General features: G+C 59.4%; 46 protein-coding genes (2 of these 46 cut by a window edge). 35 read left to right on the forward strand and 11 right to left on the reverse strand.

Annotated features, from left to right (window positions below; all coding sequences use genetic code 11):
- The 20 genes from GGR28_RS06105 to aceK all read left to right on the forward strand — a co-directional run.
- Positions 1-784: the 3' portion of a DUF1553 domain-containing protein gene (locus GGR28_RS06105; protein ID WP_183494856.1), read on the forward strand. Its footprint begins 2417 nt before the window's first position; 784 of the gene's 3201 nt are visible here — the last part of the coding sequence; its start codon lies beyond the left edge, outside the window; its stop codon occupies positions 782-784.
- 4 nt (positions 785-788) lie between these two features.
- Positions 789-2240, forward strand: coding sequence for a DUF1501 domain-containing protein (locus GGR28_RS06110; RefSeq protein ID WP_183494857.1), 1452 nt, complete (start codon positions 789-791; stop codon positions 2238-2240).
- Between the two features lie 171 nt (positions 2241-2411).
- Positions 2412-5450, forward strand: a complete 3039-nt coding sequence (locus GGR28_RS06115; RefSeq protein WP_183494858.1) for a SusC/RagA family TonB-linked outer membrane protein — start codon at positions 2412-2414, stop codon at positions 5448-5450.
- 10 nt (positions 5451-5460) lie between these two features.
- Positions 5461-7026, forward strand: a complete 1566-nt coding sequence (locus GGR28_RS06120) for a RagB/SusD family nutrient uptake outer membrane protein (RefSeq protein ID WP_183494859.1) — start codon at positions 5461-5463, stop codon at positions 7024-7026.
- 34 nt (positions 7027-7060) lie between these two features.
- Positions 7061-10327 carry a VCBS repeat-containing protein gene (locus tag GGR28_RS06125; RefSeq protein ID WP_221233814.1) on the forward strand — a complete coding sequence of 1089 codons (3267 nt, stop codon included), beginning with the start codon at positions 7061-7063 and terminating at the stop codon, positions 10325-10327.
- Between the two features lie 33 nt (positions 10328-10360).
- Entirely contained in the window at positions 10361-12424 is a 2064-nt protein-coding gene (locus GGR28_RS06130) for a thioredoxin domain-containing protein (RefSeq protein ID WP_183494861.1), read from the forward strand.
- A 244-nt stretch (positions 12425-12668) separates the two neighbouring features.
- Positions 12669-15926 carry a SusC/RagA family TonB-linked outer membrane protein gene (locus tag GGR28_RS06135; RefSeq protein WP_183494862.1) on the forward strand — a complete coding sequence of 1086 codons (3258 nt, stop codon included), beginning with the start codon at positions 12669-12671 and terminating at the stop codon, positions 15924-15926.
- A 60-nt stretch (positions 15927-15986) separates the two neighbouring features.
- Positions 15987-17528 carry a RagB/SusD family nutrient uptake outer membrane protein gene (locus GGR28_RS06140; protein WP_183494863.1) on the forward strand — a complete coding sequence of 514 codons (1542 nt, stop codon included), beginning with the start codon at positions 15987-15989 and terminating at the stop codon, positions 17526-17528.
- Between the two features lie 102 nt (positions 17529-17630).
- Positions 17631-20978, forward strand: coding sequence for an FG-GAP-like repeat-containing protein (locus GGR28_RS06145; protein WP_183494864.1), 3348 nt, complete (start codon positions 17631-17633; stop codon positions 20976-20978).
- Positions 20979-21124: 146 nt separating this feature from the next.
- Positions 21125-22603 (forward strand): hypothetical protein, encoded by a 1479-nt coding sequence (locus GGR28_RS06150; RefSeq protein ID WP_183494865.1) that lies wholly within the window; start codon positions 21125-21127, stop codon positions 22601-22603.
- Positions 22604-22707: 104 nt separating this feature from the next.
- On the forward strand, positions 22708-24222 hold the full coding sequence (locus tag GGR28_RS06155) for a sulfatase-like hydrolase/transferase (RefSeq protein ID WP_183494866.1): 1515 nt from the start codon (positions 22708-22710) through the stop codon (positions 24220-24222).
- The gene (locus tag GGR28_RS06160; RefSeq protein ID WP_183494867.1) at positions 24219-26093 is read left to right on the forward strand and encodes an FG-GAP-like repeat-containing protein; all 1875 of its coding nucleotides are present in this window, start codon (positions 24219-24221) and stop codon (positions 26091-26093) included. The genes GGR28_RS06155 and GGR28_RS06160 overlap by 4 nt, the downstream gene beginning before the upstream one ends.
- The gene (locus GGR28_RS06165; protein ID WP_319936707.1) at positions 26090-27700 is read left to right on the forward strand and encodes a sulfatase family protein; all 1611 of its coding nucleotides are present in this window, start codon (positions 26090-26092) and stop codon (positions 27698-27700) included. Before GGR28_RS06160 ends, GGR28_RS06165 begins: the two co-directional genes overlap by 4 nt.
- A 37-nt stretch (positions 27701-27737) precedes the next feature.
- Positions 27738-29276 (forward strand): alpha-L-fucosidase, encoded by a 1539-nt coding sequence (locus GGR28_RS06170; RefSeq protein ID WP_183494868.1) that lies wholly within the window; start codon positions 27738-27740, stop codon positions 29274-29276.
- Between the two features lies 1 nt (position 29277).
- The gene (locus GGR28_RS06175; RefSeq protein ID WP_183494869.1) at positions 29278-30072 is read left to right on the forward strand and encodes an SDR family oxidoreductase; all 795 of its coding nucleotides are present in this window, start codon (positions 29278-29280) and stop codon (positions 30070-30072) included.
- Between the two features lie 10 nt (positions 30073-30082).
- Positions 30083-31429 carry an L-fucose:H+ symporter permease gene (gene fucP, locus GGR28_RS06180; protein WP_183494870.1) on the forward strand — a complete coding sequence of 449 codons (1347 nt, stop codon included), beginning with the start codon at positions 30083-30085 and terminating at the stop codon, positions 31427-31429.
- Between the two features lie 12 nt (positions 31430-31441).
- The gene (locus tag GGR28_RS06185) at positions 31442-31774 is read left to right on the forward strand and encodes an L-rhamnose mutarotase (RefSeq protein WP_183494871.1); all 333 of its coding nucleotides are present in this window, start codon (positions 31442-31444) and stop codon (positions 31772-31774) included.
- 4 nt (positions 31775-31778) lie between these two features.
- Complete coding sequence (locus GGR28_RS06190; protein WP_183494872.1) at positions 31779-32603, forward strand: amidohydrolase family protein; 825 nt, start codon at positions 31779-31781, stop codon at positions 32601-32603.
- 75 nt (positions 32604-32678) lie between these two features.
- Positions 32679-33494, forward strand: a complete 816-nt coding sequence (locus GGR28_RS06195) for an MBL fold metallo-hydrolase (RefSeq protein WP_183494873.1) — start codon at positions 32679-32681, stop codon at positions 33492-33494.
- Between the two features lie 15 nt (positions 33495-33509).
- Positions 33510-35258: a bifunctional isocitrate dehydrogenase kinase/phosphatase gene (gene aceK / locus GGR28_RS06200; protein WP_183494874.1), complete on the forward strand. Its 1749-nt coding sequence runs from the start codon at positions 33510-33512 to the stop codon at positions 35256-35258.
- 68 nt (positions 35259-35326) lie between these two features.
- Here aceK and GGR28_RS06205 read toward each other — a convergent pair whose 3' ends face one another.
- Positions 35327-36124: a DUF6338 family protein gene (locus tag GGR28_RS06205; RefSeq protein WP_183494875.1), complete on the reverse strand. Its 798-nt coding sequence runs from the start codon at positions 36122-36124 to the stop codon at positions 35327-35329.
- Positions 36125-36126: 2 nt separating this feature from the next.
- Positions 36127-36321: a hypothetical protein gene (locus GGR28_RS06210; protein ID WP_183494876.1), complete on the reverse strand. Its 195-nt coding sequence runs from the start codon at positions 36319-36321 to the stop codon at positions 36127-36129.
- 82 nt (positions 36322-36403) lie between these two features.
- Here GGR28_RS06210 and GGR28_RS06215 point away from each other — a divergent pair, with 82 nt between their 5' ends.
- Positions 36404-37675 carry a hypothetical protein gene (locus GGR28_RS06215; protein WP_183494877.1) on the forward strand — a complete coding sequence of 424 codons (1272 nt, stop codon included), beginning with the start codon at positions 36404-36406 and terminating at the stop codon, positions 37673-37675.
- A 21-nt stretch (positions 37676-37696) separates the two neighbouring features.
- On the opposite strand, the gene prmC is transcribed toward GGR28_RS06215, so the two are convergent.
- The 3 genes from prmC to GGR28_RS06230 all read right to left on the reverse strand — a co-directional run bounded on the left by prmC (position 37697) and on the right by GGR28_RS06230 (position 40000).
- Positions 37697-38554: a peptide chain release factor N(5)-glutamine methyltransferase gene (gene prmC / locus GGR28_RS06220; protein WP_183494878.1), complete on the reverse strand. Its 858-nt coding sequence runs from the start codon at positions 38552-38554 to the stop codon at positions 37697-37699.
- Positions 38555-38732: 178 nt separating this feature from the next.
- Entirely contained in the window at positions 38733-39269 is a 537-nt protein-coding gene (gene dcd, locus GGR28_RS06225) for a dCTP deaminase (protein ID WP_183494879.1), read from the reverse strand.
- Between the two features lie 56 nt (positions 39270-39325).
- Positions 39326-40000 carry a hypothetical protein gene (locus GGR28_RS06230; RefSeq protein ID WP_183494880.1) on the reverse strand — a complete coding sequence of 225 codons (675 nt, stop codon included), beginning with the start codon at positions 39998-40000 and terminating at the stop codon, positions 39326-39328.
- Between the two features lie 123 nt (positions 40001-40123).
- On the opposite strand from GGR28_RS06230, the gene GGR28_RS06235 reads away from it, so the two are divergent.
- Genes GGR28_RS06235 through GGR28_RS06245 form a run of 3 tightly spaced genes read left to right on the forward strand, consistent with a single transcriptional unit; the run spans position 40124 to position 42572 of the window.
- On the forward strand, positions 40124-41401 hold the full coding sequence (locus GGR28_RS06235; RefSeq protein WP_183494881.1) for an asparagine synthetase B: 1278 nt from the start codon (positions 40124-40126) through the stop codon (positions 41399-41401).
- A gap of 55 nt (positions 41402-41456) precedes the next feature.
- Positions 41457-41945 (forward strand): asparaginase domain-containing protein, encoded by a 489-nt coding sequence (locus tag GGR28_RS06240; RefSeq protein ID WP_183494882.1) that lies wholly within the window; start codon positions 41457-41459, stop codon positions 41943-41945.
- A gap of 12 nt (positions 41946-41957) precedes the next feature.
- A complete protein-coding gene (locus GGR28_RS06245) occupies positions 41958-42572 on the forward strand; it encodes a 1-acyl-sn-glycerol-3-phosphate acyltransferase (RefSeq protein WP_183494883.1) in 615 nt (204 codons plus the stop codon).
- A gap of 28 nt (positions 42573-42600) precedes the next feature.
- Here GGR28_RS06245 and GGR28_RS06250 read toward each other — a convergent pair whose 3' ends face one another.
- Both GGR28_RS06250 and GGR28_RS06255 read right to left on the reverse strand, forming a co-directional pair.
- Positions 42601-42975 carry a GxxExxY protein gene (locus GGR28_RS06250; protein ID WP_183494884.1) on the reverse strand — a complete coding sequence of 125 codons (375 nt, stop codon included), beginning with the start codon at positions 42973-42975 and terminating at the stop codon, positions 42601-42603.
- 86 nt (positions 42976-43061) lie between these two features.
- Positions 43062-44255 (reverse strand): acetyl-CoA C-acyltransferase, encoded by a 1194-nt coding sequence (locus GGR28_RS06255; RefSeq protein ID WP_183494885.1) that lies wholly within the window; start codon positions 44253-44255, stop codon positions 43062-43064.
- 120 nt (positions 44256-44375) lie between these two features.
- Between GGR28_RS06255 and tesB the strand changes: the two genes are divergently transcribed.
- The 6 genes from tesB to cmk all read left to right on the forward strand — a co-directional run bounded on the left by tesB (position 44376) and on the right by cmk (position 50585).
- On the forward strand, positions 44376-45236 hold the full coding sequence (gene tesB / locus GGR28_RS06260; protein WP_183494886.1) for an acyl-CoA thioesterase II: 861 nt from the start codon (positions 44376-44378) through the stop codon (positions 45234-45236).
- Positions 45237-45321: 85 nt separating this feature from the next.
- Positions 45322-45966, forward strand: a complete 645-nt coding sequence (locus GGR28_RS06265; RefSeq protein WP_183494887.1) for a hypothetical protein — start codon at positions 45322-45324, stop codon at positions 45964-45966.
- A 183-nt stretch (positions 45967-46149) separates the two neighbouring features.
- Positions 46150-48069: an ABC-F family ATP-binding cassette domain-containing protein gene (locus GGR28_RS06270; RefSeq protein WP_183494888.1), complete on the forward strand. Its 1920-nt coding sequence runs from the start codon at positions 46150-46152 to the stop codon at positions 48067-48069.
- 166 nt (positions 48070-48235) lie between these two features.
- Positions 48236-49432, forward strand: a complete 1197-nt coding sequence (locus tag GGR28_RS06275; RefSeq protein WP_183494889.1) for a hypothetical protein — start codon at positions 48236-48238, stop codon at positions 49430-49432.
- Between the two features lie 134 nt (positions 49433-49566).
- Entirely contained in the window at positions 49567-49788 is a 222-nt protein-coding gene (locus GGR28_RS06280) for a DUF2795 domain-containing protein (protein ID WP_183494890.1), read from the forward strand.
- Positions 49789-49904: 116 nt separating this feature from the next.
- Positions 49905-50585 (forward strand): (d)CMP kinase, encoded by a 681-nt coding sequence (gene cmk / locus GGR28_RS06285; protein WP_183494891.1) that lies wholly within the window; start codon positions 49905-49907, stop codon positions 50583-50585.
- Here the strand turns inward: cmk and GGR28_RS06290 are convergent.
- Positions 50566-51057: a DUF4112 domain-containing protein gene (locus tag GGR28_RS06290; RefSeq protein WP_183494892.1), complete on the reverse strand. Its 492-nt coding sequence runs from the start codon at positions 51055-51057 to the stop codon at positions 50566-50568. The genes cmk and GGR28_RS06290 overlap by 20 nt on opposite strands.
- 126 nt (positions 51058-51183) lie before the next feature.
- Positions 51184-51942, reverse strand: coding sequence for a hypothetical protein (locus GGR28_RS06295; protein ID WP_183494893.1), 759 nt, complete (start codon positions 51940-51942; stop codon positions 51184-51186).
- Between the two features lie 93 nt (positions 51943-52035).
- Here GGR28_RS06295 and GGR28_RS06300 point away from each other — a divergent pair, with 93 nt between their 5' ends.
- From GGR28_RS06300 to GGR28_RS06315, 4 genes are all read left to right on the forward strand, one after another.
- Positions 52036-52752 (forward strand): NUDIX hydrolase, encoded by a 717-nt coding sequence (locus GGR28_RS06300; RefSeq protein WP_183494894.1) that lies wholly within the window; start codon positions 52036-52038, stop codon positions 52750-52752.
- Between the two features lie 106 nt (positions 52753-52858).
- Positions 52859-53440 (forward strand): nucleotide exchange factor GrpE, encoded by a 582-nt coding sequence (locus tag GGR28_RS06305; protein ID WP_246416372.1) that lies wholly within the window; start codon positions 52859-52861, stop codon positions 53438-53440.
- Positions 53441-53476: 36 nt separating this feature from the next.
- Entirely contained in the window at positions 53477-54640 is a 1164-nt protein-coding gene (gene dnaJ / locus GGR28_RS06310; RefSeq protein WP_183494895.1) for a molecular chaperone DnaJ, read from the forward strand.
- Positions 54637-55101: a gliding motility lipoprotein GldH gene (locus GGR28_RS06315; RefSeq protein WP_183494896.1), complete on the forward strand. Its 465-nt coding sequence runs from the start codon at positions 54637-54639 to the stop codon at positions 55099-55101. Before dnaJ ends, GGR28_RS06315 begins: the two co-directional genes overlap by 4 nt.
- A gap of 1 nt (position 55102) precedes the next feature.
- Here GGR28_RS06315 and GGR28_RS06320 read toward each other — a convergent pair whose 3' ends face one another.
- On the reverse strand, positions 55103-55969 hold the full coding sequence (locus GGR28_RS06320; RefSeq protein WP_183494897.1) for a sigma-70 family RNA polymerase sigma factor: 867 nt from the start codon (positions 55967-55969) through the stop codon (positions 55103-55105).
- 309 nt (positions 55970-56278) lie between these two features.
- Here GGR28_RS06320 and GGR28_RS19020 point away from each other — a divergent pair, with 309 nt between their 5' ends.
- Entirely contained in the window at positions 56279-56668 is a 390-nt protein-coding gene (locus tag GGR28_RS19020; RefSeq protein ID WP_246416374.1) for a translation initiation factor, read from the forward strand.
- Here GGR28_RS19020 and GGR28_RS06330 read toward each other — a convergent pair.
- Positions 56665-57671, reverse strand: partial view of a glutamine--tRNA ligase/YqeY domain fusion protein gene (locus GGR28_RS06330; protein ID WP_183494898.1) — the 3' portion only. 658 nt of this gene lie beyond the right edge of the window; the window shows 1007 of its 1665 coding nt (coding positions 659-1665); its start codon lies beyond the right edge, outside the window; the stop codon is at positions 56665-56667. The two genes, GGR28_RS19020 and GGR28_RS06330, sit on opposite strands and share 4 nt — an antisense overlap.

The following is a 57671-nucleotide window of genomic DNA, read 5'->3' on the forward strand; positions in this document are numbered from 1 at the left end:
CACCCACCCCGAACTGCTCGACTGGCTGGCCGTGGAGTACGAAGAAAACGGCTGGGATACCAAGGCCCTGCTGAAGACCATCGTAATGTCGCGCACCTACCGCCAGTCTTCGGTGACGCCGGAGGAGCAGCGACTGGCCGACGTAGAAAACGTCTGGCTGGCCCGCGGTCCGGCCCTACGGCTGACCGCCGAAATGATTCGCGACAATGCACTCTTCGCCAGCGGACTGCTCAACACCAAGATCGGCGGACCCAGCGTAAAGCCCTACCAACCGGAAGGCCTCTGGAAAATGAACAACGCGGAGTACGTGCAGGACGTGGGCGACGACCTCTACCGCCGAAGCCTGTACGTATTCTGGAAGCGAACCGTGCCCCACCCCACCCTGGCCACCTTCGACGTGCCGAACCGCGACGAGTGCACCGTGCGGCGGCAAAAAACCAATACCCCGCTCCAGGCACTCGTGTTAATGAACGATCCGGCATTCGTGGAAGCGGCCCGCGCCCTCGGCGAACAGATCACCGTAGCGAACGAGCCTACCCAGGCCATCAGAACGGTATTCACCCGCCTGAGCGGCCGCCAACCGGTGGAGGAAGAACTCAACGTGCTCGAGCAAGTACGCGAAAACGAGCACCAAAAATTCCTCGATTTCCCCGCTAAGGCCACCGGTTGGCTTACTGCCGGAGACAGCAAGCCGAACGAGGCGCTCGACCGGCTGCAACTCGCCGCCGATGCGGTACTCGCCAGCGTCATCATCAATTCCGACGCCGCAATCACAAAACGATAATCTCATGGCCCTGCAAGACCTCTTCGGCGTAAAGCAAAAATTCGACCGCCGCGAATTTCTCACCCGTTCTTCCCTCGGTATCGGAGCGATGGCATTGGGCAATTTGCTGAAGGCCGAGACACCCTTCCAGGCCGATAACCCGCTCGGTGGACTGCCCGGACTTCCGCACTTTGCGCCCCGGGCCAAACGCATCGTATTCCTCTTTCAGAGCGGCGGGCCGTCGCAGTTCGAAACTTTCGACTACAAGCCGAAGCTGGAGTCCATGCGCGGACAGGACCTTCCCGACTCCGTGCGCAAGGGACAACGGCTGACCGGCATGAGCGCCGACCAGACGAGCCTGCCGATCGCGCCCTCCCTGTATAAGTTCAAGCAGTACGGCGAAAGCAGGGCCTGGGTTAGTGAGTTACTTCCGCATACGGCCGAGGTGGTCGACGAGTTGTGCTTCGTGAAGAGCCTATACACCGAACAGATCAACCACGACCCCGCCATCACCTTTTTTCATACCGGCAACCAGCTCCCCGGTCGGCCGAGCATGGGATCGTGGATGAGCTACGGCCTCGGCTCGCTCAACAACAACCTGCCCACCTTCGTGGTCCTGCAGTCTAAAAACTCCGGAGGGCAGCCCCTCTACGCCCGCCTCTGGGGCAACGGCTTTCTGCCCACCCAGCACCAGGGCGTGCAGTTCACCTCCGGCAAGGACCCGGTCCTCTACCTCAATGACCCCGAAGGCTACGATGGCGCCGATCGTCACCGCATGCTGGGGTACCTGAACGAGCTGAACGACGTACAAAAAAGCACCTACGGCGACCCCGAGATCGACGCCCGCCTGAGCCAGTACGAGATGGCCTACCGGATGCAGAGTTCCGTACCCGAGATCGCGGATATGAGCGACGAGCCGGACCACATTTTCGACATGTACGGCCCCGACAGCCGCAACCCCGGCACCTTTGCTGCAAACTGCCTCCTCGCCCGCAAGCTGCTGGAAAAAGACGTCCGCTACGTCCAACTTTACCACCGCGGCTGGGATCAGCATACCCACCTTCCCGGCGGCATCAAGAACCAGTGCAAGGCCACCGACCAAGGTTCGGCTGCGCTGATCAAGGACCTGAAGCAACGGGGCCTCCTCGAGGACACCCTCGTCATCTGGGGCGGCGAGTTCGGCCGCACGGTCTACAGCCAGGGCAAGCTCACGGCCACCAACTACGGTCGCGACCACCATCCTCGCTGCTTCACGATGTGGATGGCCGGCGGTGGCGTAAAGCCCGGCTTCACCTACGGCGAGACGGACGACCTGAGCTACAACATTGTGCGCGACCCGGTCCACGTCCACGACTTCCACGCCACCATCATGCACCTGTTCGGCGTAGACCACGAACGGCTGACCTTCAAACACCAGGGGCGCCGGTACCGACTGACGGACGTACACGGACACGTGGTGAAGGATTTGCTGGCCTAACGCGAACCATGTTCCTCCTTAAATAAGTTCGTTTAGTGTTCAGATAATGAGGGTTTGCTAGTTACTTTTCATAAAAACCATTTGTGATACACATTAACCGATGGATGTCCGGGGCGCTTTGCCGATCCCGATACCTTACGATCAATTGATTACACTCAAATCGGTTACAATATGAAACACCCTTATCTATCCGGGCTATTCCTGACCCTCTTTACGCTGCTGGGTGGCGCGGGTTTATCCGCCCAGTCCCAAACCATCACCGGCACCGTCGAGGATGCCGACGGCCCGCTCATCGGGGTCAGTATCCTTAAGAAAGGCTCATCCAGCGGTACCGTCACGGACCTGGACGGAACCTTCACGCTGCAGGCCGAGCCGGAGGACATTCTTGTGTTCAGCTACATCGGTTATGCGACCCAGGAGGTACCCGTTGGTGATCAACTCAACCTAAGCGTCACCATGGATATCGACGCCAACCAACTGGACGAAGTCGTGGTCGTGGGCTACGGCTCTCAGAAAAAAAGCGACCTGACGGGTGCGGTCAGTCAGGTGTCCGGTACCGAACTGGGCAAATTCCCCGTCGCTAACGCTACCGAATCGCTACAGGGACGAATGGCCGGCGTGCGGATCGAATCGGCCGGCGGCGCGCCGGGAGCTGGCGCTTTTGTAACTATCCGGGGCTCAGGAACGCTTTCCAACGCCCAGCCCCTTTACGTCATCGACGGGATCCTGACGGGCAGTATGGACAACCTAAACCCGGCCGACATCGAATCGGTCTCCGTACTGAAGGATGCATCGGCCAGTGCCATCTACGGTTCGCGGGCCGCCAATGGGGTGGTGATCGTGACGACCAAGAAGGGAAGTCCCAACGGAGGACTGACCATCGAAGCCGACCTGAGTGCCGGGGTGCAGTCGTCCATCAACCGGATCGACTGGGCTAACGCCAGCGAGTACGCCCTCATCCGCAACCGGGCCAACGACAACGACGGTACCAACCGGTCGCCGGCCAACGACATCGATTTCGACCCCAATACGGATACCGATATACAGGACCTGAGCCTGCGCACCGGTGCCATCTACAATACCGGACTGCGGCTCTCCGGCGGATCCGAAATGTTCACCTTCAGCGTCTCCGGCAACTACCTGGACGAAACCGGAGTGGTACGGGAATCGAGCTACAACAAGGCCAACGTGCGGGTCAACTCCACCTTCACCAAGGGTCGCTTCCGCCTGGAGGAATCCATCGGCCTCACCCGCACCGAGAACAATCCCAACAACTACTTCAACAGCGAGCGGGACATCCTGCCCACCGCCGCCTTCCGCAATCCCGACTTCGACGGCGGCTACGCGGCCACCTCCGACCCCACCGGCTCTACGGCCATCCACGGGGTGGGTAACATGCGCAATTCGCTCGCCCAGGCCATTCTGGAGGACCGGACCATCACCAGCAACGGCATCCTCGGCAACGTTGCCGCCTCCTTCGAGGTGATCGACGGGCTGACCTATAAATTGAGCGTGAGTCTCGACCAGGGGAACACCAACAATTACCGGTTCACGCCGACCTTCTTCTTCAACGCCACTTCCGTAGGTCGACAAAACTTCGCCGAGCTCAATGAGACCAACAGCAACTTCACCAGCACCATTATTGAGAACACCCTGAACTACGACCGCGAGCTGGCCGGCCGCCACCGCATTAACCTGTTGGCGGGCTACACCCGGCAGGTGTCGTCGGGACGGACGCTGGGCATCATCGCCCGTGACTTCCCCTCCAACAGCATTCGGGTAGCATCGACCGCTCAGAACCTGGCTTCCGCGCCGTCGTTCGAGTTTAAGTCGGCCCTCCTTTCCAGCTTCGGCCGCGTCAACTACAGCTACGCCGATCGCTACCTCCTGACCGCCACCCTGCGCCGCGATGCCTCCTCCCTCTTCCGCGAGGACCTGCGCGCAGGCGTTTTTCCTTCGGTGGCCATCGGCTGGAACGTGGGGAACGAATCCTTCTTTAACTCCGACGGATTGATCAACGACCTGAAGCTGCGCCTCAGCTACGGCGAGATCGGTTCCAACAATACCCAGGCCTACGAGATCGACCCCGTGCTCAACCTGTTTAGCGAGTACCCCCTAGGAAGCGGCCAGGTGCGACAGACGGGTTACTCCGTCACCCGGGGCGTGAACGACGCCATTAAGTGGGAAACCACTACCACAACCGACCTCGGCGTGGAAGCCTCCCTGCTGGACAGTCGCCTCTCGGTCACCATGGATTACTTCATTAAGAACACCAACGATATTCTCGTTCGGCTCAGCGTTCCCCGCTTCACCGGCTTCGATAACGATCCGACCTTCAACGCCGCCAGCATCCGCAACAAGGGATTCGAATTCGGTGCCAACTACGGCAAATTCACCGGCGAATTCAACTGGAGCCTGGGTGCCAACTTCACCATCCTGAACAACGAAGTGACCGACCTGCCCTCAGACCCCATCGTCGGCGGACAGTTCACCTCCAACGGACTACGGAGTACGCTGACGGACGTGGGTCAGCCCATCGGCTCCTTCTACGGATACGAGGTGGAGGGTATATACCAGTCGGACGCGGAAGCCGCCGAGGACGGGCGAACGGACGCACGGGCCGGTGACTTCAAGTTCCGGGACATCAACGGCGACGGGATGGTGACCGATGACGATCAGACCTACCTCGGCAGTCCGATCCCCACGTTCGAGTACGGACTGAACGCCAACTTCTTCTACCGCTCCTTCGACGCTACCCTCCTGTTCAACGGCGTAGCCGGGAACAAGATCCTGAACGCTAATATTTACCGGGGTTACTTCGATACGGAAGGAAACTACCTCGCCGATGCCGTGAATGCCTGGACTCCCGAAAATCCCAGCTCCAGCGTTCCCCGCAACACCCTGGTCGATCAGGCCTTTAACCGCCGCACCTCTGATTTCTACCTGGAAGACGGGGCGTACTTCCGCCTGCGTAACCTACAGATTGGCTACACCCTGCCGCAGAGCCTACTGGCGGGCACCGGTGCCCTTTCGAAGGTCCGGGCTTACGTGAACGTGCAGAACCTGTTCACCATCACGGACTACACCGGCTACTACCCCGAGGCGGGCCGTAACAGCCGGGGCGGCACCAATATTTTCAACGCGGGCGTCGACGAATCCGCCTATCCCATGCCGCGCACCTTCATGTTCGGTCTTCAACTGGGCTTCTAAAAAAATTAACATGCATACCACGATACAACGATTCTCCCAATTCGGTCTGGCGGCGGTTACGACGATCGGACTGGTCCTTCTTCCCTCCTGTAACGAGGACCTGCTCGATCAGACCAATCCGAGCGCGATCACGCCAAACTCTTTCTACCAGACCGCGGACGACGCCGTCAAAGCCATCATCGGAGCCTATAGCCCGTTCACCGACATTTGGTACTATACCCGCATGAACGTCTTCGCGACGGACTACCGGGACGACCTAGTCAACGGCTTTGCGACCTCCGAGCGGACCGACCCGGGACGCTTCGCCGCTGAATCCAATAAGAATATGGTTGCCTGGACGTGGGGTCCGGCCTGGAAAATTATTTCCCGCGCCAACGCCATCCTGGCCTACGTCCCGGACATCGAAATGAACGAACAGGACAAGGCGGCCATCCTGGCGGAAGCCCGCTTTCTGCGAGCCTACAACTACTTCCTGCTCGTACAGACCTACCTCAACCTGCCGCTTGTGACCGAGCCCATCGACCTGGAGGAGGCCCGCACCGTATCGCAGGTAGCGCCGGAGCAGATATACGACCTCATCATTTCCGACCTAAAGGCCGCCCAGACCGCCCTTCCCGTCCAGTGGCCGGCCGATCAACTGGGTCGCGCTACCTCCGGCGCCGCTACCGGCCTCCTCGCCCGGGTGTACATGTCGCAGCTCGACTACGCGAACGCCAAACCGGAACTGCTCAAGGTGATGAACTCCGGGCAGTACGAGCTCATGGCGGATTACGCCGACAATTTTGAGGAAGCGTCGGAGAACAATAAGGAGTCGCTGTTCGAGATCCAGCTCGTTTCCGACGGCAATTCCGGCTGGGGCGGTGATGCTCCGGGCGCGGGTAAGGGAGCCGGTTACATGCAGGACATCGCGCCGCCACCGGCCTTTACCGGGCAGGACGGCATGCGTATCAATCAGTGGGCCCTCGACCTCTTCCTTGACGAGCGGACCGTGGACGGCCACATCGATCCCCGGGCCTTCATTACGCTCTTTTTCGACACCGACGAAACCACGCCCTACCAGGGTCGGGAACTGGGGCCTACCATCTACGGCGGGCAGACGTATGATGAGGTATTTCCGGGTTCCGACTTCATATTCAACAAGAAGTACCTCGACCTGGAGGCCGGCTATACCACCGCTTCCCAGGGGTGGCACTTTTCGGGAAACAACTTCCGCGTATTGCGCTACGCCGATATTTTACTTCTCTTCGCTGAGGCGGAGTTCAATCTGAACGGATCCACCGCCGAAGCGCTGGCGGCCATCAATCAGGTGCGTGCCCGGGCGAATATGCCCGCCCTGACGTCCATCACCATGCAGGACATCATGGACGAGCGCGTCAAGGAGCTGTCCATCGAGCGCACCCGCTACCAGGATCTCCTGCGCTGGGGCCTGGTGAAGGAGTTGATCGTCGACCGCCCGGGCATCAAGTCGGAAAGCGGTGGTACGGGGGCTTACCGTCCCGGACGCGAGTACTTCGACATTCCCGACAGCGAACTGAACAACAATCCCAACTTCAAGCACAACCCCGGGTACGAATAACTCAGGCATGGCCTACCGCTGTATACTCCCCTTATTGCTTTGTCTTAGCGTGGTGGGCTGCCGGAACGACCGTTCCGCGCAGCCCGCGCGCATTTCCGGTTTTACCCACCTTTCCGCTGCCGACAGCGGCATCGACTTTGCGAATACGATCACGGAGAGCGATTCCCTGAACTACTTCACCTACCCCTACCTCTTTCTCGGCAACGGCGTGGCGGCGGCCGACTTCGACCGGGACGGGCTCACCGACCTGTTCTTCACGGGAGCACAGGTTGGCAACCGCATGTACCGTAACCTGGGCGACTTCGCGTTCGGGGACATCACCACGACGGCCGGATTGGAAGAATCGGACCTCTGGGCTACCGGGGTAACCACCCTCGACATCAACGCCGACGGGTGGATGGACCTGTACGTGTGCGCGGCCGGCCCGGGCGATAACCGACAAAATCGGCTTTACCTTAATCAAACCGACGGCACCTTTAGGGAGGCCGCCGCAGAGTACGGACTAGCCGATGAAAGCCATTCCATGCAAGCTACTGCTCTCGACTACGACGGCGACGGACTGGTGGATTTGCTGGTCGCCAACTACGCCAACGTGCCGGTCACCCAGGGCAACGAATTTTACGGCGACCGCATGCGGATCAACGCCCCGGAAGAATCGATTCACCTGTACCGCAACACCGGTCGCGACACCTTCGTCGACGTTACGGAAGCGGCCGGCCTGCAGCGCTTCAGTCTGGCGCTCGGGGTGGTGGCCCAGGATTTTAACGGCGACGGCCTGCCGGACCTGTACATTTCCAACGACTTCAACGTCCCCGACTACTTTTTCGTGAACCGGGGAGACGGCTCCTTCAGCGAGGAACTAGCCGAAAGCTTCCCCCACACCTCTATGTTCGGCATGGGCATCGACGCGGGCGACCTGAACAATGACGGCCGTGCCGATCTCGTGCAGCTCGACATGACGGCCGCCGATTACCGACGCGCGAAGACCAATATGGCCAGCATGCGGCCAGAAGCCTTTTACCGGGGGGTAGAGCTTGGTTTCCACTACCAGTACATGCAGAATACCCTGCAACTTAATCGGGGCAACGGTGTGGACGGCCGCGCCCGCTTCTCCGACGTGGCCCAACTGAGCGGTGTGGCTGCGACCGACTGGAGCTGGGGAACCCTACTGGCCGATCTGGACAACGACGGCTACCGCGATCTTTTTATCACCAACGGCATCAAACGCGACGTCAACAACAATGACGTGAACGCCAGTTTTCGCTCCGGCAACTTCTTCGGAGGCTCCGCGGACCGCGACTACCGCCTCCTGCCCAGCCGACCCATCGCCAACTTCTGTTTCCGCAACCCGGGCACCGTACCCGCCCCCTTCGAGCAGGTGCAAACGCAGTGGGGGCTCGACCAGCCGGGCTTCTCCCAGGGGGTTGTCGCCGCGGACCTCGACAACGACGGCGACCTCGACCTGGTGCTCAACAACATGGACGCTCCGGCCGGCATCTACCGCAACGAGGTGACGTCCAACTACCTGAAAGTTTCCCTTACCGGACCACCCTCCGACCCCCTGGCACTCAACGCCAGGGTACAGGTCTTTACCGGCGATACCGTGCAAACCGCCGAGCTTACCCTCACCCGTGGCTACTTCTCGGCCCAACCGCGAGAACTGCACTTCGGCCTGGGCGATCGACCGACCGTGGATAGTATCGTCGTGCGGTGGCGGGATGGTAGCAGCAGTCAAATTGGTCCACAATCCGCAAACCAAACCATCACAGTGTCCTACGCCGACGATCGGATCGTGGAGAATCAAGTAGCACCACCCCCGCCGCCCTTCGCCGACATTACCTCCCTGACCGGACTCGATTTTCGGCACCAGGAGGACGACTTCGATGAATTTCAGTACCAGCCCCTCCTCCCCCACCGGTACTCCCGCCTCGGGCCGGGCATGGCCGTGGGAGATGTGAATGGCGATGGCCTGGACGATCTTTTCTGCGGGGGAGCGCGCAGGCAAAACTCACAACTGTACCTCCAGACGATAGACGGAAAATTTGAGTCGGCGGGGCCGAGCTACCAATTCGCGGACGCCGAACTGGAGGTCACCGGTGCCCTGTTCTTTGACGCCGACGGAGATGGCGACGACGACCTCTACGTCGTCCATGGAGGCAACGACCGCCAGCAATCGGCCGCTACCCTGCAGGATCGGCTTTACGTCAACACCCCCGGTGGGCTGGTCGCGGCACCCGCTGCTCTACCCGATCTTGTGGTGAGCGGTCAGGCGGTCGCGGCGACTGATTTTGACGGGGACGGCGACCTCGATCTGTTCGTGGGCGGGCGCCTCGTTCCCGGCCGTTACCCCCACTCTCCTACAAGCCACCTGCTGCTCAATGAGGGAGGAACGGTGGATGCCCCCCGGTTTCGGGACGTCACTGCCCAACGGTGTCCGGCACTATCCGCCGCCGGAATGATCACCTCCGCTACCTGGGCCGATGTCGACGGGGACGGCCGCCCGGACCTCCTCACCGCCGGTGAATGGACAGCGGTAACCGTATACCTACAGCGAGCAGACGGCAGTTTCGAGGCCCGACCCGCCGCACCCGACCGGACGGGTTGGTACTACGCCCTGACCGCGGCCGACGTCGATCAGGACGGCGACATCGACTTGCTCGCCGGCAACCTCGGTCAGAACTACAAGTACCGGGCCGACGACACCCACTCCTTTGAAGTGTACGCCAACGACTTCGATGGCAACGGCCGGGAAGACATCGTGCTGAGCAAATCAGACGGATCCACCCAGCTGCCCCTGCGGGGCCGGGAGTGTTCGGCCCAACAGATACCGGCCATTTCCAAGCGGTTCACCACCTACTCCGCCTTTGCGGATGCGGACCTTCGGGACATCTACGGCGAAGCGCTAGAAACCTCCCTCCACTACGTGGCCAGTGACTTCAGCCACCAGTGGTTCGAAAACGATGGTTCGGGCCGGTTCCAAGTCCACCAATTGCCGGCCAGTACCCAGATCAGCAGCATCAACTCGATCGTTCCGCTCGATTACAACGGTGACGCCTATCCAGACTTCCTACTGGCCGGCAACCTCCTCCACGCCGAAGTAGAAACCACCCGCAACGACGCCGGCTACGGCAGCATCCTTCTCGGAGGCCCCGACGGGCCACAGGCAACCGTAGCACCCCACGAAAGCGGATTGTGGCTGTACGGAGAGGTACGCGGTGTGCCGAGCCTCAACATTCAGGGTCAACCGGCGCTGGTCATCGCCCGCAATGGGTTGATGCCGGTCATCTACGCACGACAGTAGGTGGAGTGGCGGTGGCACCATACCTTTCGCCCTATGTGCGCCCGTCTTTACTTTGCTATTTGCCTCCTTTCCCTCTGCGGCTGTCAGACCAATCCCGGCGGCAGCAAGCAGAACCACCTCGCCGACGAGCGGAGCCCCTATCTGCTGCAGCACGCCGGCAATCCCGTAGACTGGTACCCCTGGGGCGACGAGGCCCTCGATAAAGCAGCCACTGATGACAAGTTACTGGTCGTCAGCATCGGCTACGCGGCCTGCCACTGGTGCCACGTCATGGAGGAGGAGAGCTTCGAAGACACGACGGTAGCCCGGGTCATGAACGACAATTACGTGAGCATCAAGGTCGACCGGGAGGAGCGCCCCGACATCGACGACGTGTACATGACCGCCTGTCAGCTGTCGAGCCAGGGCGGCTGCGGCTGGCCCCTCAATGTGATCGCCCTACCCGACGGCAAGCCGATCTGGGCCGGCACCTACTTTCCCCGCGAACAGTGGCTCAAAATTCTGGATCACTTCACCCAGCTCAAACAAACCGATCCGGCACAACTCGATACCTACGCCCGCGAACTCACGGGCGAACTGGCACGCGTCAATGCTTTCGACCCCGCGCCGCCGACGGATCAGGAGCTCTCCACCGACCTGCTGGACTCGCTCACGGTTAACCTCATTGGTCAGATCGACTTACAGTGGGGCGGACTCCGGGAGGCACCTAAGTTTCCGATGCCCATCGTCCACGAATACCTGCTTACCCAGTTTTACCACAGTCAGGATTCTACCGTCCTCGCAGCCGTCACCACCACCCTCGACGCAATGGCCGCCGGGGGCATTTACGATCAGCTTGCGGGAGGGTTTTCCCGTTACTCGACCGATGTGGAGTGGCGGGTGCCCCACTTCGAAAAAATGCTGTACGACAACGCCCAGTTGCTGTCGCTCTACGCCCACACCTACCAGGTCACCGGCCGGCCGCGTTACGCCGAGGTAGTGCGCGAAACCGCCGACTTTCTCAACACCTCCCTTTCCGATCTCGACGGCGGCTTCTACTCCTCCCTCAATGCAGACACCGACGGCGAGGAGGGCAAAACCTACGTCTGGACGCGCCGGCAGATCGACTCCGTGCTTCAGGACAAAAGCGTGGCCAAGGCCTTTTCCCGCCACTATTCCGTGACCGAAGCCGGTAACTGGGAGGGGACCAACATTCTGTACGAGCAGGGGGGCGGGGCCGCGGGTGCCGTAAATTTCCGTGAAGCAAAGCAACAACTCCTCCGTGCCCGCAATGCCCGGACACAACCCGACGTGGACGACAAAGTGCTCACCGCCTGGAACGCCCTGGCCATCTCCGGCCTCTGCGCGGCCTATGCCGCCCTGGAGGAGCCGGCTTACCGCGACCGGGCCGTTCGCACCGCCGAATTCCTGACCGAAACGGCCCTGCAGGAGGACAACCGGCTCTACCGTAACTACAAGGACGGCAAGAGCGGCATCAACGGCTTTCTCGACGATTACGCCCTGCTCGCCGCGGCCTTCATCGACCTCTACCAAGTGACCTTCGATGAAAAATGGTTGGAACGGGCCGCCGGACTGGTGGACTACGCCGACGCCCATTTCTACGATACGGAGCGCGGATTTTATCGCTACACCTCTTCCCTGGATGCTGCCCTGGTAAGTGAGAACATCCCCATCTACGACCGCGTGATCCCCGCCGGCAATTCCGTAATGGCCCGCGTACTCTTCCAACTCGGTACCCTGACCGGCGACCCAGCCATGTCGGAACGGGGTAGCACGATGCTCCACGGCGTACTGCCTGACCTAAGCGAACGGGGGTTGACTGGCTTTGCCAACTGGGGCAGACTGTACCACGACCTCACCTACCCTACCCTGGAAGTGGCCATCGTGGGAGAGCGGGCGGCATCGATCCGGGAGGGGCTGGCGCGACGGTACCTGCCGCACGTGCTGTTTCTGGGTGGTGAAGCGGAGGGCACTTTATCGTTGCTGAAGGATAAGTTGGTTCCCGGCGACACCTACGTCTACGTCTGCCTCGATCGCCTGTGCCTGCGGCCGGTGCAGAGCGTGGGAGCCGCGCTTTCCCTCATTGAAGAATACTAGTACCGACTGCTGAATCCCTGATTTTTCGAGAATTAATTGGGGATTTTCCTCTGCTGAATGCCCGTATTTACTGGCCTTTCGGCAGATTAAACATATGTGTTAGCGATAGAATCATGCGTAGCCGTCATCCGCTACGGTGGGTTGCACTTTTGTTGTCACCCGGTTCATTCCCCGGCTCACTACTGCATATGGCAATCGGTTAGGTACCGCTGCGAACAGCCCGCTTGCCCTAAAACACTTGATCATGCATAGAACCTGTTTACACTTATTCTTGCTGCTGCTCGCCGCCGGGTTTAGCCTCACGGCAACTGCACAGGGCGGCCTTACCGTAAGCGGTACCGTGACTTCGGCCGACGAAGGACCGCTCATCGGCGTAACTGTACGCGTGGCCAATGACCTGAATACGGGAACGGTAACGGACCTGGACGGCAGCTACACCATTACGGTACCCGACGGCAGCGCTACCCTGCTGTTTACCTACACCGGCTACGAGAGTCAGAACGTTGGGGTCAACAACCGTACCGTGATCGACGTAGAGCTTGCCACCGATGCCGAAACCCTTGAGGAAGTCGTCGTCGTCGGCTACGGCTACGTGAACAAGAACGACCTGACGGGCTCGGTCACGACGGTCAAAAATGAAGACCTGACCCGCGTGCAATCCATCAACTTCGAAAAGGGACTCGCGGCCCAGGCGGCTGGCGTGCAGGTCGTTACCTCCCAGGGAGGACCGGGAGCTGCCGCAAAGATCCGCATCCGGGGCGGCACCTCCATCAACGCCACCAACGATCCGCTGTACGTAGTCGACGGTTTCCCGCTGATCGGTGACGCTCAGGGTACGGGAGCCGGTCCCGGAGCCCAGTTGGAAAGCCCCCTTTCCTCCATCAACCCGGAAGACATCGAATCCATCGAAATCCTCAAGGACGCCTCCTCTACGGCCATCTACGGTAGCCGCGGGGCAAACGGAGTGGTGCTCATCACGACCAAAAAAGGAAAGGAAGGGCGCGCCCAACTCACCTATTCCGGCTCCTACGGCATCGGCACCCTGGCCCGGAACATCGACCTGCTTACGCCCCAGGAATACGTCGACTTCTGGAACGAATATTTCCCCTACAACTACGGCAATACCTTCGAACGCCGCGACCTCGCCTACCGCGACGACTTCGGCAACGACCTCGACCTGGGCGACAGCGACCTGTTCGTGGTAAACTGGCAGGACCGGGTGATTCGCAAATCCTCCACCATGCGTCATAGCCTGAGCATTAACGGGGGCAGCGAGCGCACCCGCTACAGTGCTTCCTTCAGCTACGCCGACGACCAGGGCATCCTGGAGGGCTCCTACTTTAAGCGCTACACCGCAAACCTGAACGTCAGTCAGGAACTGGCCAACAACCTCTACGCGGGCATCAACCTCAACGCCGGCTTCATCGACCGGGGCGGCCCCATCACCGCCAGTGCCAGTGTCGGGAGCAGCGCGCGGGCCAGCGTACTGACCCAGATCAACCTCTTCCCGCAAGTGCAGGGCCGCATCCGCTACGCGGAAGCCGAGTACGACGAGGATGGACTGCTCATCAGCATCCGCGATGGAGACGCCAGCAACCCCGAGACCCGGATCGAGAAGACCCACAACTTCTCTACCCAGATCAACGGCTTCGCCAACACCTACCTGGAGTACCACTTCAGCGACCACCTGAGCGTCAAATCCACCTTCGGAGGGCGCTTCTACAATGTGAACAGCGAGGGTGTCTACCCCAGCGATTTCGGCTGGTCGCGCTCCCTTGGCGGCGTGGCGTTCACCAGCCTCAACCGCAGCGCCGGCTGGCTGAACGAGAACACGGTTTCCTACCGAAATAAATTCGGCATCCACGGCATCAACGCCGTGGCCGGATTCACCCAGCAGGGCGGCGAAGGACGCTCCCTGCGGACACAGTCTCAGGATTTCGCCCTGCCCGGCGTCGACATCGACAACCTGTCCTCGGCGGCCCTCACGCTGCCCACCCAGTCCGACCGCGGCGCGGACGGCCTGCGCTCGTGGCTCGGTCGGATCAACTACACCCTGGCCGACAAGTACCTCTTCACGGTCAGTGGTCGCGCCGATGGTTCCAGTAAGTTTGCCGAAGGTAAAAAATGGGGTTTCTTCCCCTCCGCCGCCGTAAGCTGGCGCGTGAGCCAGGAACCCTTCCTGGTGGACAATCCCGTGATCAGCAACCTGAAGCTCCGGGCCACCTACGGCGTTTCCGGCAACAACTCCATCGGCAACTACCAGTCGCTGGCCGCCTACGAAGCCTCCCGTGTCATTCTTGACGGCAGCCTGGTGTCCGGCGCGCGGGTCAATCGCCTGGGCAACAGCGACCTCACCTGGGAAACGACCGCCCAGACCGACATCGGCTTCGAGCTCGGCCTGCTGGACAACCGCATCACCTTCGACTTCGACTACTACGTCAAGACGACCAGCGACCTCCTACTGGCCCGGCCGCTCCCTCCCGAAACCGGCTTCACCTCCGCCCTGCAGAACTTCGGCGAGATCGAGAACAAGGGCATTGAGCTCTCCCTCAATACCACGCCGGTCGACCGCGGCGACTTCACCTGGAGCACCCGCTTCAACATCTCCCGCAACCGCAATGAGGTAAAGGACATCGGTGATGCCGCCTTCATTCTTGCCACCGGACCCGGCTCCAACCAGAACGACTTCATCGTCCGGGTGGGCGAACCCATCGGCAGCTTTTACGGCTTCGAGGTGGAGGGCGTGTACAACTACGCCGACTTTCCGATCTTCGACGGCCTCTCCCCTGCGGAAGCCGAAGCCCTGGTGCGCGGCGAAGGAGGCGACTACTGGGAAAACTTCTTTGAGCTGCGCGAAGGCGTACAGACCCGCGCCAGTGTGGGTCAGTACCGCCCCGGCATGATCAAGCTCCGTGACATCGCGGGAGTGGACGAAGACGGCAATCGGGTACTCATCCCCGATGGCGTGGTCGACGAGAACGACCGCACCATCCTCGGTACCTCCCAGCCCGACTGGTTCGGTGGACTGACCAATGATTTCCGCTACAAGAACTTCGACCTGAACTTCCTCTTCCAGTTCTCCGTCGGCAACGAGACTTACAACAACAACCTGGAAAAGGGCACCGCAACTGCCATTCCTACCCTGAACAAGTTCGGCATCGTCCGCGACCGCTGGCGCCCCGACGCGCCCGACACCGACTTCCCCGGCATCTGGGGCTTCGGCGACGGTGGCGTGAACCGGGAGAACCTGAGCATTTACATCGAGGATGGCTCCTTCATCCGCCTGTCCAATGTGACGTTGGGCTACCGCCTCCCCCGCGGCTTCCTGACGAGCACCGCCGCCCGGGTGTACCTGGCCATCGACAACGCTTTCCTCATCAGCAACTACTCCGGCTACGACCCCGAGGTCAGCGTAGGAAACAACCAACTGACCCCCGGCGTGGATGCCGACAGCTACCCGCGCGAACGCACCTTCCGCGGAGGCATATCGGTCACTTTCTAACCCACTTTGAACCACCGCTCCCCCCCGCCCCGGCGGGGGGAGCTCCCAATAAGAATAATCATGCGAAATACCATACGATTTTCGTGGTTGCTGTTGCTCCCCCTCCTGTTCACCCTGTCTTCGTGCAACGATGACCTGCTGACGGAACAACCAAGCAACTTCCTGGCGCCCACCAACTTTTACCGCAATGCCAACGACGCCCAGATCGCGCTGGCGGGCCTCTATGCCGGACAAATGCGCGTCCAGGGATACGTCGGAGGTGATGCGGGCGTAGCCCTGCTGTGGGGCCTCCACGGCACGGACGAAATCATCATCCCACCGTGGGCGCCGGCCGGACGCCTATCCCTCTTCCTGTGGAACTTCAATCCCACCCTTGACGTGATCGAGACGGTATACCAACGCCACTACGAAGAGATCAACCGCATCAATACGGTACTGAACCGGGTCGGCATGATGGGAGAAGATCAGATCAGCGATGAGGTGAGGGCCGATGTGCTGGCACAGGCCAAAGCACTCCGGGCCAGTTTCTACTTTAACCTCGTGCGCCTCTACAACCGCGTCCCCCTGGTCCTCGAGGAGCGGGAAAATCTGGAAAACCTGGAATTCACCCAGGCGGAACCCGGGGAGATTTACGCCCAGGTCGTGAAGGATCTGACCGAAGCCATCGCCGTACTGGAGCCGGCCAGTAACGTGAGCCGAATTTCCAAAGGTGCCGCCCAGGCTTTGCTCGGGAAGGTTTACCTGCAAATGGGCGGCTGGCCCCTGAAGCAAACCGAAAAATACGCGGATGCCGCCAGCCAATTCGGAGCGGTGATCGCCAGTAACCAGTACGCCCTGCTCGAAGACTTTCAGCAAGTGTTCGACTACGAAAACGAGCTCAACGACGAGATGGTCTGGGTGGTCCAGCACGACGGCCCCGGCGTAAACATCGACGGCACCCAGAACTCCAACCTCGGCACCTTTATGGGACCCGCGGGCAGGCTCGAAGAGGGAGCCGGCTGGGGTACCGCCTGGTTGGCGACCAAACTGGAAAATACCTTCGAACGCGAAGACCTGCGCCGTCGGGTAAGTGTCGCTTACGCTCCGGCCCCCCGGGTGATGGAGGGCGACAGCACCGAGGGACCCAACCAGTGGAAGCCCTGGAAGTGGCAGAAGCCCAACCCCAACAACTGGGGCAACGATACGCCCTTCGACTACCCCTACATTCGCTACGCCAACGTGCTGCTCGGATTCGCCGAGGCGGATGCCCGCGCCAACGGAACCGTGACCCAGGAAGCCGTAAACGCCATCAACCTGGTACGCGCTCGCGCCCGCGGCGATGCGGATCCCAACAAGGTATTGGTCCCCTACACCACGGCCATGCCGCTGGAAGAATTCATCGATGCCGTACTTGAAGAACGCTACCTCGAACTCGCCTTTGAGGGGCACCGCAAGGGCGACCTGATCCGTACCGAACGGGCGGTGGAAGTGATGTCGAGCCTGGAAAAGCAGACCGCCGTATGGCCCGGCGCTCCGGAGCCGGCGGAGTACAAACAGTTGTGGCCCATTCCGCAGTCGGTACTGGACCTGAACCCGGCCCTAAAGCAAAACCCGGGCTGGTAGTATTACCGTAGCTCCCGATCCGACTGACGTCCTGGCAAATTCTTCGTAATTCGCCGGGACGTTTTTGTGTTATATTTTGAAGCTGAAAGTCGATCCACATCCATGCTTACCCGCGCCACTTACCTGCTGCTGTTTCTGCTCACCGCCTGCCAGGCCGATCAGCCCGATCAGGCACCGGTACCGGACCGCGAGACGGCACCCGCCACTACCTTTTCCCGCCGCTCCCCCTCCGAAAGCGGTATTGATTTCGTCAATCACGTCGAGGAAAATTTCACTAACTTCTTCGCCCGCTTCCAGTACGTGTACAACGGCGGCGGTGTGGCCATCGGAGACATCGACGGCGACGGACTGAGCGACATCTACTTCACCGCCAACGAAACCGACAACCGCCTTTACAAAAACTTGGGTAACCTGCGGTTTGAGGACGTCACCCAACGGGGCGGGGTCGCAGGAGCCGGCGGATGGGACAACGGCACGGTCATGGCGGACGTGAACGGCGACGGCCACCTCGATATTTACGTATGCCGGGGAGGCTCGAAGGACAATAGCCCGGAGGCGGACCGCCGCAACCTCCTCTACCTCAACGACGGCAGCGGCCAATTCCGGGAAGCCGCCGCGGAACTCGGGCTGGACGACGCCGGCTACTCTCTGCAGGCCGTCTTCTTCGACTACGATAACGACAACGACCTGGACGCCTACATCACCAACCGCCCCGATACCTACTTTATCCCCTACACCGAGGTGCTGAAGGCAAAGCAAGCGCAGGACCCCGCCTACAGCGACCAACTCTACCGCAACGACGGCGGCCGGTTCGTTAACGTCACCGAACAGGCCGGCATCAGCGGCAACTTCGGCTATGGACTGGGACTGGTGACGGCCGACGTCAACCAGGACGGCTACCAGGACATCCTCGTCTCCAACGACTACCTCGAAAGCGACTACCTCTACGAGAATCAGGGCGACGGCACCTTCCGCGAGCGCATCGCGGAGTACACCAACCACACCAGTTTTTACGGGATGGGCATCGACGTCAGCGACCTCAACAACGACGGGCTGGAAGACATCATCCAGCTCGACATGTCGCCGGAAGACTACGTGCGCTCGAAGACCACCATGGCGAGCATGAACGTCGAGATGTACCGCACCATCATGGCCAGCGGCTTCCACGATCAGTATATGCACAATACCCTCCAGCTCAACCGGGGCAACGGCCGTTTCAGTGAGATCGGCCAGCTGGCGGGCATCGCTAAATCAGACTGGAGCTGGGCCTGCCTGGGTGCGGACTACGACAACGACGGCTGGAAGGAGATCTTCATCACCAACGGCTACCGCCGCGATGTTGCCGACAAGGACGGAAATGCGGAATTTCGGGCCTACCTGCAGAGCGAGGAACGAGCGAACCGGACGGACGAGGAAAATGCCGCCCACGTCATCAATCTTTTCCGGTCCGCCCCCCAGCAAAATTACCTGTTCGACAACAACGGCGACCTGACCTTCACCTCCGTCGCCGAGCAGTGGGGACTGAGCGAAGAGACCTTCTCCAACGGTGCCGCCTACGGAGACCTCGACAACGACGGGGACCTCGACCTGGTCGTGAATAACCTGGAAGCGGAGGCCTTCCTCTACGAAAACGAACGCACGGGGAGCAACTTTCTGCGGGTATCCCTGGCCGGCCCGGACGGCAACCGCTTCGGGATCGGAGCGACGGTTACCCTGCGCAGCGGCGAAAAGATCCAGTACCAGGAAATGCGGACCGTGCGGGGCTACCTCTCTTCGGTAGAGCCGATCCTGCACTTCGGCCTGGGTGAGGATAAGGAGATTGGTGAGCTATTGATCCGGTGGCCCGACGGAAAACAGCAAACCATCACTGCTCCCGCCCCCAATCAGACGCTGGAAATAGCTTACCGTTCTGCCGTCACTGAACCTGCGTCCCCGCCCAAAACAGAGCCGTTGCTGGTGGACGTTACGGCGGAACGGTTCGGCACGCCGATCGTGCACGAGGAGAATGAATTTGACGACTACCGGAGTCAGATCCTGCTGCCGCACGCGCTTTCGCAGCAGGGCCCGGCGCTGGCCGTAGCGGATGTGGACGGGGACGGGCTGGAAGACTTTTACGTGGGCGGCGCCAAGCGCTTTGCCGGGCGACTTTACCTGCAGCAAGCCGACGGCAGCTTCGAAGAAACGAGCTACCCCGGGGGACCGGACGCAAATTCGGAGGACGTAGGGGCAAGTTTTTTTGATGCGGACGGAGACGGGGATCAGGACCTCTACGTCGTCAGCGGCGGCAGTGAATTTCCGGAGGGGTCCCCGGATTTTCAGGACCGGCTGTACCTGAACGACGGCAGCGGAAAGTTCAGTAAGTCGGACGCGCTGCCCGAGATCAGCAGCAGCGGATCGTGCGCCGTCCCCTACGATATGGATGGCGACGGCGACCTCGACCTGTTTGTCGGCGGCCGCCTGGTACCGGCCCGCTACCCCGCCGCGCCGCGCAGCTACTTACTAGAGAACCGGAACGGAAAGTTTGTCGACGTCACCGCCGAACGGGCCCCCAAACTGGCCGACATCGGTATGGTGAGCTCGGCCGTCTGGAGCGATCTCGACGGAGACGGGCGTGCGGAATTGATCGTGGTGGGTGAATGGATGCCAATCACCGTGTTTTCGGACGGGGGTGGCGGCTACGTCAACGTCACCGAGCGGTACGGCCTGGAGGGCACGAGCGGTTGGTGGAACAAAATTGTCGCGGCGGATTACGATGGGGACGGCGACACCGACTACCTGGTCGGCAACCTGGGACTGAACTATAAATTTCACGCCAGTCCGGAGCACCCCTTTTTGGTCTTTGCCAGCGACTTTGACGAAAACGGCAGCAACGACATTTTTTTGGCCAAGGAGAACGACGAGACCCTGGTGCCCGTGCGCGGCCGGGAATGCTCCTCCCAGCAGATTCCCGCCATTGCGGAGCGGTTTCCGACCTACGAGGCCTTTGCCCACGCGGACCTTTCCGAAATTCTCGACGGCAAGACCGAAAGTGCGCTGCGCTACGAGGCCAAGGAGTTTGCCAGTGTGGTATTGGTCAACGACGGTCGGGGCGGCCTGACCCCGCAACGGCTGCCCGTGGAAGCCCAGTTTTCGGTGATCAACGGAATCGTAGTTGTGGACCTCGACGGCGACGGAACCTCCGAAATTGTCACCGCGGGGAATAAGTACGAAGTGGAGATCGAGACCACCCGCGCCGATGCCGGACTGGGAACGGTGATGGTGCGGAGACCGGCGGGGGAACTCGTAGCCTTGCCGCCGACCGCTTCCGGCCTGTCGCTTTACGGCAACGTGAAGGATTTGCGGGCCATTCAACTGGGGGAAGCGGGAAGAGTTGGGTTATTAGTGGCTGAGAACGGCGGTGAACTACGGTTATTGACCCCCTCCGGGAGTGGGCAGAAGGTAGGAAAATAGGGAGTTTCAGCGGTTTTGGCCATGAGTGCTAGTCTTTGCAACATCTGTTGCGTGACCTGAGGAAGTGGATGGTGACATTTACCATCGATCATGCAAGCCGCCCTAATCCTACCTGCGGTCTGCCTCACTCCTAAGTACAGGTCTACATGAAATCAACTGCACCCCTTCGATCCGCCCATTTGATTATCGGTCTGTTGGCCGTGTTCATCCTTTCGCTATCCTCCTGCCTGGAAGACGACGACTTCAATAACTTCCGCCCGGTCACCTTCATCATTAAGGCAGACGTCCTGACCGTAGAGGAGGGCAACAGCATCACTTTCCAAGACAGCTCGATTGACGCCAGCAGCCGTATCTGGACCTTTCCCGGGGGATCGCCCGAAACGTCGACGGATCTGACGCCGACCGTGCGGTATGACTCGACCGGCACGTACTACCCAACGGTCACCACCACTTTTGCGGACGGCACCACCCAGACGCGGACGCTGGAAGTCACGGTGGTCGCATCTATCGTACCCGGCTTTCGGGCGAGCGCCGTCGAGGCCCTGCCCGGCACCAGGATCGACTTCACGAACGAGACCCAGGGGGTCGGTGATATTCCGCCCACGATGATCGATTCGAACGTGATCTACAAGTGGGTCTTTGAGGGGGTATCGAGCGACACGATCATCGGCAACAACCCGAGCGTGGTCTACGATGAACTTGGGAATTACGACGTATCGCTTACCGTGATCAGAAGGTCGACCAATTCAAGGGTCACTGTCGTGAAGGAAGACTTCATTCAGATCGTGTCCGCCCTGCGGATCGCGCCGAATAAAGTGGAATTCAACGAGGACGGCAGTAAACTGATGCTCACGTTTTCGGAGTCCTTAACGCCCCCCGACGCGGCGGATGTAGACAAACTCAGCCTCACGGCGGGCGACGGAAGTTCGGTGACCATCAACTCACTGGAGGCCAGCGACAACACCCTTGTCCTGAACCTTGCCGCGGGCTCGCTCGTCGAAGATGAAACTTACAAACTGTCGTACAGCGACGGCACCCTCGGATTTGGGAGCGGTGCGATCGTTTCCGACCTGGACGAGTACGAAGTAACCTACTACGGTGCCTACAACTGGGTGCCGGTAGACTACAGCACCGCCAACGGAACGCGGGACGTAGTGGTCGACGGAAAGACCTTCGAATGGACGACCGCGGACGTGAGGGGCGGCTTCCAGGCCAATGGTGCCATCAGCTTGCTTCACCCGACCGATCCGAACTATTACGTGCTGACCACCGAGGTCGGTCCCACTGCCCTCACCCTACAAGTAACGCCGAAGGACGGTGCCAGCTTCAGTGACCTACGGGCCATCGCCCTCGAACTGTACAACATGGGCCCCGCCGGCACCACCTATACGTTCAGTCATCCCGTGCGGGTGCTCCAGACCTCGGCTCCCGATCATCCGGACACCCCCGTTGTGACGAGTCTTAGTGAAGGTGGAAAGGTGGTGACCCTCGACAGCACGCCCGGTCGCTTCCCCAAGGTTCGCATGGTCGTACTACTGGAAAACCCGGCCGACGCCGCAAATTTCACTATGACCAGCAGCCACGGCGAACCTACGATCGCCTACCCGACCCCCTCCGGATTCTAAGTCCACGAATATTGCATGTTTACATAGATCGATAGTTTTACGAGTCGCCGTAGGTTGGCGCAAGCCGACCTACGGACCTCCTTTTCATCGATAATTCAGCAACCATGTTCCGCAAATTTCTCCCCTTCGCCGGTTTACTGTGCTGCTGCCTCTTCTGGGCGTGCGGTGAGACGGCGGAGACGTCAGGAGACGAAAAAAAGTACAACGTCCTGTTTATTTTCTCCGACGATCAGACCTTCAGTACCGTCGGTGCCCTCGGAAGTACAACGATCCACACCCCCAACCTCGACCGGCTCGTAAACAGCGGGACCACCTTTACCCACGCCTACAACATGGGTGCCTGGAACGGTGCCGTCTGCCTGGCCTCCCGGGCCATGCTCAACTGCGGGCGCAGCGTCTGGCACGCCGACCAATTCCGACAGGGATGGATAAGCGGAGATTCCACCGCATTTCAACAGAGCTGGGGCCCACTGATGGCCGACGCCGGCTACGCAACCTACATGACCGGCAAGTGGCACATCGATGCCCCGGCCAACGAATTCTTCGAACGGACCGGAACCATACGGGCGGGTATGCCCGAAGATGCCTGGGGCCACGCCGGCATGGGTAAGGCCTTTAAAGAACTTGGCGACGGCGACCCCGCAACCATCATGCCCGTCGGCTACAACCGGCCTCTAGGCCCCGATGACCGGAGTTGGAGCCCTACTGACACCGCCCGCGGCGGCTTCTGGAAGGAAGGACGGCACTGGAGCGAAGTGGTGGCTGATGAGGTCCTCACCTTCATCGAATCCATCCCTACGGATCCACGCCCTGACTTTCTGTACGTCGCGTTTAATGCCCCCCACGATCCCCGCCAGGCCCCGCAGCGATTCCAGGATATGTACCCCGTGGACAGTATGGCCCTGCCGGCCTCCTTCCGCCCCCTCGACCCGGACCGAATGGCTATGGGTGCAGGCCCTGCCCTACGCGATGAGGCCCTTGCCCCCTTTCCCCGCACCCCCTACGCCGTGCGGACGCACCGGAGTGAATATTACGCCCTCATAACCCACCTCGACGAGCAGATCGGCCGCGTGCTCGATGCCCTGGAGGAAAGTGGAGAGGCCGAGCGGACCATCATCATCTACACCTCCGACCACGGGCTGGCCGTCGGAAACCACGGACTCATCGGCAAGCAGAACCTCTACGATCACAGCATCCGGGTGCCCTTCATTATCGCCGGGCCGGGCATTCCCGCGGGGAAACGAATCGATGAAGACATCTACCTCCAGGACGCCATGGCAACGGCACTCGACGTGGCCGGCATCGAGCGCCCCGACTACGTAGAATTCAATTCCGTACTACCGCTGATCGAGGGGGAAGAAAGCAGCTACCCCGCCATCTACGGGGCCTACACCAAGACCCAGCGCATGATCCGCAAGGACGGCTACAAGCTGATCGTCTACCCCCGGGCGGAGAAAATCCTGCTTTTCGACCTTACGGCGGACCCCGAGGAAATTAACGATCTGGCCGGCGACCCCACCCAGCGCGAACGGGTGGAAACGATGTTTTCCGATCTGCTGGAGCTTCAGCGGGAGATGGACGACCCCCTTGACCTGACCATGCTCAATCCCGCCAAATGAGAATACTCGTCGTCATCCCGGTAGTGCTGAGTCTGTCGCTCTGCGGTCAGTCCTTTACCGAGGTGGCGGCGGCGGCCGGGGTGCGTCACCGTACCCACGATCCACACCTGATCTCCGGCGGCGTTGTGTGGTTCGACTACAACGGCGACCGCTACCCCGACCTCTTCCTCACCGGCGGGGGCGGCAACAACCACCTGTACCGCAACAACTGGGACGGCACCTTCACCGACGTGACCGTGCGGGCGGGCCTGCACCGGGGCGGGCGGTCAATAGGCGCCGTGAGCGGAGACCTCGACGGCGACGGCGACCAGGACCTGTTCGTCACCACCGACGCCGGAGAACCCAACTTACTCTTCCGCAACGAAGGAGACGGGCGGTTTACCGAAGTGCACGCGCGCAGTGGAATTACGCAAGCCTCTTACTCTACCGCCGCGACCATTGGAGACCTCGACGGCGACGGCCTGCCCGACATCTATGTCGCCAACTACCTGGCTACCGCGGAACCGCGCGACGGCGGTCTTCCCAACTTCTACTACCGTAACGAGGGCAACTTTCAGTTTACCGAACAGGCCGCCGCGCTCGGGCTGGACGACCGGGGCTGCGGCCTGGGTGCCGTCTTCACCGACCTCGACGACGACGGAGACCGGGACCTGCTCATCGCCAACGACTACGGCTACCTGGTCAGTGCCAACGAAGTATTGCTCAACGAATCTCCTTTGCACCCGCGCGCCGCCGCCCGCATTGGAATGGACGCGACCGTGAATGCAATGGGTATCGCGGTGGGCGACTACGACCGTGACGGGGACCTCGACTACTACATCACCAACATCCGCGATAACCTGCTGTACGAAAACCTGGATGCGGGTGAATACTTTGCGTTTCAGAGCAGCCGGACCGGCACCAGTCTTGCCGAACGGACGAGCTGGGGGGCCGCCTTCGCGGACTTCGATAACGACGGCTATCCGGACCTGGCCATCGCCAACGGACAGATCGTAGAAAACGGTGAGCTAGAGCAAGCCGATGTGCTGTACCGTGGCTCGGCGGACCGAAAATTTACCGACGTATCTGACGCAGCCGGTTTTACCAGCGTAACCCGCGGTCGGGGTCTGGCGGCGGCTGATTACGATCTGGACGGCGACGTGGATATTGCGATCAACGTCGTCTCCCCCTCGGCTACAGCGGCCGATCCCGCCCTGCTCTACCGCAACGATACCGCCCCAGGGAATTGGCTCACCGTGCGCCTGCAAGACCCACAAAATTATGAGGGCAAGGTGACGGCGTACGTCGATGGTACTCCCCTTCTGCGCGAGATCGACGGCGGCAGCAGCTACCTGTCGCAGTCTAACGTGCCCCTCCACTTCGGGCTGGGTGCCGCTACCACGGTCGACAGCATCGTAATTCGGTGGCCGGGTAAAGCAGTCAACACCCTGAAGAATATTGCCGCAAACCAGCACCTGGAAGTAAGGAAGGACGGCAGTTTTTACCGCTATGTGCACCGCAACAACGGCAATGACAACGGATCGGACTTCGCCTTTCACACCGAGATGCTTACGGCCGCCGACGGCACCGACAGCCTGCTGCTCATCATCCGCGGGGATGCAGGAACGGTAGCCACGCATGACCCGACCGACGAATTCGTGTTCCGGCTGGGCCCAAATCCTGCTAGAGACGTGATTTTCATTACGCACAACCTACCTACGGCAACCCGGATCGATCTCTTCGACCTGAACGGCAAACTGCTTTTTCAGGAGTTACTGCCGGGCGCAAGCTCTCCGGTTTCCATCGATCTGTCGGGCTTTTCACCGGGGCTCTATCTCTGTCGGATCACCAACGGCAGCCGGGCCTATACCCAAAAATTCATCCACCTGTGAGAACTCTCACCCTCCTGCTGTGCCTACTAGCGGCATTTACTCTGCACCGGTGCAACACCGCTACGGCGGCTACTTCCGTGACCCCGGGGGCGGCTCCGCTGAACATTATCTACATCATGTCGGACGACCACACGACCCAGGCCGTCGGTGCCTACGGTAGTCGGCTGGCCCCCCTGAATCCGACGCCCAACCTCGATGCCCTGGCCCGGGAGGGAACCCTGTTCACCAGTGTGTTCTGCACCAATTCGATTTGCACTCCCTCCCGCGGCAACATCATGACGGGACAGTACAGCCAGACCAACGGCATCCGCATTCTCGACGACACCCTGCCCCCCGCGCGGCAGTACCTGCCCCTGGAAATGAAAAAACTGGGCTACCAAACCGCCATGATCGGCAAGTGGCACCTGAAGGCCGAACCCGCCGCCTACGACTACTACCAGGTACTGGAAAGCCAGGGACGCTACTTCGATCCGGAATTCCGCAGCAGTACGGCCGGCCAGTGGCCCGACAACATGGTCTCCTACGAGGGCCACTCCAGCGACGTGATCACCGACATCACCCTCGACTGGCTGAAGAGCAAGCGCGACAAGCAGCAGCCCTTCTTCCTGATGCACCACTACAAGGCGCCCCACGACGACTTCGAGTTTGCGCCCCGCTACGCCGACTACCTCGAGGACACCTACATCCCGGAGCCCGCCAACCTGTATCCCCGCAACGAACCCGGCTTCGGCTCCGAAGCGACCCGCGGCAGCCACGACAGCCTGATCCACGAGATCGGAACCTCGGTCAGCGACCGCCACACCTACCGCAATTACGTCGACCAGTACGGCATCGCCATTGAGCCCCGCGACGCTGCCACCAGCGCCGGCTACCAGCAGTACCTGAAGAACTACCTGCGCTGCGTAAAGGGGGTCGACGACAACCTCAAACGCCTCTTCGACTACCTGAAGGCCGAGGGACTCTGGGAGAACACCCTCATCGTTTACACCGGCGATCAGGGCATGATGCTCGGCGAGCACGACTACATCGACAAGCGCTGGATGTACGAGGAAAGCATGCGCATGCCCTTCATCGTGCGCCATCCGGGCGGGGGCGCGGGAGCAACGTCCGACCTGTTAATCAACAACACCGACTTCGCCCCGACGCTGATCGAATGGGCCGGCGGCACCACCCCCAACTACATGCAGGGAAAGAGCTTTGCGCGGTACATCGACGGCAGCGAGCCCGCCGACTGGCGCACCGCCACCTACTACCGCTACTGGATGCACCTCACCCACCACGACGTGCCGGCCCACTTCGGCGTGCGGACCAAAAAGTACAAGCTGATCTTTTACTACAGCCAGCCTTACCGGCAGGAGGAGGTCGGTCGCCAATCGATGTCGTGGATAGACGAATCCTACAAGATCCGTCCGACCCCCGTGGCCTGGGAATTCTACGACCTCTCCAAGGACCCTTACGAAAGCTTCAACCGTTACGGCGACCCGGCCTACACCGAAACCATTCGGGAGTTGAAGGTCCAGCTGAAACAACTCCGCACCGACCTTAACGAAACCGACCAAGACGCACCGGACCTCCAGCGCCTCATCGACGCCAACTGGGACGCCTAAGCGGCGGGAAATTATCGCTACCAAAAATCACAGCACCATGTATAGAATATTGATCCCCCTCTTCCTGCCGCTGCTCGGTTTACTCTTCCTGTACGGCTGTGCGGAGTCGAGTTCCGCCGCCGTGGTCAACCGCGGTGCCAGCCCGAGTCAGCCAACCTACACCGCCGACTGGGAATCGCTGGAAAAGTATAACGAGTCGCCCGACTGGTTCGCGGACTCCAAGCTCGGCATTTACGCACACTGGGGGCCCTACAACGTACCGGCCTTCGGGAGCGAATGGTACCCCCGCAATATGTACGTGGAGGGCAGCAAGGAATTCGAGCACCACAAGCGGACGTACGGCGATCAGTCTGAATTCGGATACCACGATTTTATCCCTCAGTTCACCGCCGAAAAGTTCGACGCGGAGGAATGGGCCCAGCTTATGCAGGATGCCGGCGCGCGCTGGGGCGGCCCGGTCGCCCAGCACCACGACGGCTTTGCAATGTGGGACAGTGAACTCAATCCCTGGAACGCCGCCGACATGGGACCCAAGCGCGACATCACCGGTGAGCTGGTAAAGGCCCTGCGCAAGCGCGACATGAAGGTGATCACTTCCTTCCACCACGCCCGCAACCTACAGCGCAACGCCGCCGACCGGGAACACTGGGCCGGCTGGTCGAGCCACTACCCCTACAATCCCGCCTACGCGACCGCCACCGAGGACCCGAAGCTCCGCTGGCTCTACGGCAACGTACCGGAAAAGGAGTGGTACCCCTACTGGCTCGGGCAGCTCGAGGAAGTGATCGACCAGTACGACCCGGACATCATCTGGTTCGACGTCTGGCTCAACCTGATCCCCGAGCAGTACCGTAAGGAGTTTGTTGCTTACTATTTCAACCACGCCACGGCACGCAACCAGGAGGTCGTGATCGCGCACAAGAAAGACGACCTGCCCATCGAGGTGAGCGTTCTCGACATCGAGCAAGGCGGAAAAACCGACGTATCTGAACGCGTCTGGCTTACCGACATCACCCTGAGTAATCAATCCTGGAGCTACGTGGAAGGCCAGACCTACAAGGACCCCGCCCTGGTGCTGAGAAACTTTATCGACGTGGTATCCAAAAACGGTGTCGTGCTACTCAACATCTCCCCCCGCGCCGACGGCAGCATCCCCCAGGAGCAAAAGGACGTGCTACACACCATGGGCGACTGGCTAAAAAAATACGGGGAAGCCATTTACGGTACCCGCCCCCGCTCGAAGTACGGGTTCGGAAGCGCCAAAACTGAGGAGAATCGCTTCGGGGGGCAGACCGCAACGATCAAGTACTCCGCCTCCGACGTGCGCTACACCGAATCGAAGGACCACAAGGCGATCTACGCCATCTTCCTCGGTGCTCCCGAACCGGGGGAAGTAGAACTGGATGGCCTCGGCGCGATCGATTTTCCCCCAAAAACGCCGGTAAAGCGGGTGACGATACTGGGTACCGATACCGAGCTCGAGTTTGCCTTCGACGTCCACGATAACTACATTGTCATTCCTGCCGGCGTAACCTTCGACGAGATCGCCACGGTAGTCAAACTCGAAATGGAATAATATGGACCTCGGATTAAAGGATAAAGTCGTCGTCATCTCCGGAGCCGCCGGCCACCCCGGCAGCATCGGCGAGGTCATGCTGCGGGCCCTGGCCCGCGAGGGTGCCATACCCGCCGTCGTGGACCGCAACGCCCGCGGCTTCGGCTACGTGGAGGAGTTGCAGGCCCAGGGCATCGATGCCCACTTCGCCCAGACGGACGTGACCGAGCCGGAGCAGATGGCAGCCGCGGTGCAGCAGATCGCCGATAAGTACGGACGCATCGACGCCGTGATCAATAACGTCGGCGTCAACGACGGCGTGAGCCTGGAGGGCAGCCTCGACGACTTCATGTACAGCCTCAAACTCAATATGGTCAGTTACTGGCTGCTGGTCAAGCACTGTTTTCCTTACCTGAAGGAAAGCAAGGGCAACGTGCTCAACATCGGCTCCAAGGTCGGCTATACTGGGCAGGGCAACACCTCCGGCTACGCCGCGGCGAAGGGGGGCGTGCTCGCCCTCACCCGCGAATGGGCCGTCGACTTCGTGAAGTACGGGATGCGCTCAAATGCCATCATCATCGCCGAAAGCTATACCCCGGCCTACGATACGTGGATCCGCGGATTGGAGAATGGCGAGGCTAAACTGAAGTCCATCACCGACCGCATTCCCCTCGAAAACCGGATGACCACTCCGGAGGAAATTGCCAACACGGCCCTGTTCCTCATCTCCGACCTCGCTTCCCACACGACCGGCCAGCACGTCTTCGTCGACGGCGGCTACGTTCACCTCGATCGCGCCCTGCTCACCCAGGCCTAAATTTTTCTACATGTCCCAGTCGAGACCACCCGTGGTGGCCCGCTCCGTTCTCGTGCCCTTCGTTATTGTCACCTCGCTGTTCGCGCTCTGGGGATTTGCCAACGACATCACCAACCCGATGGTCTCGGCCTTCAAAAAGGTGCTGGAGCTCAATAACTTTCAGGCCTCCTGGGTGCAGTTCGCCTTCTACTTCGGCTACTTCACCATGGCGCTGCCCGCCGCGATCTTCGCCAAGAAGTATTCGTACCGCAAAAGCATCATCCTCGGACTGGCCCTCTACGCGACCGGGGCCCTGCTCTTTTACCCGGCGGCCTCCATGGAAAGCTACGGATTTTTCCTGCTGTCGCTCTACATCCTCACCTTCGGACTGGCGTTTCTGGAAACGACGGCAAGTCCCTACATCATGTCGCTCGGATCGGAGGAAACGGCTACCCGCCGCCTCAACCTCGCACAGGCCTTCAATCCTCTCGGCGCCCTCGGCGGACTCATCGTCGCGAAGCAATTCATCCTCTCCAACCTCGAGGTGGAACGCATCGGACAGGAAGCATACGGGGCACTGGATGCTACGGCGAAGGCAGTGGTACGGACGACCGATCTCGCGATCATCCGCAACCCCTACGTGATTCTCGGACTGGTGGTGATCGTCATGCTGGTGCTCTTCGTCGTGGTCAACATGCCGGAAAAGGAAGAGCACGACGACGGACTCGGCATGGGAGCGGCAATCAAGCGACTGTGGCGCCAGGAACGCTACGCCGGCGGCGTCATCGCCCAGGCCTTTTACGTCGGCGCCCAGATCATGTGCTGGACCTACATTTACCAGTACGCCGAATCGATCGGTATTTCCAACGCCGATGCCGTTCCTTACGGCGTCGCCGCCCTGGTGATCTTCCTGGTCGGCCGCTGGGTGGGTACCTACTTACTCAGTTACATCTCCGGAGGAAAACTGCTCTTTTACTTCGCCATCGGCGCGGGGGTGATGACGCTGCTCACCATCTTCATTACGGGCTACGTTGGTCTGCTCTGTCTGGTGGGCATTTCCTTCTTCATGTCGATTATGTTCCCGACCATCTACGGCATTGCGTTGGAGGGACAGGGAGAAGACGCCAAGTTCGGCGCGGCCTTCCTCGTGATGGCCATCGTCGGCGGGGCCCTCATGCCCACCCTGCAGGGGCTTATTCTCGATGTAGGGGGTTCGGCCTACACTGACACCCTCATCCTGGGCGTACCGGAGGTGAATTTCAGTTTCGTGCTGCCGCTGCTCTGCTTTCTGGTCGTCGCCATTTACGGTCACCAGGTCTACTCCAAATTCCCCGCTCCCCACGTCGATCCCGCCCCCCCGGCCCCGCCGCGCCCCTGAAAAAATCGTGCAATGACCCACTACCTGCTCTGCGACCTCAAGGACGATCCCCGGCTCATCGCCGAATACGAAAGCTACCACGCCCCCGGCAACGCCTGGCCCGAAATCACGGCCAGCATCCGCGCCGCCGGCATCACCGACATGCAGATCTTCCGCGCCGGCAACCGACTGGTGATGGTGATGGAAACCGACGATACCTATTCCCCCGAACGACAGGCGGAGATGAATGCCGGCAACCCCAAAGTTCGGGAGTGGGAAGCACTCATGGACACCTACCAGCAGCGACTTCCCTTCGCGGAGCAGGGCGTTAAGTGGGTACCCGCGCATCGCATCTTTAAACTCTGACGCCATGACCCTCGACGCCCACCAGCACTTCTGGCACTACGACCCGGTAAAGGACGCCTGGATCGACGAAACGATGACGGCCATCCGCCGGGATTTTCTCCCCGCCGACCTGGAACCCGTGCTCGCCGCTAACGGGGTTGAAGGTTGCGTCGCCGTGCAGGCCAGTCAGTCGCTTGGCGAAACCGAATTTTTGCTCGCACTGGCCGACCGTCATGACTTTATTCGCGGCGTCGTCGGGTGGGTCGATCTCCGAGCTCCGGAAGTAAGCGATCAATTGGCCCGCTTCGCCGACCACCCGAAATTCGTGGGCGTACGGCACGTGGTGCAGGCGGAACCGGAAGGCTTTATGCTCAACCCGGATTTTCAACGGGGCATCGCCGCGCTACGGGAATTCGACCTCACCTACGACATCCTCATCCTGCAGCACCAACTCGAAGAGGCCAGCGCGCTCGTAGGTGCCTTTCCCGACCAGCCCTTCGTACTCGATCACCTGGCCAAACCACAGGTCAGCAACGGAATGGACCCCGCGTGGGCACACGGCATCCACCGCCTGGCCGACTACCCCAACGTAAGCTGCAAGCTCTCCGGCCTCGTCACCGAAACGACCGACTGGCAGTGGCAAACCGACGACTTCCGTCCCTTCATCGACCACGCCCTATCCACCTTCGGTCCGGATCGCCTTATGTTCGGTTCCGACTGGCCCGTGTGCCGACTCGCCGCCGACTACAGTGAGGTCAAAGAGATCGTCGAAAACGTACTCGCGGGCTTATCGGAAGCGGAGCGCGCGGGTATCTTGGGGGGCAATGCCCAACGTTTTTACGGCTGCTGACACCAAAAGCAAATGGGCGGGAACGCAGGAGCTATTTAATCAGTAAAATAGCCGACCTAACCTGACCTTTACGCCATGATCGTACAGTTGCACTCCCCCTCCCTCCGGCTTTACGAAAGTGCCCTCATGCGCACCGTAACCTCCCTGGTGGTAGGCGATGAGTACCTGTTGCTGGTCGATCCGAACTGGCTGCCGCAGGAGGTAGAATACATTCACTTCGAGGCCGAAGCCCTCCGCGAGGGCCGGAAGTGCTACCTGCTCTTCACCCATTCCGACTACGACCACATCACCGGCTACGGCAAATTTCCCGGTTACACCACCCTTGCTTCCGCGGCATTCGTCAACAGCCCCCAGGGGGAGGAAACCATGGAGCAGATCCGTGCCTTCGACGATGAGTACTACCTCTCCCGGGACTATCCCCTCTCCTACCCCACCATCGACCTTCCAATCGCCGGAGACGGGGTGGAACAAAAAATCGGCGAGGACGCCTACGCTTTTTATCAGGCGCCCGGCCACAACGCCGATGGCCTCATCACCCTCAACCGCAGCCGGGGCATTCTCATCGTCGGCGATTATTTGAGCAACGTAGAGTTCCCATTTGTCTACCACTCCTTCGCCGACTACCGCGAAACCCTCGATAAACTGGCGCACCTGATTGCTACGGAGCCGATCAAGGTCTTGGTTACCGGTCACGGCGATCACACCAGCGACCGCACGGAAATGCTGCACCGGATCGAGGAATCGCGCGGCTACCTCAACGAAGTTGAATCCTGCGTCCGCGACGATCGCTCCTTCGATGCCCAGCCCCTTTTCCAACGGTACGGCTTTCCCCGCGTCATGAAAAAATACCACCAGGCCAACCTGGAACTGGCGCGGCAATCGGTCCGGTAACTTACCTTAACGGGTATGATTTCCACTGCTCCCGCGTTCCCCGCCCTGTTGCACTACGAAGTGGCGCACCGTATCCTAACGGGATACATGAGCTACTATTACCGGTTTAAGCTGATCACGAAACGCGCGCGCATCCGCTTCGAAACCCGCGACTGGCACGGCACCCAGGCCGACGCCCGCAGCCGCATCACCCTGTACCGCGAGGAAGTAGCCGAGACCACCCGTCAGCTCGACGAACTGATGGAAGCGCGACACGCGGACCCCGCCTTCTGGAAAAAAGTACGTGATGCCTTTGCCGAGGATATCGCCCACTTCAATACCCGGAACATCGCCGAGACCTTCTTCAATTCGGTCTACCGTCACGCCTACGGCATCGGTGCCGACCGTGAGGTGATGTTCGTCGTACGCACCGGCAGCTACCGGGAATACGGCGGCATCTCACCGATCACCCACACCCTCGACCTCGGTGACCGGACGCTCCGTGAAACGGTGCGGGCCGTGCTCGACCATTATCCCTTCGAGGCCGAATGGGACGACCGCGAGCGTGACATCGAACTTGTCGCCGACCGGTGGGAAACATTCATACAGACCCACGGGGGTCCGGCCCCGAGCGACCGACTCGAGGTGCTGCACGCCGTCTTCTACCGCAATAAAACGGCCTACATCGTCGGGCGTTTCTCGAAGGGCAACGAGGTGCATCCCTTCATTATGCCCCTCCTCCACCCCGCCAACCGGGGGATCCTCATCGACGCCTTATTATTGGAAGCGGATCAGGTGGTGAGTATCTTTAGCTACCATCGCTCTTACTTCCTGGCCGACATCAGCATCCCGAGCGAGATGGTCGATTTCCTGCAGACCTTCATGCCCAGCAAGCGGGTGAGCGAACTGTACAACGCCATCGGCTTCGAAAAGCACGGGAAGACGGTGTTTTACCGTGAGTTACTGCGGTACTTCAGTAACACCGACCCGGAACTGGACCCCTTCGTGGCCGCCCCCGGCATTGCCGGAATGGTCATGTACGTATTCACGACGCAGGGAATGAATATGGTCTTCAAGGTAATCCGCGATCACTTCGCTCCGCCCAAGCAGGTCACCGCCGCTACCGTAAAGGAGCGCTACGACCTCGTCAAGCGCCACGATCGCGTGGGGCGGATGGCCGACAGCTACCTCTTCGAAAAGCTTTCCCTACCCCTCCAGCGCTTCAGCGCCGAATGCCTGCGGGAACTGCAGGAAACCGCCCCTTCGAAGGTGGAGATCCGCGACGATTGCGTGCTCATCTCCCATGTCTACGTGGAAAAACAGATGACCCCCCTTAATCTTTATCTGCAGACCGCCGATGAAGCCATGGCGCAAAAGGCGCTGCGCGACTACGGGCGCGCCATCAAGCAGCTGGCCGCGGCCAATATCTTCCCGGGCGACCTGCTGCTGAAGAATTTCGGCGTTACCCGCGTCAACCGCGTGGTCTTTTACGATTACGACGAGATCGAACTGGTGACCGACTGCAACTTCCGCCACATTCCCGAACCCCGTACCCCGGAGGAGGAGATGGCCAGTCAGCCCTGGTACTACGTTGGTCCTCACGACATCTTTCCGGAAGAGTTTCCCGGTTTCCTGATGCGATCCGGGCCCTACCTCACTTACCTGCGGGAGCAGCACGGGGAGATCTTCGACGCTGACTTCTGGAATGACATTAAACGCAGATTACTGGACGGGGAGATTATGGATGTGTTTCCTTATCGGACGGGGCACCGGTTTTTGCAGTGAGGAAGTAGTTTGTTAGTCGGTTAGTAGATTAGTTCGTTAGTATGTTAGTCTTTTAGTCTTTTAGTCGGTTAGTCGAGGTCGAAGGATTGGCCTGTGGGGGGGAAGGATGGAGATGGGGGCGGGGCGGCCGGTTCTTCGGTGAAGTAGACGTAGACGATGTTGAGGTTTTTGACCTGGCTGAAGGGGATGACGAGGTAGTCGCCCTTCATCTCGTAGGTGGTGTGGGGGGAGGGCTGCCAGGGGTGGTCGCGGGAACCGGTGATCTTGAGGTTGTCGCGGCGGATGGCGCTGCTGATGAACAGCTGGTCGATGTTCTGTTCGCCGTTGAGGGTGTAGGCATCGAGGGCACCGGTGTAGACGACGAGTTTGCCGCCGCCATCGACCAGCAGATCGACGCGGATGAAGTGCAGGCGCTGCCGTTGTTCGTTGGTGAGGACGTAGCCGTTGAAGTAGCGGTCCCAGTCGTTAAAAACTTGTAGCGCCTTGTGGTCTTTTTCGTAGCCGGTCCGGATGACCCACTGCTGGAGGTAGTAGCCGATGGTAGCGGCGGCCGCGCAGAGTAACAGCAAGTAGACGACGAAGCCATGGTAGCCGGCTTCGAAATTAGCGTAGTCCGCAGCTTGTAGATCGCCGCCGGTACTGAGAAGATAGATCAGGCGCAGGTTAGGATCGGAACCCAGTAACCGGACCACAGCCATCCCCGCTGAGTGAAGCAGCAGGGAGGTGATGAGCATGATGATTGCCTCGCTCAGCAGGCTAAAGTTTAGGCTGCGGCGAATGGAGTTGCTGCGGATGTAGGCGTAACGGAGGGCGATGCCGGGAAGGAGCAGTAGGACGATAAAGAGGGCACCGACCGCGAAATTCATGTTTAGGCGGGGCGCTCGACCTTTTCAATCGCTTGGTTCACCTCCTCGATGGGCACGGCGCGGTACTGCTTGCCCTCGTGCTCGAAGACTTCCTCGAAGCCGCTGTCTGGATCCTGAACCGCGATGGACGACTTCAGGGCGGCCCGCTTCGCCTGCGCGGGCAGTCGACGAAATTCTTTGGACTGGTAGGCCTGCATGGAGAATGTTTTACGAAAGATAGGGCATTTACCACGTATCTCCTACATTGAACGCTCCGGTGCTTGTCCGGGTTTCCGATCCATGTCAGTAGACCACCTCCTGCAACTCTCCCCCGACGCCAAATCGCTCGAAAGCGGTCGCCGCCTTTTCTACAGCCGCCGCTGGCGCCTGTTGGGGGGCGACGGACAGTGGATCTGGGGAGAGTTTGACGTGGGGGGCAAGCGGCCGATCCAGTCGGCGGTGCAGGTAGTAGAGGGTCGTTTCAACTGCTCCTGTCGCGGCCGCGCCCGACCCTGCGCCCACGGACTGGCCCTCGTGCTCCTGCTCGGCAACAATCCGGACCGCATCACGGTGGGCCAGCCCCCCGACTGGGTGCGCTCCGTACAACACCAGGCAACTAAAGCACCGCGGGTGGCGAAGGACGTCAAGAAAGTCGGCGACCGCTTTGCCGATCGGCTCGAATTGATGGATGCCGGGGTGGATGAGCTCGAGTTGCGGCTGCTCGACATCGCCCGGCGGGGCATCGCCGACACCATGGGACAGGGAACCGAAAGTTGGCTTGCGGCGTCGGCCAGCCTGACCGACGCCAAGCTACCCGGTCTGGCCGGGAGGTTGCGCCGGCTGGCGACCCTGGGATCCGACGGTACGGAAGCCGAAATTGCCCGTACCCTCGGCGATCTTTACCTCTTTGTCCGGGCCTGGCGCAAACACGACGAACTGCCCCACGAGCGGCGGCAGGAGCTGTACCAGGTTGCCGGAGTAAATACCAAACGGGACGAACTGCTTCGGCGCGCCCCGGTACAGGATCACTGGCTGGTGCTGGGCACGGTGGAGGGCCGGGAGGACCGCCTTCGTTACCGCCGCGTCTGGCTCAGGGGTGAACGTACGCGCCGCTTCGCGTTGTTGCTCGACTTCGCCTTCGGAGAGATGGCCTTCGAGCAGTCGTGGCCATTATCCGGTTCCTTCGATGGGGAAATCCATTTCTATCCCGGCAGCTATCCCCAGCGGGCGATCTTTCCCACTCCGCGGGCCGGGGGCAGGCCCTACAACGGCTTGAAGGGGTACGATAGCTTTGCGGACATGCTGGACAACTACCGCCGTGCCCTGGCCGTAGTGCCGTGGCTGCTGCAGTATCCCGTATACCTGAATGCGGTCAGGCCCGTCAGGCAATCCGGAGAGCTATTACTCGTGGATGAGGCTGGCGCGGCATTTCCGGTGCAGCCTGACTTTACCGGCTTTTACCGCCTGCTTGCCGTGAGCGGCGGGGCACCGATGACCGTATTCGCCGAGTTTGACGGCTACCGCTTGCTGCCGCTGAGTATCCTAACCGACCTGGGGTTGGTGGAGGCTTGATCGCCGAACTCGGCGGACGACTTAGGGTCGGCCGACGAGCGGCCGTGTACCGCGGACCATTCGCCACTTGCCCTGGAGGTCCTGCTTACGCTGCACATCCCGGTATCCCTCACTACGTAAGAGCTCCACGACCAGCTCGTTGTTGAATTCGTTTGTTTCAAAGTAGAGGTGTCCGTGGTCTTTCAGTCCGTCCCGTCCGAGTTCGGCGATGCGGCGGTAGAATACCAGCGGATCTTCCTCCGGTACGAAGAGCGCCAGGTGGGGTTCGTGCTGTACCGTCGATTCGCCCATCCGTTGCAACTCCGAGGGGGGTATGTAGGGTGGGTTGGAGACCAGGACGTCAACTGACCCGGTGGCTAGCGTGAACGAATCGTGCAGGACATCGGCCCTTGAAAAGGTGCAAGCACTACTTAGTCGCTCGGCATTTTCCGCCGCTACCGCGAGTGCTTCGGGGCTCACATCAATGCCGCTACACTCCCACTGCGGCCGTTTTCGCTTGAGCGCCAGGGGGATGCAGCCTGATCCGGTGCCAATATCCACAATGGATCGGTAAGTTGATGCCGGGTGGTCCGTGAGTATCCACTCCACCAGTTCTTCCGTCTCCGGGCGGGGGATCAGCACAGCGGGCGATACCCGGAGTTGTAAACCATAAAAGTCTGCTATTCCGGTCACGTACTGCACCGGCGTCCCCGCCTGCAGCTTGAGCAATGCTTCCTGCGCCAGCTCCGCTTCTTCCGTCGTTAGCTCCCGCGGCGCCCCACCCTGCCGGTAGGCAAACAGGTCTTCCATGAGCAGCCGAGTGGTGGACCGGGCCTCGCGCTCGCCGAGGAGAGGGGTAAGCTGTGTCTGGAAGTGGTGGGAGAGGTCATCTGTTTTCATGGGGCATCTTGGTTGACTCGGCGGACGAGCCTCGTACCTCGGTCGGCCGACGAGGATAACAGGGCGGACGAGCGGAGCGAGCATCCACATAAATTGGAGATGGTACATCCGTAAATGGTAAATGGTAAATTTCCAGCTACTCGGCGGACGAGCCTCGTGCCTCGGTCGGCCGACGAGCCTAAAAGCTGTTCTTCCACATCATCGACTCCATGGGACGGTCGCTCACGGTATTGTACTTCGCGCCGGGCTTCTTGTTGTAGTAATTTTCGATGTCGCCCTCCACGGCGAAGTAGATGAGTTGACCGATCGGCATACCGGCGTAGACCCGCACGGGGTGGGTGCAGCTGATCTCCAGCGTCCAGTGATTGCAGAAGCCGACGTCGCCCTTGCCGGCCGTGGCGTGGATGTCGATGCCGAGGCGTCCGACGCTGCTCTTGCCCTCCAGGAAGGGAACGCTGCTGTGGGTCTCCGTGTACTCCAGGGTAACGCCCAGGTACAGGGTATTGGGGTGTAGCACGAAGCCTTCCTCCCCGATCTCCATTTCCTCGATCTCGTTGTGCTTGCGGGCGTCGAGGATGTGATCCTTGTAGCGGGCCAGGTGCTTACCCAGGTGAACGTCGTAGCTGTTGGTGCCCAGGTTCCCGCGGTCGAAGGGTGTGATGATGATTTCGCCGCGGTCCATGGCGGCCAGTATCTTTTTATCGCTCCAGATCATGGGCGGAAAGGTAAGAACGGCCTAACGAAAGTAGGGCGGGGATGCAGGAGCCGTGACTACAGGGAGTGCTCATACTCCCCCACCGGCTCGAATGCCTCCAACCAGTAATCGGTACTGAGCAGGGTGACCTCGAAGGCATGGTCACCGATCGGTTTAGATTCAACAGACCAGATGATATTAGCCGCAGCCGGGAAGGGGCCCGACTTAAGCTCGTCTTCGTAGAGGCGGTGCAGCAGGGCGTGGCTGTTCATCGCGGGGGCGAGCAGGCGCAGTAGAAAGGCGGGTTTCGGGTGTTCAAGAAGCTGGGCGCCCTCTTCATTTTTGGCGGTGATGTTGACGACCACTTGCCGACCGTCGGGCTTCGGGTGTCCGCCGTTGTAGGCTGCGTAGAGGAGGCTGCCGACGCGGAAGAAATTGCGGTGGTGCTGCGGCTCGGGGTATTCTTCCCAGAGGCGCTCGGTGTCCATTTCGTGGCTGGAGTTCTGGATCTGGCCGGGGGTGAGGGCATCCTTCGGGAATACGTAGTCGATCAGCAGCTTGGCGGCTTCCGGCTTTGCCAGATCGGCTACGGACATGAAGGTCATTTCCTGGATCTCCTTGTCGGATAGGTCGGAGGTGTCGCCGTATTCGGTAAGTTCGAGGAGTTTGCGGTAGTCGTCGGTGGTCCAGTCTCCCGGAAGTTCCGGTAGCTCTTCGGAGGAGACGGGGGTAATCGTAAATTGTTGGCTCATGGTATCCAAACGTGGGCCGTGGAGCGTTGTGCGTTGTCGGGTTCATTGCTCCTGCGCGCCGCCGCCCCCCTGTGCCGCAACACCTGTCGCGTCCGTGTCGTTAACCCCCTACAAGCTTTCCCCATGTTACGCAGCCTATCGATCCTCCTCCTTCTGCTGGCCGTTTCGGCGGTGTCCCGCGCATCGACCATCCTCATCCCGATGGACGATACCCAGACCGATCACCTCAAGGCTTACGGCATCACCTACTGGGTACTGAACAATAACATCGAGGCCTGGTGGCTGCTCAATTACCGGGGGGGCAGCTTTGCCTTTCAGCACAGTCGGGCCTTCGAGCGGGAGTGTCTGACGCGGGGCGTGAAGTACGAAGTGATCGCCGACGCCCGCTTCAACGGCATCCTGGCCGAGATCGCCGATCCGGAAAGGAACATGGACGCGATGAAGCTGGAGAAAGCCCCCAAAATTGCCGTCTACACCCCCGATTACAATTTTCGGGAGGGGACCGAAGTACAGCCCTGGGACGATGCCGTGACGCTGGTGCTCACCTACGCCGAGATTCCCTACGAGACCGTCTACGATACCGAGGTGCTGGAGGACAAGTTGGCCGAATACGACTGGCTGCACTTACACCACGAGGATTTCACCGGACAGTTCGGCCGCTTCTACCGCAGTTTCCAGAACGCGCCCTGGTACCGTCGGCAGGTCGCCTACCAGGAGGAACTTGCCGCCAAGAACGGCTACGAGAAGGTGAGTCAGCTGAAGCTCGGTGTGGTGAAAAAGGTCAAGGACTACGTCGGCGGCGGCGGCTTCATGTTTGCCATGTGCTCGGCGACGGACAGCTACGACATTGCCCTGGCGGCAAACGGCACGGACATCTGCGCGGAGTACTACGACGGCGACGGCATCGACCCCAACGCCCAGTCGAAACTCGACTACAGTAAAACCTTTGCCTTCGAGAACTTCCAGCTGGAACGCAATCCGCTGGAGTATGAATTCAGCGACATCGACCACAATCCGCGGCAGGTGACCGAGGAGCAGGATTACTTCACCCTGTTTGACTTCAGCGCGAAGTGGGATCCGGTGCCCACCATGCTCACCCAGAATCACGTGCGCACCGTTAAGGGGTTCATGGGACAAACCACCGCCTTTGCCAACGACTACATCAAGAGCGACGTGCTCGTGCTCGGAGAAAACAAACCGGCCCGGGAAGCCCGCTACCTGCACGGTCAGTACGGACAGGGGTTCTTCACCTTTTACGCGGGGCACGATCCGGCAGACTATCGTCATTTGGTTAACGATCCCGAAACGGACCTGAGCCTGCATCCGAACAGTCCGGGCTACCGCCTCATTCTCAACAACATTCTGTTTCCGGCGGCGAAGAAGAAGAAACGGAAGACCTAGCGTCGCCCGCGGCAAGCGGGTAAGTTTGATACTTTTGCGGTCTTAATACGCTACATTGATACAGATCTTCGTGACCGGTGGAACCTTCGATAAGGAGTACGACTTCGTGACCGGCAAGTTATTTTTTCGGGACAGCAGTCTGCCTAAGATGCTCGAAGTGGGTCGGTCGACCCTCGACGTGAGCATCCGGACGCTCATGATGCTGGACAGTCTGGAGATCACCGACCAGGACCGGGAGAACATCGCCAACAACTGTCGCTCGGCGACCACCGACCAGATCCTAATCACCCACGGCACCGATACCATGACCGAAACGGCCCACTATCTGGCGCAGGAAGACATCCGGGGCAAGACCATCGTGATCACCGGGGCCATGATCCCGTATGCCTTCGGGAGCTCTTCGGATGGTTTCTTTAACTTGGGCAGTGCCCTGGCCTTTGTGCAGTCGCTCCCCGCCGGGGTATACATTGTGATGAACGGTCGGTACTTTAGCTGGGACGGCGTGAACAAAAATCGCGCGACCGGCTTCTTCGAACCCGTTTAAACCTTTCGCAACATGATGCCCGCCTGGCTCGCCCGACTTATGCTCCGTATCAACGGCATGCGGGTAGTGGATCACAATCACGGCAACTGGCCGAAGAAATGCGTGGTGCCTACCGGTCCGCACACCAGCAACCGAGATTTTCCCTACGGTATCTACTCCCGGGCCGTGGTGGGTAAGTACATCCAGTTTGTGGCCAAGTCGACCCTGTTTAGTGGGCCAATGGGTGCGATCATGAAGTGGACGGGAGGGGTACCGGTGGTGCGGGAAAAACGAACCAATTTCACCCAGGCGGTGGCCAAAATCTTCGCGGAGCGGGAGGAGTTTTACCTCTGCATCGCCATGGAGGGTACCCGTAAGAAGGTGGACCGTTTCCGTACGGGCTTCTACTGGATCGCGCGGGAGGCGAACGTGCCGATGATCTTTGCGAAGTTTGATTTTGGCAACCGGGTGATCGAGTTTTCGAAGCCATTTTATCCGACGGGAAATGTGCGGGAGGACTTTGACTTCATCTACCGCCACTTCGATGGGGTGAAGGGGCTGGCGGCGGAGAATAGCTTTAACTATGATCCGGCTGTGTTGGAGGAGTTGCCTGCGGGGGAGGGTTCAACACAGTTTAACACAGATTAGGACGGATTAGGGCACGGATTCACGCAGATTACATGATGTAGCGTTTGATGCCTTCCTGCATGTTTCTGACGTTGAAGTTCATCAGCAGTCCGAGCTTGCATTTTGACAGTCGCAGATAGGTAAGAAGTTGTGCAGTGTGTACGGGAGATAGTGCATCCACTGATTTAAGCTCGATCACTATCGCATCGTTGACCAATAAATCAATTCGGTACCCTGCTGATAGCGTGACGCCTCGGTAATGGATCGGCAGCGATACTTGCCGCTTGACCTCGTATCCATTACTCCGCAATTCATGTAACAAGCACGCTTCGTAAGCAGATTCCAAAAGACCGGGACCTAATTCAGTATGGACACGAAATGCGGCGCCCCGTATCTCGTAGGTTAAATCATTCAAGTTTCTCATAGTGGCAATAATTCCCGACAATTATACCACAAAATGTTTTAATCCGTGAGAATCCGTGCCCTAATCTGCTTCAATCTGTGTTAAAATTATAGTGCCTCCACAACCACCGCCGAAGCACCCCCACCCCCATTACACAGCGTAGCCAGCCCGTACTTACCGTTCCGGCTATGCAGGGTATTGATCAGGGTGACCAGGATGCGGGCACCGGAAGTTCCCAGTGGGTGACCGAGGGAGACACCGCCGCCGTTAACATTCATATTATCCCCCTTTAGTCCGAGTTCTTTGGCAAAAGCCATGGGTACTACGGCGAAAGCTTCGTTGACTTCCAGGAAATCCATGTCGCTCATGGTAAGTCCGGCACGCTCCACGGCCAGGGGGGCGGCTTTGGTGGGGGCGGTCGTGAACCACTGGGGTTCGTGGGCGGCATCGGCGAAGGAGACGATCTTGGCGAGCGGCTTCAGTCCCAGCTCATCGACCACTTTCTGGCTGACCAGCACGAGGGCGGCGGCGCCGTCGTTGATGGTACTGGCGTTAGCAGCCGTAACGGTACCTTCCTTGGAAAAGGCGGGGCGCAGGGATGCCATCTTATCGAACTTGACCTTCTTGTACTCTTCGTCCTCGCTGACGATCACGTCCTCCCCGCGACGCTGGGGGATGCTGACCGGTACGATCTCCCGCTTGAAGGTGCCGTTGTCGGTCGCTTCGGCGCTGCGCTTGTAGGAGTTAGTGGCGTATTCGTCCTGTTCTTCGCGACTGAACCCATACTTACTGGCCGTTGCATCGGCGCAGGTGCCCATCGCTTGCTGATCGTAGGCATCGGTGAGTCCGTCTTTCGTGAGGCCGTCGATGAGTTTGCGATCACCGAACTTAGCACCCCAGCGAGCATCAGCTACGTAGTACGGGATATTGCTCATGCTCTCCATGCCGCCGGCGACGACGATGTCGTTGTGACCGAGCATTATCGATTGGGCACCGAGCATCACGCTCTTCATGCCGCTGCTGCAAACCTTATTTACCGTGGTACAGGGAACGGTATTCGGGATCCCTGCTCCGAGGGCGGCCTGGCGGGCGGGGGCCTGACCGAGGTTGCTGCTGACTACATTTCCCATCAGGACCTCCTGCACCCGTTCGGCGGGTACGCCCGCACGTTCCAAGGCTCCTTTGATTGCGGCACTTCCGAGCTGGGTAGCGGAGAGGGAAGCGAGGGCGCCACCGAACGATCCAATCGGCGTACGGACGGCGGAAACTATGTAAACGGGGGGGTGCTGGTGGGCGGGCATAGAAAAGAATTTTGGCAAATATAGTTGTCAGGCTAACAATACGGGCAGGACAAAAGGTTGGCGGCGAGCGCGGGAGCAGGGAAATGGGCAAAGGAGCAATGCCTTTCGTAGGTTTGCCCCATGAAAGATATTTCCGAACTCCTCTCGCTGCTCGATCTCGAACGCCTGGAAGTTAACCTCTTCCGCGGAGAAAGCCGCTCAGTGGGGAACGCCCGGGTGTTTGGCGGACAGGTGCTCGCTCAGGCGCTCGCCGCGGCCATGCGCACCGTTCCCGAAGATCGCTTCGTACACAGTCTGCACGGCTACTTTGTCCTGCCGGGCGACCTGGACGTTCCGATCGTATTCGAGGTCGACCGAATTCGGGATGGCGGCAGTTTCACTACGCGTGCAGTCAAGGCGATTCAGAACGGACAGGCAATCTTTCACCTGACCAGCAGCTTTCAACTGGACCAAGAAGGCTTCGACCACCAGATCGAGATGCCCGAAGTACTGCCTCCGGAGGAGTTAGTAAGCTACGAGGGTATGGCCCGCCAGTTCGGAGACACCCTGCCCTCCAACATCAAAAAGATCCTCAGCATTGAGCGGCCACTGGAATTTCGTCCCGTTGAATTCCTCAATCCCTTTGCCCACGAGAAATACGCCCCCACCCGCAACGTCTGGCTCAGAACGAGGGGCGAAATGTCGGCCGATCGGCGCCTACAGGCCCTGGTACTGGCCTACACCAGCGATTACAACTTGCTCACCACGGCGCTACTCCCCCACGGTCGGGCGACGGACTACCGAAACCTTCAGATGGCCAGTCTCGACCACGCCATGTGGTTCCATCGGTCTTTCCGGGTGGACGACTGGCTGCTGTACAGCATGGATAGTCCGAGCGCAAGCGGTGCGCGGGGATTCACGCGGGGAAATATCTTCGACCTAAGTGGTAAATTGGTAGCCAGCGTAGTACAGGAAGGGATGCTACGGGAGAAAAAGAACTAACTGCTCGCTTTCGTGGTTCGCACCCGGCCCGTCACTAACCCGCGCCACCTTTTTGGTAAGTTTACTCTCGCATAAAGGAGAAACTATGACCAAAACCGTTTTCCTTATCCTGCTGCTCTCGTTTCTGACCATGATCGTGCTTGCTTTGGTCATTTACCTGATCTGGCAACGGCGCACTGGTCCTGAAGTGCAGAGTAAGCTCAGCGACCGGGATCTGCTGTTACGGCTTTCGCGGGAACCCGACGGATTGCTGACTCCTGAACGGCTGGCAAAAACAACCCAGCTCAGCAAGGGAGAGGCACGCTCCCGTTTGATGCGTTTGGCGATGGCCGGTATTCTGGACCAGGGCTACAACAAGCGCCTGGTCAATCATTACACCCTGCGGGAACCCATCACCGATGAGGAGCAGCCCTCGCTTTCTCCGGCACCCTTTCTCACCGTGGACGACCTTTTCCTGTTGTTCGAGCGCTATGGGTTTCGTCCCCGCGACCAGGACCTGATCATGGCTACCGGTCTGCCGCTGGCCATGATTCGTCGTGAGATGGATTACTTCGCCAAGGAGGGAGTAATTGACACCATCTACTTCTCCGCCGGCTACGGCAAACAGTCACAGCGTACCTACGTTCTTCAGGAACCCTACCGCAGCCAGCCCGCTGCCTTCCTGCTGCGGGCCAATCGCGACAACTTGGAACTGCGCGAGATCCTGCGAAACGACAACTTCATCGTCTGAACGGGACATCCAAGCGCCGCGGTAGTTCGATCACGCTGAGGAGTTTAGCAACTGAGAACAGCAATTTGTACCTTTGCGCCCGCTAAGGTGGGGTTTTGGTGATAAGGCTGGTCGTTTGACCCAGCCGATCAAGGCCCCATCCCACTCAGACCGTTTCCGACGAAGTTCCCTAATCACTATTCTATGCTTACCGCCACCGGCATCTACCAGCAATACGGAGATCGAATCCTGTTCGACTACGTAACCTTTACGGTCGGTACCCGCGATAAACTGGGGCTCGTCGGGCGCAACGGCGCCGGCAAATCGACCATGCTCAAGATCATTGCCGGCGATCTCACTCCCGACGAAGGCAAGGTGCAACGGGAGAGCGGCTCTTCCCTCGGATACCTGCACCAGGAAATGGACATGCCTACCGGCAATACCGTAATGGAAGAAACCCTCACGGCCTTTGCGCACATCCAGGAGATGGAGGACCGGCTGGAAGAGCTTAATAAAGAGATGGAGGTACGGACCGACTACACGTCCGATTCTTACTCGGAGATGTTGGAGGAATTTACCCACCTAACCGAGAAGTTCGCACTGGTCGGCGGCATTACGATGGAAGCCGAAGCGGAACGCGTATTAAAGGGGCTGGGCTTTAAGAACGGCGACTTCAATCGACAGACCACCGAGTTCTCGGGCGGTTGGCAGATGCGCATCGAACTGGCCAAAATGCTACTGCAGCGGCCGGATTACCTGCTGCTCGACGAGCCGACCAACCACCTTGACATCGAGTCCATCATCTGGCTCGAAAACTGGCTGGCGAATTATTCGGGGGCGGTCATCACGATCAGTCACGACAAACAGTTCCTCGACAACGTAACCAGTCGGACCCTCGAGATCGAACTGGGCAGTGTATACGACTACAAGGCCGGATACAGCAAGTACGTGGAGCTACAGGCCGAGCGCCGGGAAAAGGCCGAAGCCGCCTACCTCAACCAGCAAAAGGTAATTGCCGACAAGGAGCGTACGATCAGCCGCTTTATGGCCAAGGCCACCAAAACGAAGATGGCACAGTCGATGCAGAAGCAACTCGATAAGATCGAGCGCATCGAGCTGGACGTCACCGATACTTCGGTGATGAAGCTCCGTTTCCCCCCCGCCCCCCGATCGGGTGCCATCACCCTTCAGGCGCGCAAGGTGACCAAAACCTACGGGAAGCTCAACGTGCTCCGCGGCGTGGACCTCAAGGTCGATCGCGGCGACCGGGTAGCCTTCGTCGGGCAAAACGGTCAGGGTAAAACTACACTCGCGAAGATCCTGATCGGCAAGACCCCCGCCACGGCAGGTGAAGTAGAACTGGGTCATAACGTAAGCGTTGGTTATTACGCCCAGAATCAGAGCGACGCACTGGACGGCAACAAGACCCTCCTGGAAACGATGGAGGAGGCCAGTCCGCCAGAAATGCGGACCCGACTGCGGAGCGTCCTCGGTGCCTTTCTCTTTTCGGGTGAGGATCAGGACAAAAAGGTAATGGTACTCTCCGGCGGAGAACGGGCCCGCCTGGCCCTGGCCTGCATGCTTCTGCGGCCCTTCAACTTGCTGGTGCTGGACGAACCCACCAACCACCTCGATATGGCCAGCAAGGACATGCTGAAGTCGGCCCTCATGGAATACGACGGAACCCTGCTGGTCGTAAGCCACGACCGGGAGTTTCTCGGCGGCCTCACCGAGCGGACCATTGAATTTCGCGACCACAAGCTCTATGAGCATCTGGGCGACGTCAATGCCTTCCTCGAGAAGCGACAGCTCAACGACATGCGCAGCGTGGAACTGGAGAAACCGAAGAATGGCGAAGTCAATGCTCCGACCGCGGTACCTCCCAAGATCCAGCTCAGTAGCGAGGAGTCGCGGCGGCTGCAGAAGGAGGTGATGAGTGCCGAGCGGAAGATCGAACGTTTGGAAAAGGAGATCGAACAGCTGCACCTTAAGATGTCCGACCCAACCTTCTACAACGACCAGGCGCGCGTAGACCGCACCACCGGCGAATTAAAGAAGAAACAGGATGCGCTGACCGCAGTCATGGAGAGCTGGGAAGCAGCCAGCGAGGCCCTCGGTGAATAGCAGTCATCCATTTTAAATTTTGCGGGGTCATACTCCGCGTTTAAATAATTCTTAATTACCTCCGGGGGGCCATACTTTTCCAAAGCGGCGAACGTATATTACGTAGCAAGGCAGCAGGGTGTTCGTTGCACCCCGACCGTTGCAAAAGTTTGGAAAAAAAACCCCCATGAAAATTGTTGTCGCCAGGCTGGTTGCTCTCGTGCTGTGCGTACTGGCCTTTGCGAATACGAACCTCACCAACCTGGGCAATCCCGCCAATTATCAACGTTTCTCCATTCCATTCTACGCCCAACCGGTGACGGTAACTTACGACCCCGGCATGATGGTCGCCGAACCGAGCGAGCTCAACAACGCTACTATTAGGAGCACGTACAATCAGCTCCAGCGTCGCCCAACTCAAGTGCTGCTAAACCACCTCCTCGATGCTAAGGGCCGCTTCGGACTCAACGATTTCCTGTTCTTCAAACTGGCCCGCAATACCGTCAATACGATCTACCGGGGCGCCGCTCCCGCAGCCCAGACCATTACCCTCTACAAGCTGCTGATCGACGCAGGCTTCGACGCCCGGCTTACCTTTCGCGGCGACCAGATCTACCTTAACGTATACACCAAGGAGGAACTCTTCGAAGTTCCCATTATCGAATCGGAAGGCAGGCCCTACGCCAACATCAGCTGCCTCGACGGCCAGTGCAAGGGGCGGCAGCGGCTGTATATTTTCAACGATCACCCCAATCCCCGCGGCAAATCGTTCGGCTTCCAGCTCAACAGCTGGCCCAGCTTGGCGACCCAACCCACCAATAAGGACCTGGTGTTCTCCTACCACGGCATCCCCCAGCAGCTTAGTGTCACCTTCGATAAGACGATGGTGGACATTATGACCGACTACCCCTTCATTCACGAGTACTGCTACCTCGAGACTCCGCTCTCCCCTACCCTTGCCAAAAGCCTGCTTCCCCAGCTCGAAAAGCTCATGCAAGGAATGGACGTACAACAACAACTCGAGCTACTCACCAGCTTCACGCGATCGGCCTTTTCGTACAAGGAGGACAATGAGTACTTCGGCCGGTCTAAGCCCATGGTACCGGAGGAACTCTTCGGGTACAGCTATTCCGACTGCGAAGATCGCTCGGCCCTTTTCTTTGCGCTGGTGCGCGACCTGCTCGATCTACCGATGGCCGTTATTGCCTACGACGATCACCTTACCGTGGCAGTAGGCAGTGACATGCCGGGCGATTCCTTCAACTATAAGGGTCAGCGCTACGTCTTCTGCGACCCGACCGGCCCCCGCAACAGCAGCCGCATCGGCCAGGTTCCTCCCGGTTATGAGGACAAAAACTTCACCGTCATCGGAACCTATAACTAGGTGAATATCAGTTGTGTACCGACAATCTGTCGCCGCTCGTTCAATAGTGTTGGCGAATTACTACATTTGCCGCCTGAACCAACGGGAACAATTCCCGCCCTCGCGGCTTTTTTAGGTACTTAAACACAGTTAGCATGTATTGGACCCTCGAACTCGCTTCACACCTGGAGGACGCCCCCTGGCCCGCCACCCGCGATGAACTCATCGACTTCGCCATCCGCTCCGGCAGCCCCCTCGAAGTGATCGAGAACCTGCAGGCCATGGAGGATGAAGGCGAAACCTACGAAGCCATTGATGACATTTGGCCCGATTACCCCCGTAAGGACGATTTCCTCTTCAACGAAGACGAATACTAAGCCGCTCGCGGCTTCGCCGTTTAGGATTAACCCGGTGGAAAGCCGGCAGCCCAGCGTTGCCGGCTTTTTCCATATTATGCCCTAGCCAACCGTACTTTGTTCGAACAAGAGAAATAATGGCCGATAAACGCCTAACCATAGCCATCGACGGCTATTCCGCCTGCGGTAAATCCACGCTTGCCCGCTCCCTCGCCAAACGGCTTGGCTACAGCTACATCGATACGGGTGCTATGTACCGCGCGGTGACCCTCTACCTACAGCGGAAGCAGGTAGATATCGAAAACCCGGAGGCGGTCGCGGCAGCAATGCGAAATCTCCGGATCAGCTTTCAGCCCGCGGATAACCACGTGCTCCTCAACGGTGAAAACGTAGAGAAAGAGATCCGGGGGCTCGCCGTGAGCCAAATGGTCTCCCCCGTAGCCGCCCTGTCTACCGTACGGCGCGCGCTGGTCGACCAACAACGGTTAATGGGTGCCGACGGCGGGGTAATACTGGATGGCCGCGACATTGGAACGGTCGTCTTTCCGGATGCGGACCTGAAGCTCTTCGTCGTTGCCGACCTCGACACCCGCATCGACCGCCGGCTCAATGAACTCCTTACCGCCGGCAGAGAAGTGCGCCGCGACGAAGTTGCCGCCAACCTGGAAGAGCGCGACTACATCGACAGCCACCGGGCCGACAGCCCACTGCGGCAGGCGGAAGACGCCATCCTGCTGGACAACACCAATCTGAACCTGGAACAACTGGTAGAAAAGGGGGTCGAACTGGTCGAGAACCTCAGAAAAGGCCAAAAATAAACTCGAAGATCTGCACCGTAACCCATACGAGCACGACCATCAGCAATATGATGGTGCCGATCACCGCAAGTACTACGGGCCACACGCTTCCGCGGTGCCTGCCCTCCTCGTAATACTCCTTCATCAGTTGAGCATTGCGGTAGTTTGCTTTGTACACCAGGTCGAAGATGTTGCCCAGGATCGGCACGGACCCGACGAATGCGTCCAGGACCACATTGACGAGCATGCGCGCGACGAGCAGCGGACTGGCTCCGTGACGGGCCATCGTAGCCACCAGGGTGCCCGACATTCCCAGGGAAAGGATGTCGCCGGCGCCGGGAACGAGCCCGAGGATAAAGTCTAGCCCGAACCGCATGTCCGTACCCGGTATGCGAAATTTGGTATCCAGTACGCGGCTAAATGAATCGACCCACCTGAGCTGGGGGATGGCGCGTTGCTGTTCGGTGAGGATGGGATGATCGGGGGTATGCATCTGGAGCGTTTTGGACCGTTGCGGTCATAGGCTTCAATCGCGATAGTACCCGGCAAGTTCATTCTCATTTTTCGCCCCGGTGACTATCTGGGCGCACCCGCCCTACGCCTAACCAGGCGCGCGGGTCTAGCGGGGGATGGAAAAAAAGTCCTCCGCGAGCTCGGGGTTTATTTCGACTTCGGAGATGGTAATGGTCATGGTCTCCCGGCCGCCTATTTCTTCCCTGATGTGGAGGGGCAGAAGAAGGCCTTCGAAGCTGCGGTAGTCGCTCAGATACGTTTCGATTGCCGCCCCGGCAGCTGACTCGGCGTTTACGGTAGTGGCCTTCATGACCGGCAACATACGCTGGGGGTCAAAGTAGTACGTGTAGTCGTAGCCGGCCCGGTTGGTTACGCGCAGGCCATAGGTTGGCGAACCGTTTACGGTTCTTCCCGCGACGGCCGCGAGGGTATACCCCCTTGCGGCGCTGTTGAAGAATTCACTGGGGAAGGGAGTATCGCGGAGAGCCTGCGACTCTTCGACGGTCATCCTCCTGGGTTCGGTGATGCCCTGCATGGGGAAGATCATCCAGGCCACTTCGCCGTCAAACGCCTGCACCATAGGACTGTCCGGAATATCAATTTCTATGCGCTGCTTGTTTCCTACTGCGGTGGTGATGGTTAGGGGAAAATCGAGCCCCTGAAGGGAGGCGGTGCCCCCCATCCTGATGGCCCGGACGGATTGCCAGGCCTCCACCCCCCCGATGTTTTCTATGTAAGTACGTACCAGCTCCTGCACGTCGGGTGGTGACAGGGTATCCGGTTGTGCAGTCAGCTCACCGGCACACAAAAGCAGCAGCAAAAAAAGGGGAACGATGCGGTGGTTCAGTGAATACGGTGATTGCACGGCGGAGGTAGTACGGAAGGTGAATCCCAATATACGTAAGCGATATCCTACGCTAAACCACCTGGGCTGCTATCTTTGCCGAAAGCCCGTTTAGTGCACCCAGAAACACGTTTTGACAACTACTTCAAGTCCGCGTTCACCGTCGATAGCGTCATCTTCGGTTTCGATGAAGGAGCGCTGAAGATCCTGCTGATTCGTCGCAGTGAGGCCCCCTTCGACGATTACTGGGCCCTGCCGGGCTACTTTGTCCGCCAGGATGAAGACCTGGATGAAGCCGCCCAGAGAACCCTCCGGGAGACGACCGGCCTCGAAAACGTTTACCTGGAACAGTTGCAGACCTTCGGCTCGCCGGGACGGCACGACTTCGGTCGAGTCATCACGGTAGCTTACTATAGCCTGGTGAAGATCGCCGACTTTACGCCCCGGGCCGACGGGCTATCCCGCGACGTGCGCTGGCACGACCTGAGTGCGCTACCCGATTTGGCCTTCGATCACAACGAGATCGTGGGAACAGCCACCGAAAAGCTGAAACGAAGCATTCGTACCCGGCCGGTGGGCTTCGAGCTACTTCCCCCTGAGTTTACCCTCACTGACTTACAGCACCTCTACGAGGCCATCTGGGAAACCCGCCTGGAGAAACGCAATTTCCGCAAAAAGATCCTGTCCATGCAGTTGCTGGTCGATCTCGAACGCATGCAGGAGGGGGTGGCCCACCGCCCGGCCCGACTGTACCGTTTCGACGAACAACGGTATCAGGAGCTTACCCAGGAAGGGTTCAACTTCGAACTGCGTGAGGGAAAGAGCCGGTAATCTCCCGGGCGTGGCAGTAATGAGCGATTTGACCTGACAAAGTTTCCGCAATCTCGTCGTGGCCCTACATTTGCCCCAGTCAGGGGTGTTTAAACTATTTAAGAAAATGAGTAAGAAGAACCCCGATCAACCCATCGTGGACGATGAAATGCTGGACCGCAGCGAGGCGTCGCCCGAAGAGCACGTACTTGACCAGGATCTCAAATCAGACGATGACCTCCAAGAAGACCTGCCGGAAACGGTAGATGTCTCGGAATTGCGGCAGCGGCTGCAGGAAAAAGAGGACCGGTATCTGCGGCTGTACGCCGAGTTCGATAATTACAAGCGGCGAACCCAGCGCGAACGACTCCAGATGATGGAAACTGCCGGCAACAAAACCATGCAGGCCCTGCTGCCCGTCCTCGATGATTTTGACCGCGCCGCCCAGCTGGCCGCCCAGGATGAGGCAGCTGCGGAAGTATGGAACAACGGCATCGGACTGGTGCACAAGAAGATGCAGCAAGCCCTTGCTTCGCAGGGACTTAAGCCGATGGAAAGCACCGGTGAAGAATACAACCCCGATCTATTTGAAGCGGTAACGGAGATTCCCAATCCCGAAATGAAGGGACGGGTCGTCGATACCATCGAGCGCGGCTACACCCTCAACGGTCGCATCATTCGCCACGCAAAGGTGGTAGTGGGCAGGTAAGCGGGAGCAACGCCCAACAAAAACAAGCATAGCCTAATGGCAAGAGATTATTACGAAATACTCGGGGTTTCCAAGGACGCCGATTCCGACACCCTCAAGAAGGCCTACCGCAAGCTGGCCATGAAGTACCATCCCGACCGCAACCCCAACGATGCGGCCGCGGAGGAAAAATTCAAGGAGGCTGCCGAAGCTTACGACGTACTCAACGACGGCGACAAGCGCGCACGCTACGATCGCTTCGGCCACGCCGGCGTGAACGGCCAGGGCGGTTTCGGCGGTGGCCCGGGCGGCATGACCATGGAAGACATTATGTCCCAGTTCGGCGACATGTTCGGCGACGGCGGTGGTGGCTTTGGCTCCTTCTTCGGTGGAGCCGGAGGGGGGGGCGCCCGACGCCAGGCCCGGGGAGAGCGCGGCTCCAACCTGCGAATCAAAGTCCCCCTCACCCTCGAAGAGATTGCGGAGGGCGTCACGAAACGCATCAAGGTCAAGCGCCAGAGAGTCTGTGACGTATGTGACGGAAGCGGGGCCAAGGATGCGAGCAGCGTAGAAACGTGTCGCACCTGCAACGGAGCCGGCGTCGTGCGCCAGGTCCGTTCCACCTTTATCGGGCAGATGGCCACGACCACCACCTGCCCGACCTGTTCGGGTACCGGCACCCAGATCAAGGCTACCTGTAACAACTGTAAGGGCGACGGCCGGGTATACGGTGAGGATACCATCGAGGTAAACATCCCCGCCGGTGTCGAGGAAGGAATGCAACTCAGCATGCGCGGTAAGGGTAATGCCGGCCGCCGCGGTGGCCCCCCCGGCGATCTGCTCATTAACATTCAGGAAAAAGCCCACGACGAGCTTCAGCGCGACGGTCAGAAACTGATCTTTGATCTGTACCTCAACTTTGCCGATGCCGCACTCGGTACCTCGGTCGAGGTGCCCACCATTGCGGGCCGGGTGAAAATCAAAGTTCCGCCGGGCACCCAATCCGGGAAGATCTTCCGCCTCCGCGGCAAGGGTCTGCCGGCACTGCAGAGCCACGGGCGCGGCGATCAGCTGATCCACGTCAACATCTGGACGCCCAAAAAACTTTCCCGCGAGGAAACTGAACTGCTCGAACGCATGCGCGATATGGAGAACTTCGATCCCAAACTGGAGAAGGGGGATAAGGGCTTCTTCGAGCGCATGAAGGAGTACTTCTCTTGATCCGCGCGTGGTCTGCACTTGTCCTGGTGGTGGCCCTGCTTACCGCCTGCGGTGGTCCGGAAATTACCTTTCGAGGTCACGAGGATTTCGACGACACGGGCTGGGCATACGCCGATAGCGTAAACTTCGAATTTCCGGTTACGGACACAAGTGGCCGATTCGATTTGGTGCTGTCGATCGATCACACGACCGACTTTCCCTACCAGAACTTTTACGTCAACCTCCGCACTCACCTCCCCAATGGCCGGGTGCTATCCCAGCCCTTATCGCTGCAACTTGCCAATACCTTTGGTGAATGGCAAGGCGAATGCGAGGGGGAAGCGTGCACCACCGACATTGCGCTACAGCAAGGAACTAAGTTTACTGATTTGGGAAATCACCGCTTGGTCGTAACCCAATTTTCGCGGGATGAAACCCTTTCGGATGTAACGGGGATCGGCTTCCGGATCGTGAAGCACTAGCTTAACCGAGGTAGCTGCGCAACAGGTTTTTGTTGCGGCTCCGGCGGAGCCGGCGGATCGCGCGCTCCTTGATCTGTCGTACGCGCTCGCGGGTAAGGTCGAAGCGATCACCGATTTCCTCTAGATTCAGTTGTTCTTCGCCATCGAGCCCGAAGTAGGCGGCCAGTACCGCGCGTTCCCGAGGTGCCAGGAGATTGAGGTTTGCGACGACTTCCTTGCTCAGGGATTCGCCCATGACTTTAAGGTCGGGGTCGGAGTCCGCGTCGTTAGGCAAGGTATCGAGCATGGTGATGTCAGAATCATCCCCGGCTACCGGGGCGTCAAAGGATAAGTGGCGCATCCGACCACGCATGGCGCGTTCCACGTCGGCGACGGATATCTGCAGTACTTCGGCGAGCTCGTCGGGCTCGGGGTCGCGTTCGAACTCTTGCTGAAAACTGGCGATGGCCTGGGTAACTTTCGTGTATCCGGCCGCCTTGTTATTGGGCATCCGTACCAGGCGGCTGTATTCTACGATCGCCTGCATGATGCTCTGACGGATCCACCAGACGGCGTAAGAGATGAACTTGAAGCCACGCGTCTCATCAAAGCGTTTCGCCGCTTTGATGAGTCCTACGTTTCCTTCGTTGATGAGGTCGGATAGACTGAGCCCCTGGTTTTGGTACTGCTTGGCTACCGAGACCACGAACCGCAGGTTGGCTTTGGTAAGGCGTTCGAGGGCCAACTGATCTCCCTCCCGGATACGGGCGGCAAGGCTTGCCTCATCCTCGGGCGTCAGTAGGTCTATCTTACCTATATCCGTCAGGTACTTCTCCAGCGCGATGCTCTCGCGGCTGGTGATCTTATTGCTAATTTTTAACTGACGCATTCTAACTTACCTTTTCAGGACGTGTAATTTTGATTTTCAGCCTCCGTTTCCAAGTCCTAATATATGAAACTTTAAACGGTCCACCTATGTAAGGTCTTAGTATTCCCGGAAAGTTACCCCGTGTGCTTAAGGCGCAAATTTTAGTGCTGTATACCGCGATCATGAGGTTTATCCCCCAGCGTCAACAAAGCATCCCAATGACCCGTAAATTTTACAGCATCTTTTCCCTGAAGTGCCCGACGTGTCACCGCGGAAGCCTCTTTCCGACCGGCTCTTTTTCCTTCATTCAGCCCATTCCTAACCCAACGCATGGCTAAAGCAAAGAAGAACTACAACTCCCCCGCCGCGCAGGACAATCCCTTCGCCGCCCTCACTAATCTCAATAACCTCCCGCCGCCGCCCGCCGATCTTCCCACTCGGGCAGAAGGCGAAGAAGGTGCACCGGAGGAAATGCAGTCGGATGCCCTGCGGGTTTACGTTGACCGCAAGTACCGCCGGGGCAAGGCCGCCACGCTGATCAAGGGGTTTACGGGCAGTGAAGATGCCCTCCAACAACTCGGCAAAACCCTAAAGGTGAGCTGCGGAGTCGGCGGCTCCGTTAAGGACGGAGAAATCATCATCCAGGGCGACCAGCGCGATCGGGTCATGGAGCTGTTGCTCGAGATGGGCTACCGCAATACCAAAAAGGCGGGGGGTTAGCCCTTAAATCCGGATTTTAGCCCCACCGTGAGGTTAAAGACCGGCTTGCCCGCAGCCGTATCCGGGTCTACCGTAAAGTAGCCTTGCCTTAAAAATTGAAAGCTCTCCCCCACTTCAGCCTCCGCGAGTGCCGGTTCCCCCTTTGCCGTAATTACTTGCAGGCTTTCCGGATTAATGAACTCCATGAAATCCTTCCCCTCGTGGTCCATGGGCGTCGGGTCGGTAAAGAGGGGCTGGTACATCCTAACTTCGATGTCGACGGCCGCCGGGGCACTAACCCAGTGTAGGGTACCCTTCGCCTTCACGCCGCTGGTGTCTTCCCCCGATTTCGATTCGGGGTAATAGGTACAGTTGATCTGGGTGACGTTGCCTTCGTCGTCTTCCTCGTGACCTTCACAGAGGATGATATACGCGCTCTTAAGGCGCACGTCCTTTCCGGGGGCCAGACGGTAGTACTTCCGATTCTGGGGCTCCTTGCGGTAGTCTTCCCGCTCTACGTAGAGTTCTCTGCTGAACGGCAGCTGGCGCGTTCCGTGGCTTTCGTCTTCGGGATTGTTCTCCGTCTCGAGCAGTTCGGTTTGCCCCTCGGGATAGTTCGTAATTACGAGCTTGACGGGATCGAGCACGGCCATGTAGCGATCGGCATTCCGGTTCATCACCTCCCGCACCTTAAATTCCAGGAGATCAAGGGTTTGCTGACTATCGCGGCGGGTGACGCCGGTGTCCATGCAGAAGTTGCGGATGGCCTCAGGGGGGTATCCCTTTCGGCGTAGCCCGGCCAGGGTGCTCATACGGGCATCGTCCCAGCCGCTTACCACGCCCTCCTCAATCAGCAACTTCAATTTACGCTTGGAGGTGATGAAGTAGTCGACGTTCATCCGGGCAAACTCGATCTGCCGACTGGGGAAGATTTCCAGCGCCTCGATCAGCCAGTTGTACAGATCGCGGTGGTGGCGAAACTCCAGGCTGCACAGCGAGTGAGTGATTTTCTCGATGGAGTCGC

The organism is Neolewinella aquimaris (genome assembly GCF_014197245.1).
GTDB classification, from domain to species: domain Bacteria; phylum Bacteroidota; class Bacteroidia; order Chitinophagales; family Saprospiraceae; genus Neolewinella; species Neolewinella aquimaris.

Bases quoted from the DNA above. Each gene is read 5' to 3' on its own strand.
- GGR28_RS06110 (WP_183494857.1), top strand. From the start codon at position 789: ATGGCCCTGCAAGACCTCTTCGGCGTAAAGCAAAAATTCGACCGCCGC.
- GGR28_RS06115 (WP_183494858.1), top strand. From the start codon at position 2,412: ATGAAACACCCTTATCTATCCGGGCTATTCCTGACCCTCTTTACGCTG.
- GGR28_RS06120 (WP_183494859.1), top strand. From the start codon at position 5,461: ATGCATACCACGATACAACGATTCTCCCAATTCGGTCTGGCGGCGGTT.
- GGR28_RS06130 (WP_183494861.1), top strand. From the start codon at position 10,361: ATGTGCGCCCGTCTTTACTTTGCTATTTGCCTCCTTTCCCTCTGCGGC.
- GGR28_RS06135 (WP_183494862.1), top strand. From the start codon at position 12,669: ATGCATAGAACCTGTTTACACTTATTCTTGCTGCTGCTCGCCGCCGGG.
- GGR28_RS06140 (WP_183494863.1), top strand. From the start codon at position 15,987: ATGCGAAATACCATACGATTTTCGTGGTTGCTGTTGCTCCCCCTCCTG.
- GGR28_RS06145 (WP_183494864.1), top strand. From the start codon at position 17,631: ATGCTTACCCGCGCCACTTACCTGCTGCTGTTTCTGCTCACCGCCTGC.
- GGR28_RS06150 (WP_183494865.1), top strand. From the start codon at position 21,125: ATGAAATCAACTGCACCCCTTCGATCCGCCCATTTGATTATCGGTCTG.
- GGR28_RS06155 (WP_183494866.1), top strand. From the start codon at position 22,708: ATGTTCCGCAAATTTCTCCCCTTCGCCGGTTTACTGTGCTGCTGCCTC.
- GGR28_RS06160 (WP_183494867.1), top strand. From the start codon at position 24,219: ATGAGAATACTCGTCGTCATCCCGGTAGTGCTGAGTCTGTCGCTCTGC.
- GGR28_RS06170 (WP_183494868.1), top strand. From the start codon at position 27,738: ATGTATAGAATATTGATCCCCCTCTTCCTGCCGCTGCTCGGTTTACTC.
- GGR28_RS06175 (WP_183494869.1), top strand. From the start codon at position 29,278: ATGGACCTCGGATTAAAGGATAAAGTCGTCGTCATCTCCGGAGCCGCC.
- fucP (WP_183494870.1), top strand. From the start codon at position 30,083: ATGTCCCAGTCGAGACCACCCGTGGTGGCCCGCTCCGTTCTCGTGCCC.
- GGR28_RS06185 (WP_183494871.1), top strand. From the start codon at position 31,442: ATGACCCACTACCTGCTCTGCGACCTCAAGGACGATCCCCGGCTCATC.
- GGR28_RS06190 (WP_183494872.1), top strand. From the start codon at position 31,779: ATGACCCTCGACGCCCACCAGCACTTCTGGCACTACGACCCGGTAAAG.
- GGR28_RS06195 (WP_183494873.1), top strand. From the start codon at position 32,679: ATGATCGTACAGTTGCACTCCCCCTCCCTCCGGCTTTACGAAAGTGCC.
- aceK (WP_183494874.1), top strand. From the start codon at position 33,510: ATGATTTCCACTGCTCCCGCGTTCCCCGCCCTGTTGCACTACGAAGTG.
- GGR28_RS06205 (WP_183494875.1), bottom strand. From the start codon at position 36,124: ATGAATTTCGCGGTCGGTGCCCTCTTTATCGTCCTACTGCTCCTTCCC.
- GGR28_RS06210 (WP_183494876.1), bottom strand. From the start codon at position 36,321: ATGCAGGCCTACCAGTCCAAAGAATTTCGTCGACTGCCCGCGCAGGCG.
- GGR28_RS06215 (WP_183494877.1), top strand. From the start codon at position 36,404: ATGTCAGTAGACCACCTCCTGCAACTCTCCCCCGACGCCAAATCGCTC.
- prmC (WP_183494878.1), bottom strand. From the start codon at position 38,554: ATGAAAACAGATGACCTCTCCCACCACTTCCAGACACAGCTTACCCCT.
- dcd (WP_183494879.1), bottom strand. From the start codon at position 39,269: ATGATCTGGAGCGATAAAAAGATACTGGCCGCCATGGACCGCGGCGAA.
- GGR28_RS06230 (WP_183494880.1), bottom strand. From the start codon at position 40,000: ATGAGCCAACAATTTACGATTACCCCCGTCTCCTCCGAAGAGCTACCG.
- GGR28_RS06235 (WP_183494881.1), top strand. From the start codon at position 40,124: ATGTTACGCAGCCTATCGATCCTCCTCCTTCTGCTGGCCGTTTCGGCG.
- GGR28_RS06245 (WP_183494883.1), top strand. From the start codon at position 41,958: ATGATGCCCGCCTGGCTCGCCCGACTTATGCTCCGTATCAACGGCATG.
- GGR28_RS06250 (WP_183494884.1), bottom strand. From the start codon at position 42,975: ATGAGAAACTTGAATGATTTAACCTACGAGATACGGGGCGCCGCATTT.
- GGR28_RS06255 (WP_183494885.1), bottom strand. From the start codon at position 44,255: ATGCCCGCCCACCAGCACCCCCCCGTTTACATAGTTTCCGCCGTCCGT.
- tesB (WP_183494886.1), top strand. From the start codon at position 44,376: ATGAAAGATATTTCCGAACTCCTCTCGCTGCTCGATCTCGAACGCCTG.
- GGR28_RS06265 (WP_183494887.1), top strand. From the start codon at position 45,322: ATGACCAAAACCGTTTTCCTTATCCTGCTGCTCTCGTTTCTGACCATG.
- GGR28_RS06270 (WP_183494888.1), top strand. From the start codon at position 46,150: ATGCTTACCGCCACCGGCATCTACCAGCAATACGGAGATCGAATCCTG.
- GGR28_RS06275 (WP_183494889.1), top strand. From the start codon at position 48,236: ATGAAAATTGTTGTCGCCAGGCTGGTTGCTCTCGTGCTGTGCGTACTG.
- GGR28_RS06280 (WP_183494890.1), top strand. From the start codon at position 49,567: ATGTATTGGACCCTCGAACTCGCTTCACACCTGGAGGACGCCCCCTGG.
- cmk (WP_183494891.1), top strand. From the start codon at position 49,905: ATGGCCGATAAACGCCTAACCATAGCCATCGACGGCTATTCCGCCTGC.
- GGR28_RS06290 (WP_183494892.1), bottom strand. From the start codon at position 51,057: ATGCATACCCCCGATCATCCCATCCTCACCGAACAGCAACGCGCCATC.
- GGR28_RS06305 (WP_246416372.1), top strand. From the start codon at position 52,859: ATGAGTAAGAAGAACCCCGATCAACCCATCGTGGACGATGAAATGCTG.
- dnaJ (WP_183494895.1), top strand. From the start codon at position 53,477: ATGGCAAGAGATTATTACGAAATACTCGGGGTTTCCAAGGACGCCGAT.
- GGR28_RS06320 (WP_183494897.1), bottom strand. From the start codon at position 55,969: ATGCGTCAGTTAAAAATTAGCAATAAGATCACCAGCCGCGAGAGCATC.
- GGR28_RS19020 (WP_246416374.1), top strand. From the start codon at position 56,279: ATGGCTAAAGCAAAGAAGAACTACAACTCCCCCGCCGCGCAGGACAAT.